This is a genomic window from Ruegeria sp. BF6 (assembly GCF_056538665.1).
Window position 1 is genome coordinate 1518824 of sequence record NZ_JBQFTN010000001.1, and the last position, 57243, is coordinate 1576066.

Consider the following 57243-nt stretch of genomic DNA (forward strand, 5'->3'; position numbering starts at 1 on the left):
TGCAATTCAGCAAAGCTGTAGGTCTGAACCGTATCGGTGACCGGGCTGTCATAAACCAGCGCCTTGCGGTCGCCGTGCCCGACCTCGACATGGCGGTCGACGCAGTTCCAGCAAGTGTTGCAGGTGGCCCCGGCGAACCAGCGCCCATAGACGCCCATATCCGGGTCAAAGACCTTTTCCGCCGGGATAAACCAGTCGATCTGCTCGGCGGCCTTGCCCCAAAACGCCGCAGGATCGGCCTGCCAGCTTGCATATGCGTCTGCGTAGCTCATGACATCACATAGTTCAGGCCGAGGCGCCCGCCATCGACATAGATCGTTTCACCGGTGACATAGCTGGCCTTTTTCGAGCAGAGGAATGCCACCACATCTCCGATCTCCCGCGCGGTGCCTGCACGGCCCATTGGCGTGCGCGACATCGCCATCTTGAAGGCTTCGGGGTTGGCATTCACACCTGCCATCATCTCGGTATCAATCGAGCCGGGGCCGACTGCATTGACACGGATATTTTTCGGAGCCAGCGCCAGTGCAGCCGCCTTGGTCAACTGCATGACCCCGCCTTTTGAGGCGCAATAGGCCGGGATCGCAGGGATCGCGACCTGCGCGTTGATCGACGACATGTTCACGATCGCGCCTTCAATGCCCTTTTCGACCATCGTGTTCGCAACCCGTTGCATCGCCACGAACACGCCGCGCAGGTTGATATCCATCACCCGGTCATAGGCGGCCAGATCATAGTCCAGGAAATTCCCCGGCATCGCGATGCCCGCATTGTTCACTAACGCCGACACCGGGCCGTGTTCGGTCTCAATCGTGTCAAACATTGCTCTGATGGCGTCCACATCGCCCATGTCACACACCATTCCGACCCCGCCAAGGACGGCGGCCGCCTCGTGCACGCTGTCCTGAATATCAACCAGAATGACCTTGAAGCCATCCTCTTTCAGCGCCTCGGCACAGGCCAGTCCAATGCCCTGAGCGGCACCGGTTACAACTGCAACTGGAGTATTAGCCATCTGCGTTTACCCTTCGAATCCATAGTCGTTCTTTGCCTGCTCTGGCGTAATGAAACCGGCCGCCAAATCGTTGGCTACCGCGGCACGATCTCTCTGTTTCGGCGCGCCGTAGCCCCCGCCGCCTGGCAGGCTGAGTTTCAGCCGCTGGCCGAATTTGACCAATTGCCGCCCTTTCGAGCGTAATTTTGTCCCGTCGGTAAGCTCAACAGCACCCGCACCACCAGCCAGGCCGCCGTTGCGCCCGCGCGCCGGGTTTTTCACACGGTCGAACATGGCGTTAAAATAGAAATCATAGCCCGCGCGTGGTTCGATCTCGATGGTCTGACCGAGACCGCCCCGCAGGGCCCCGGCCCCGCCGGAGCCTTCGCGCAGGTCCTTGCGCCAGACAGTGATTGGCCCGACATGTTCGGTCGCCTCGACGCTCATGGTCGATACACCCGAGGGGAAGGCCGTGGCGCTCAGCCCATCAAAGGCGGGGCGTGCGCCGGTGCCGCCCGAGTTGAACATCAGCACCTCTCGGTTCGGCAGGCCGCTTTCCGGGTCCGAAGCCCGGGCGGAAATCTGAATGTTCCACAGCGCACTTGCCCCCTCGGCCGGAACCGTATCCGGCAGCGCCTTGTGCAACGCACCCAGCACAACATCGGGCACCAGATGTCCCATCACATGGCGCACCGAAACTGGCGCGGGGCGTTTGGCCGCTAAAATGCAACCCTCGGGCGCGGTGATCCGAAACGGCTCAAGCGAGCCGGTATTGTTCGGGACTTCCGGCGCAATCGCACACTTCAGCGCGTAGCAGGCATAAGCACGGGTATAAACCTCGGGGCAGTTTACGCCGAACCGGCTCGTACCCGATGTGCCCGCGAAATCCGCCAGAAGTTGATCGCCATCGACGCTGAGCGTCACCTCCATATGCACCGGGGCGTCATAGCCATCGACCTGCATCGTCTCGTGATAGGTACCCGAAGGCACTTTGGCGATGGCTTCCAGTGTTGCTTTGCGGCTGGTTTCGATGACGAAATCCGACAGTGATTGCAGGTCGTCGATACCGAACTCATCCATCATCGCCTGAAGGCGACGGTCGCCCGCCTCGTTACAGGCGGCCAGCGAGTACATGTCGCCAACGGTCTGATCCGGGGTCCGCACGTTTGCACGGATCATTTCAATCAGCAGCGATTGGACCTGTCCGCGTTCGGCGAATTTGGTGATGGGGATCAAGAGACCCTCTTCGAACACCTCGTTACCATCGGGCCCGAAACCACGTCCGCCGATGTCCACCACATGAGCGGTGCAGGCAAAATACCCAATATGGGCCCCCTTGCGGAACACCGGCGTGACAACGGTGATATCATGCAGGTGCCCGGTGCCCAGCCAAGGGTCGTTGGTGATGAAAACATCGCCGTCGAACGTGTTCTGCGGCCCGATTTGAGCAGCAAAATGCGTGACGCTTTCTGCCATCGCATTCACGTGGCCCGGAGTTCCGGTCACCGCCTGCGCGATCATCCGGCCCTCGCGGTCGAACAGACCCGCCGACAGATCGCCCGCCTCGCGGACCGAAGTTGAAAAGGCCGTGCGGATCAGCGTTGTGGCCTGTTCCTCTACAACCGCTATCAGGCGGTTCCACATGATCTGATGATCGATATCTGACGCACCCATGGCTTAAGCCTCCTTCGCCAGCAAAAGCAAACTTCCATCGCCCTGCCCCACCGCGCGATAGCCCGAAGTGACTACGGTTGATGTTTCGGATTCGACGATGATCGCCGGGCCTTCAACCGCCTTGCCTGGTGTCATACTCGACCGTTCAACCTCGCGTGCCTCGACGGATTTGCGTAGGGCGGCATCAAAAAACCCGCGCATCCGTGCGACATCCGCGCCAGACCCGCTGTTATGACCGACGACAGGTTCGGCATCCGGCAAAACCGTGGAAACTGTCAGAAGCCAGTTGGTGATCTCAACCGCCAATCCGTCGATGATCCGGCCAAACAGCGTTCGATAGGCATCTTCGAAGGCATTGAGGATCAGCGATACGTCGCTGTCTTCAAATTGTTTGTGGGGCAGCACCACAGGTATTTCCCAGCCCTGGCCGGAATAACGCATCTGCGCGGTCATACGGATTTCGGTTTCAGCACCCTTGGCACCTTCGTCCACAAAGGCACGCGCTTCGGCTTCCATCTCGATCAGCGCAGCGTTCACCGCGCCAGCGTCGAAATCGTCCAGTCGCTGGAACAGCCCGCGTGTCGCCTCAAAACTGAACGGAGCTTTCAGAAACCCGATGGCCGAGCCTACACCCGCACCCGGTGGGATGATCAGCGCCTTGATCCCAAGCTTTTCGCATTGGCGGCAGGCGTGCAGCGGTGCTCCGCCTCCGAAGGCGATCATGGTGAAATGTTCAATGTCGCGCCCGTTCTCGACTGTGTGAACGCGCGCGGCGTTGGCCATATTCTCATCCACCAACTCAGTAATGCCGAAGGCAGCGTCCCTGGCGGAGAGGTTCAGTTTAGCAGCAGCTTTTTCGGACTGCGCCGTGTGCAGCGGGATCGCACCGCCGGCAAAGTTGTCTGGATCCAAACGGCCCAACAACAGGTTGGCATCGGTCACTGTTGGCTCTGTCCCACCACGCCCGTAACAGGCCGGTCCCGGTTCGGACGCCGCCGAGCGCGGACCAACTTGAAGTCGTCCCATGCTGTCCAGAGAAGCAATCGAACCGCCTCCGGCACCGATCTCGACCATCTCCACGACAGGCGTCGACACGGTCATGCCCGAGCCCTTTTTGAACCGATAAGTTCGCGCGACTTCGAACGTGTTGGCGGTTTTGGGCGCACCATCTTCGATCAGGCAGATTTTGGCTGTGGTCCCGCCCATGTCGAAGCTGAGAACCTTGTCCAAATCGTGCGCCCGCGCAAAATCGGCGGCAAAGATTGCCCCGCCGGCCGGGCCGGATTCCAGCAGTCGCACGGGTTGTTCCGCAGCGGTTTCGACCGAGATCAGACCTCCACCGGAGTGCAGCATAAACACAGGCGCCGTCACCCCGGTGTCGCGCAGACGCGCCACCAAACGGCCCAGATAGTCGGCGACCTGCGGTTGCACATAAGCGTTTGCAATCACCGTGTTGAAACGCGGCAACTCTCGCATCTGCGGCGAGATCACCGAAGACAACGAAATCGAAAGGTCTGGCATCGCCTTGCGTAGCGCCTCGCCCATGGCGATCTCATGCGCGTCATTGGCATAGGCGTGTATCAGGCCGATGGCGACCGCTTCGAACCCACCTGCCTTGATCGTGTCGACCATCGCGTTGACCTCAGACAGGTCCAACGCCAGTAGAACCTCCCCGTCCGGCCCCATGCGTTCGTTCAGGGTGTACCGGTCCTGACGCGGCACCAGAGGTTTCGGCAGGTTCAAGTTCAGGTCATATTGCTCGAACCGGTTTTCCGAGCGCATCTCGATCACGTCCCGGAACCCTTCGGTCGTGATAAAGGCAGTCTTTGCGCCGCGCCGTTCGATCAGTGAATTGGTCACCAAAGTGGTGCCGTGGATGACCTGGCCGATTTCACCGGGTGCTACACCCGCCTGATCCGCTGCTTTAACAATCCCATCCAGTATGGCTTGTTCCGGCTGACTGTAATTTGTCAGAACCTTGCAGGTGGACAAACCGCCGGGATGTTGCAGCGCTACATCCGTAAAGGTTCCACCAATATCGACGCCGACGCGTATTTCTGAATTGCTCATGGATCTCTAAAGGCTCTTGAAGATTTGGTTGGCAGTAAAAGCCGTTTGGTAGAGGCGGGACATGATCGGGGCCGACGGCACAGTCGACAACTCGGTCATGGGAAGCGGGAGGTCCTTAGGGTCCATGCCCGAGATCAGTTTGGCCATGCATTCGCCAAAAATTGTTCCAGTGGTGATGCCACGCCCGTTGTAGCCGATCGGAGTAAGCAGATTGGGTGCCAACTGATAGATACGCGGCAGGTGATCTGGGGTCATGGCTATTTTCCCATGCCACGCTTCCTCGAACTCTACCGGACCGAGTTTTGGGTAAAGGCGCGCAAGCTGTTTCTTGGCCCAGCGGTGCGACAATCCTCGACCGACTGATCCGACGACCGCTCCCATGGAACCGATCACCAGGCGGTCATGCGCATCGCGCCGTATGCTGAACATGATCTGGCCTGTGTCCCAGACGCCCTGACGACCCGGAAGGATATGCGACATATCCGCGGTCAGAGGCTTCGTTGCCAACTGAAAGTACCGGATCATTGTGAACACGCGATTTAATCCCGGCCAAAGTGTGTCACTGTAGGCATTGGTACCCAGCACAACGTACTTGGCTCTGACCGCCCCTTTGTCGGTTTCGACAATCCACTTTTCACCGTCTCGCCGCAGGTTGGTTGCACATACGCCTGTGCTGATTTCGGCTCCCGCACCCTTTGCGGCACGCGCCAGGCCTCGGCAATAACCCATCGGATTGATGGTGCCCGCTCGATGGTCCAACAGACCGCCATGGAATGCGCTTGTTCCTGTTTTTTCGATCATTTCTTCAGCGGATAGCAAATCGACGGGTTCGCCCAGACGTGCCCATTCCGCATGGCGCGCCTTTAAGTCTTCGAAGCCTGACGGTGCATGCGCTGCGTGAATTGTTCCGGTTTTGGTAACCTCGCAGCGGATCTGATGCTTTTCGATCAGATCAAAGACTTGCGCGGGCCCCTCACCAAACCGCTTTACAAAGCGAGGCCCGTAAGTGTCACCCAGCTTCTTGCGGACCGCAGCTGGCGGGTGCCAAACCCCTGCATTAACCAGACCCACATTGCGCCCTGAGCCACCAAACCCGATATGCTTGGCCTCAAGCACGTGGGCACCCAATCCCTGCTCTGCACAATGAAGCGCCGTCGACAAACCGGTGAACCCACCACCAACAATGGCGACATCCGTTTCCGCGTCGCCTGTCATCGGGTTTCGAAGGTCCGGTTCTTCAGCTGACATATCCCAAAGAGAGATCGGGCTGTCTGTATTCATGCGCGGGCACCCTCTTATGTTGAAGCAAAGAACACACCAGCTATCCGGCGATTCCTGTTAACTAACGTTGCAACGATCTCCTCAATGTGTCAATATACGAAAAACGTGTTTTAAATATCGGAACAATACAGCATGACCCAGCTCAAAAAAACAGCAGCCCAAATGGTGCAGGAATCGCGGGACCGCATCGAAGAAATCGAAACAGCGGACCTGATCGAAATGATCGACGATCCCAATGTTGTTATTGTGGACATCCGCGACGTGCGCGAGCGTCAGCGCACCGGTTTCATCCCGGGCAGTTTCCACGCGCCGCGCGGAATGATCGAGTTTTGGGTCGACCCCGACAGCCCCTACCACAAGGACATTTTTGCGCAGGAAGGCACGAAATACGTCTTCCATTGCGCCTCAGGCTGGCGCTCAGCCCTTACTGTAGCCACATTGCAGGATATGGGTTTTGAAGCCGCACATCTGAAGGACGGCTTCGGGTCCTGGGAAAAATCCGGTGGACCAGTCGAGAAGGAGGATTGAGTTCGAACCGGAAGCTGCGCTTCAGAGTTGGCGCAGTTTCTGGGTTACGCCTTCCGCAGCGTGGTGTACCAACATGCCCAACCGTTCTTCACCGCCGTCGCTCATGTTGATATCAGGCAGTGAGATACCAAGCGCCGCGATTGCCTCACCGTCAGGCAACAGGATAGGAGCGCCAAAGCTCAGAATGCGATCGCGGAATTCGCCACGATCATAGGCATAACCCCGTTTGCGCGTTTCTTCTACATCAGCAGTAACTTCATCCAGCGTTGTAAGGGTTTTGTCGGTGTACCTGGCCAGTTGACCATCCAGCTTTTCTCGCAGTTGCTCGAAATTGCTCGACAAAATAGCTTTACCTGTTCCAACACAATGAATGGGTGCGCTACCACCAACCGGGTTCCAGGACCGGATCGGCTTTAAGCTTTCAACTTTATCGATATAGATGACGCTTAGGCCCTCTGGCACGGCGAGATAGATCGCTTCACCCGTCTCCTGGCTCAGAAATGCCATCTCGGGCGCTGCCACCGCCCGTAGATTCAGGTTTTCAACTGAACTGCGCCCAACCTGCCAGGTTTTAAGGGTTGCTGCATAGGTTTTATCGTCCAGATGCTTTACATACCCAAGCGTGATCAGTGTTTGCAGTAGGCGGAACGTGTTTGATTTCGTCAGCTCCAGTTCCCGTGATAACTCAGTAACACCCTTACTACCCTGATGTGCCGCGAGATTCTCTAGTATAGCCAGCCCTTTAGACAGGGTCGAATCCACTTTCGGGGCTTTTGGTGTTTTGTTCAAAGCTCGTCCTTTCCTCGCAACTTGTTCTGTATAACAGAACGCGGAACAGCTTCAAATGCAGGCTGTTCATGAACCGTCAGTTCGGGCACTTCGCCGTCAAAGAGGCGTACGTCCAACATTGTCGAATGCGACGCAGGGCTCTGCGTCAGGCTCGATGTGCGAAAGTCGTGGGTCAAGGCGTTCGGATTGCCATGTCGATCTCGTTGTTGCGGAGCATCGTAGTCCGGGTCGTACCAGGCACCCGTCCACAAGAAGACACAGCCTTTCAGGATGTCGGGCGTGATGCGCGCTCCGGCCAAACACCGACCGCGATCATTGTAGAGCTCAACGACATCGCCATCCGAGATCCCTCGGTCCGCCGCGTCTTCCGGGTGGATCAAAACCGGTTCCCGCCCCTGCACCTTCAGGCTGAGGCTATAGTCTCCATTGTCTAGTTGGGAATGCAACCGGGTGCCCGGCTGACCCGAAAGAAGATAAAGCGGTTGCGTGCCCGCAGCAGTATCGCGCGGCTCGAACCAGGTCGGATGCCCGCGACAATCGTCCAACTGAAAACTTGCAATTCTGTCAGAGAATATCTCAATTCGGCCACTGGGTGTTGGCAGCGGGTTGGCATCCGGATCCTGCCGAAACTCAGCCATGAATACTTGCGTCGGGGATGGATCGCGCAATTCCACTACGTCGCCCTGGATGAAAGTATCCCAGTTCGGCAAGCGCTCACCACTTGCCAATGCCGCCTCTTGTGTCTGAGCCCATATGCGACGCAACCAGCCCTCTTGGTCCAGCCCGTCAGTGAACAAGTCCGCGTTGCCCATTCGCTTGGAGAGGTCAGCGTATAGTTCAAACTCGATCCGTGCCTCCTCGCGTGGTTCAGTGCTGGCAGGCATGGGCACCAGCGCATTATCTGATTTGCCGCCGCCGAAATCCGTACGCTCTTGCGGCGCGGCCACTGGTAAAACGATATCTGCATGTCGCGCCGTTGCGGTCCAGTTGAGCTCGTTCACGATCACGGTTTCAGGGCTTTGAAACGCGTTGTGAAGGCGCCGTAGGTTCTGATGGTGGTGAAATGGATTTCCTCCAGCCCACCAGATCATCCGAATGTCAGGAAACACGCGGGTTTCGCCGTTGCACTGGTATTCACCACCTGGGTTCAGAAGCATGTCTGAAATCATTGCCACCGGGATGAAATCAGAAATCGGGTTCTTGCCCTGTGGCAACGTACCCCACCGGAACGGTCGTTCGATATTGCCAATATTGGCGTTCACTCCATAGCCGACCGTATAGCCGCCACCGGGCAATCCGATTTGCCCGAGCATCGCCGCCAGAGTGACCGTCATCCACAACGGCTGTTCGCCGTAGTCGGCACGCTGAAGCGCCGCTGCGCAGGTTATCATTGTTCGCCCGGCAGCCATTTCCCGCGCCAAGGTTGCAATGCGCTTGGCAGAAATGCCCGAGATCGACGCCGCCCAACCCACTGATTTGACAATCCCATCGTCATCACCGCGCAGGTAAGCCGCAAATTTGTCGAACCCGACCGTATAGCGATCAAGGAACTCTCGGTCATGCAAGTTCTCGGTCAGCAGCGTATGTGCCAGCCCCATCATAACGGCAGTATCTGTGCCGGGTTTGGGTGGCAGCCATTCGGCGCCAATCTCGTCCGCAGCGTCCGTGCGCAAAGGGCTGAAATTCACGAACTTAACGCCGGCCGCACGACAGGCTTTCAGATTGTCCAGCATCCGATGGCGCGCAACGCCGCCATCACTGACCTGTGTGTTGCGCGTTGCCATGCCCCCGAACATCACCACAAGGTTGGTATGTTTGGCAACAACAGGCCATCGCGTCGCCTGCGCCACATGGGTTCGAAACGGTCCGACAATATGTGGCATCAGCACCAGTGCAGCGTTGTAACTGTAGTTGCCTTCCGAACGGACATAACCTCCCTGCCCGTTTAGGAATCGCTTGAGTTGACTTTGCGCGTGGTGAAATCGCCCCGCGCTGGACCAACCGTACGACCCTCCAAAGATCGCATTGTTGCCGTGAGTGTCCCGCACGCGATTCAATTCGCAGGCAATCAAGTCCAGCGCGTCATCCCAGCTTACCTCTACAAAACTGTCTCGCCCTCGGACACCTTGACCCTCCAACCAACCGCGGCGAATTGCCGGGCGCAACACGCGGGCGCGTCCATTCAGACTTGAAGCGATATTGCGGTTGATCTCTGAAGGATTCGGATCGTTTGGATGCGGATGCACCGCCACCAGTCTACCGTTTTTGGCTTCGGAAATACCTGCACCCCAATGATTTCCTGTAAGGGTCCGAGAAGTATCTGCGGTCACGTTTATTGTTCCGATATGAAAAACACTCTTTCCGAATATTGACACAATTTAACTGGACTGTCATCATGCCGATCAACACAGAGGGCATAAAATTGCAGGACACACCATTTAATATATCAGACTGCCTTGTGCAGGATGGGCGGCCTGATCGTGCAGAAGGGCGGCACGTTAATATGCCGATCGAGCTGGGCTCGACGATGGTATTTGATACGTTTTCGGAATTCGAGGCCGCGCGCGACGCGCGGTACGAAAGCGGCACACTCTACTATGGCCGCTATGGCAACGCTGCGACCCGTAAGTTGGAGTTGATACTCGCCAAGCTCGAAGGGGCCGACTCGATCACGCTGACATCTTCCGGTGTGGCCGCCATCACGACCACCTTGATGGCGCTAACCCGACCCGGCAGCCATTTATTGGTCGCGGACAACGTCTATGGTAACACGCGTGCCTTTTGCGATGGGTTGCTCACTCAACAAGGGGTGCAGATTGAGTATTTCGATCCGCTGATTAGTGGCGCGATCAGCGATCTGATACGTGAAGAAACAGCGGCGATCATGCTTGAAAGCCCGGGGTCGGGAACTTTCGAGATGCCTGATATCCGGGCTACCGCGGAAGCAGCGAAAGCGGCAAATGTGCCGACCGTCCTCGACAACACGTGGGGAACGCCCATCTTTAGCCAACCGCTGTCCTGGGGCATTGATATCGTTGTCTACTCGGGAAGCAAATACATTTCAGGCCACTCAGACTGCATGCTGGGGATAACCGCCAGCAATGCTGCTTACGCTAAGATCATTCGCAAGGCGGTCATGCAGATCGGCGATAAAACCGGTGGTCAGGAAATCCTGCTAGCCCTGCGTGGACTTAGAACACTGAAGCTGCGGATGGAGTATTTCGATAGAGCTGGTCGCGAGATGGCAAATTGGTTTTTGGACCAACCTCAGGTCAAAACCGTTCTGCATCCGGCGCTGCCTTCCTGTCCAGGACATGAGAACTGGGCGCGGGATTTTACCGGCGCTGCCGGGCTATTTGGCGTCGTCTTCCACACCACAAGTGAAAGCGCCGCGCATCGCTTTGTCGACGCGCTGCACCATTTCGGAATAGGGGTCAGCTGGGGCGGATATGAAAGCCTCGCCCTGCCGGTCACGCCTGTACGCACAGCGACCGAGTGGTCAGAAACCGGCCAGCTTGTCCGTTTCAATATCGGGTTGGAGGACCTTGATAGCCTAAAAGCAGACGTCGCCAACGCCATCCCCCTGCTTGATCAGTAAGGATTTGAGAATGCTCAACAAGATCGACCATTTTGCCATCGGCGCCGACACTCTGGCCCAAGGCGTTGCGGCCATGAAAGACGCGCTGGGTGTCGAGTTGCCTCAAGGATCAAAACACGATGCTATGAGCACGCATAATTGCGTTATGCAGGCGGGTAACGAGAGCTTCTTTGAACTGATCGCAATCGACCCCGAGGCGGCGGATCCGGGCCGGGTACGGTGGTTCACTCTGGATGATCCCCGCACGCAAGACCGCCTGAGCGCCCGCCCGCGGGCGCTCTGCTGGGTGGTGAACACCGATGATCTGGATGCCGTCATCGCCGCAAGCCCGGTTGACCTGGGCGAAGTTGTCAATTTTCAGCGTGGTGATCGGACCTGGCGTCTGACCGTGCCGAAAGACGGCCACCTGCCCGAAGGCGGTCTGCTGCCGGCTTTCATCGAATGGTCTCCGGGTCCGCACCCTTCCACAGGTCAGCAGAACCTTGGGGTGACGCTGTCGAAAGTTCAGGTTCAAACACCGGATCCTGCACGCATAAAGGACGTGTTTGAAAAACTGGGGATCTCGCATCTGGCTGAGATTTGCGAAGGTCCCACTGCGCTTTCATTTGTTCTGGAAAGCCCAAACGGGACAGTTACGCTCGACTAACAAAGAGGTGTCCCATGTCGATCCCATCGGTCAACCTGACACAAAAGCCAGACGTCACCGGTTTCTTTGATCCGGGATCGAACACAATCACCTACGTGGTGCGCGACCCAAACTCGACGGCCTGCGCGATTGTCGACCCTGTGATGGAGTTCGACCTTGCAGCGGGCCGTCTGACATTTGAAAGCGCTGACCAAATCATCGCATTTGTCCGCAAAAAAAATCTTACGCTTGAGTGGATCATCGAAACACATGTTCATGCCGACCACCTGTCAGCGGCGCCTTACCTTCAGCGGGAGTTGGGTGGTAAAATTGGCATCGGCGAACATGTCCAGACGGTTCAGGATACGTTCGGAAAAATCTTTAACGAAGGGACGGAGTTTCAGCGGGATGGCTCGCAGTTTGATGCCCTCTTTGGCGACGGCGAAGCATATCAACTGGGCAGCCTGTCCTGCTTTGCGCTTCACACACCCGGTCACACACCGGCCTGCATGGTCCATGTCATCGGTGACGCCGTTTTTGTTGGAGACACGTTGTTCATGCCGGACGGCGGATCCGCACGCGCCGACTTCCCGGGCGGCGATGCAGGGCAGCTTTACGATTCCATTCAGCGGGTTCTTTCACTCCCCGACGAGGTGAGGCTTTTTATCTGCCACGACTATGGCCCTGGAGGGCGCGCGATTGCGTGGGAAACCACCATTGGTGAGCAGAAGGCCAAGAACATCCATGTTGGCGGTGGGAAATCACGCGAGGAATTCATCAAATTCCGCACGGAACGCGACGCGCAACTGGCCGTTCCAAAACTCATTCTTCCATCGCTGCAAGTAAACATGCGCGCTGGTGAGATTCCCGAAGACGACCAAGGGAACATGATGCTCAGAACCCCTATCAACAAGCTTTGACCAATATCCCGCCTAAACAAGAGTTCACAAATGAGCCGCCCATCTGAAATCAGATGAGCGGCTTCTGGTGCAGTTACGGTTATGGAAGACGGGGAGGTTACCGCTCTGCAACTTTCATGCGGCGCTTTAGATATTCTCCATACTGACCAAGGCCGAACAGAAAGACCCAGTAGATCGCCGCCACAAAGGCCAGCACTTCGATGTAATATGGGGCCCATTCGCCCGTCCCGAAGGCCGCATTGGCAGAGGCGAGCACATCAAAGAACCCGATGATGATCACGATCGCGGTTTCCTTGAAGGTCACGACAACGTTGTTGACCGTCGCGGGCAAGGCATGACGGAACACCTGTGGCAGAACGATGCGTGCCAGGATCTGCCAGTAGGTCAAACCCAGCGCTTTGCCAGCCTCGAACTGGCCTTTTGGGATAGCCTGAAACCCGCCGCGTAAAACCTCAGCCTGATAACAAGCAAAAAACAAACCAAACGCTATGATCACGCGCCAGATCTTATCTCCTTCCAGCCAACTTGGCAGTAGGATCGGGATCACAACGGCGGCGGTGAACAGCGTTGTCAGCAGCGGCAAAGACCGGATCATATCGATCACCAGCGAGGCAAAGCCGCGCACGACGGGCATCTCTGACCGACGCATCAACGCAAGACCAAGCCCCATTGGCATCCCGATTAGAACTACGCTTGAGAACAGGAACAATGTCAGCGCCAGACCGCCCCACTGATCCGTGGTAACCTTCGGCAAGCCCAGCAGACTGCCCTCCATCAGCAGGTAGTAGATGGCGAAACCCACTATCCAAATGGTCGACAGGCGCTTGGCTGTCCAGGTCCATGGAAAGCACGAGATGATAACCGTGCCGACAATCGACAAACAAGCTAACGCTGAGCGCCAGTGTTCATCATACGGATAAAGACCAAACAGGATCAGCCGATGCCGGGCGTCGATAACGGACCAACATGCTCCGCCATGGCCACATTCCTCGACATTGTCTGCGCTCCACACCGCGTGGAAGACACCCCAGCTGAGCGCTTGCCAGACCAGCCAAGCGAGGCCCGCAAAGACAACAACTGTGATGACGGAATCCGTCGGCGTGGCGAACGAACGGCGGCGGAATTTCTCCCAGTCGAATTTATTGGTAAGTACCGCGTCAGCCATATCAATGCGCCTTCAGTTTGAGGCTTTCGTTCAGCCAGTTGATGAACTGAGCAATCGAGAAATTGACCAGCAGGAACGCGCCCATGAGAATGGCGATCAGTTCCAGTGTCTGCCCGGACTGCGTGATTGAGGTAGAGACGATGTAGAACAGGTCAGAGAACCCGATGGCGACACCAATGGTTGTGGCTTTCATGATGAAAATCCACTGGTTGCCAAGCGGCGGAATGATCGTCCGCAGCGCCATGGGCATCTTGATCCGCGCCCAGATCGCACGTTGGGTCAGCCCCAGCGCCTCACCAGCCTCGATCAGACCCTTTGGCACTTCGGCAAGGCCACCGCGTACAACCTCGGCGATGTAGGCCGAACCATACAGCGTGATGGCTATGATCATGACCAGCAGTTCTGGTGAGATCGTCAGGCCGCCCTCAAACCGCAGACCCTTGAGCGCAGGCCAGGAGATTGCCCCCTCACCCGCCGGAACTGTCAAGCCGGTTGCGACCAGAACCATGAAAAAGCCCAGGCCGATCAGCGCCAGCAGGATCTTGGCAAGGCTGATCTTCATCCGCGACAGAAAGAATGCCGCAGCGATCAGAACCAATACCATGACAAGAGCGACGGTCAGAGATACGTTCAGCAGCGGGATCATCAACCCCCGATTGGACAGGAAAATCGCTTCGCCCAGGTTCATCGCCTGCCTTGGTCCCGGCAGGTGGATCACAACGGCGTACCAGAAGATGCCCTGCAGGATCAGCGGAATGTTCCGGAAGGTTTGGATATAGACCGTTGCAGCGGTTTTCAGCGCCGGGTTCCGCGCGTCTCGGAACGTCCCGATGAGAAACCCAAAGACAGTGGAAAGCACAATCGTCAGAAAGCCCAAGAAAACAGTGTTCAGGAACCCGATCGTCAGGGTCCGGGCATAGCTGTCATTGATATCCCGGTCGATCAGCGAGAAAGAGTAAGACCAGCCTGTAGACCGTTCAAGGAACCCAAAGCCGCTGGCCAGACCCAGCGCATTCAGATTGACCTTGGCACTTTGGATGGCGCTAATCACAACTAGCACAGTAAACACGATCAGTGCGCTTTGGATGATCAATTTGCGCCTGTTGGCGCGCGCCTTCAGTTCGGATGCGTCCATGGCTTTTAATCTTCTGATTTTAGGGGAGAATGCGGGGCCGCAATGTCACGCGGCCCCCGTGTCTAAGTTAGCTCTTAGTCAAGCTGCGGGGCGTACAGAACACCGCCGTGGCTCCAGAGGTTATTCAGACCGCGTTCCAGCTTGTATGGGCTGTTGTCACCAAGGTTGCGGTGATAAATCTCGCCATAGTTGCCTACGACTGCGATCATCTCTTTGGCCCATGTATCACGGATCCCCAGACGCTCGCCCATGCCTGGCTCCGCACCCAACAGCCGAGCGATCTTCGGGTTCGGCGGGTTTGCTGCCATTTCTTCGACATTCTCCGATGTAATGCCTTCTTCTTCGGCGATCAGCAGAGCGGCCAGCATCCAGTTGGTAAAGTCGACAAAGTCCTCGTCGCCCTGACGCATCGCGGCTGAGATCGGTTCATTCGAAAGTTGATCGTTTAAGATCACGTGCGCATCTGGATTTTCAATCTCGGTGGCGCGCAGGACGGCCAGGAACGGACCCCAGGCGACGAAGCTATCGCATCTGTTGGCCAGATAAGCCGCGCGTAGTTCCGATGCTTTTTCGTAGCTCACCATCGTGTGCTCTACGCCAAGGCTCTCAAGGTAGTTAGCAGCGATGCGCTCGATGGTGGTTCCGGCTTCAACGCAGATTGTGCCGCCTTCCAATTCTTTCGCTTCGGTGATCCCCAGATCGCCATGCGCCATGAATTGTGCGCCACCAAAGAAGTAGGGGATCGAGAACTGCAGACCCAGTTCGGTGTCACGGCCCATGGTCCAGCCGGTGGCCTTGATGATGATGTCCACATCGCCCGATTGCAGGGCCGGGAAACGCTGCGCCCAGCTAAGCGGAACAATCTGTGCCTTGTCCGGATCACCCAGCAAGGCGGTGGTCATCGCTCGGCAAAGGTCAATGTCCAAGCCTTTCCACTCATTTTTGTCATTCACTTCGACAAAACCAAAATATGAGCCGTTGTGACCTGAGCAAAGCATTTTGCCACGCTCTTGGATTGCTTTGATGGTCGGGCTTTCCGCAAGTGCCAAACTTGGGAAAGCGAACCCTGCGGCAACAGCTATACTTGCCACTATACCTTTGACATGCATTTTTCTTCACTCCACTGTTGTTCTGTATTTCAGCACATATGTATTGATATAGAGAATGTACAACTTGTCGCAACGAGTCAACAGTCTCGACTGTGGAACCCTCCATTGGGGTCACAGAGCAAAGAATTTGGTACCGGGATCTCCTACAGCTATGCCACGGTCGGTATCGTCGGCTCCGAAAGTCGTTTCGACTACACTGCCTCCGGAACATCGATCAACACAGCTGCTCGTCTCTGCGACATGGCGGATAACGATGAGATTCTTATTTCTCTTCGAACCTGGGCCGCATTTGAGGGTGCGCTTGAAGCTGAAAGCCGGGGCGAGGCAAAGAACAAGCGCATTAGGGAGCCGGTCGAAGTCTTTGCAGTGGCCGCCGGTTAGTTATGGCGGTGAAATAGTCTAGAATTTCACGCTATCGGAGTGTCAAGTATAGGCTTGATGAGGCAGGTCACAGCCAAATCCGACAGCCACAAGGAAAACTCGCTATTCTGGATAGCGGACGAACTCGCCGTTCGACGACGCATAGGCCCCGTTTGTTTAACCAACACAAAAAATCACTTGGAAACTCGCGCTCGTTTGAACCATGCTTGGACGGATAACGATCTACCGAGAGGTCCTCTTAGCTATGGAGTTGTCAATTCTCGCAGCAAAGGCCAGTCATCCGCCCGGTCCTGTCGCTGATCTTATCTGGACCGTCGACCCACCCCTCATGCAGTTCCTTTTTGGAAACGAGGAGCGCTGGAAACGAATCTTCGCATATGATTGGTCGGAAATGGAAGGCATTGTTTGCCACAAGCAGACCACGCTTGCGATGCAGGGTGACGAAGTTCTCGGGGTCCTCGTCTCCCATACACTTGATGAGTTTGATGAGCACTTTGTCCAGACCCGAGCGCGGCAAGGACGGAACGAAAGCCCCGAGTTCCGCAATCACCTTGACCACGCATTCGATCTCATGGAACAGCTATTTCCACCCGGTTTGGACGGGTCCTATTTCGTGTTCGATCTGGCTGTTTCTTCAAAATCGCGGCGCATGGGAAACGGCCGGCGACTGATTGATGTTGCCAAGGCAAAGGCTCAGGACGCCGGTTGCAAACGAATTTGCCTTGACGTTGCGGCGGATAATGACGCCGTTCAGTTTTACGAGAATATCGGAATGCGGATTGCCGTGGAAACTCGCGTGCCAGAACTCGACAAAAACCATGGGGTTGGTACACACTACCACATGGTTCTACCAGTGTAGTTGACATGCGTTTTTCGTCGGCTCTGGGCTCACTCCCTACGTTCACTGCAAATCGTGTTACCGGCTGTTCGCAGCCCCAAGCAGACTGTCAAAACCGTGCTTTGCGGTTCCAGCAAAGCGCACCAAAGCTACCGTTCTCGACCAGTAATGAATTGGTTGCTTTCGTTGACGAGATGTGACGGTTCACCTCGTATCTGGATTAGGTTTGACTTTTTGGCTAGCCTGTTGGCTAAGCTAGGGAGGTTAGGTATTGGAACGACGCCTCACGGCAATAATTGCTGCCGACGTTGTGGGCTACAGCCGCCTCATTCGGGAAAATGAAGCAGGTACTCTGGCGTCCATAAAGGCACATCGCGAAGATCTGATAGAACCTATCGTAGCAGCCCGAAACGGGCGCATCGTCAAATTGATGGGCGATGGTCTGCTAATCGAATTTGCCAGCGCCGTTGAAGCAGTACAATGCGCGATAGAGTTTCAACATTACGTCGAACTGAAAAATAAGGACGTTCTGGAAAACAACCAGATACACTACCGAATTGGAATCAACGTTGGTGACGTCGTCGTGGAAAACGATGACATTTACGGGGATGGTGTAAACGTTGCTTCGCGACTGGAAGGTCTGGCTGTGCCTGATGGCATCTATATGGCGGCAAGCGTATTTGATCAGGTAAAGGACAAACTCGACCTCAACATTGAAGACCTTGGGTTGCATGAGGTCAAAAACATCGAAGAACCTATACGTGTTTTCAGCCTGTTGCTTGATGACAAAGCAAAGGCACTCGTTTCCACTATACCCCGACCCGCGACGCCGACACGTCGCTCATGGTTAGTAGCTGTTGTGGTCGCGGTTGCAGTTGCGGTCGGGGGGATGGTCTTGTGGCAAACTTGGATTGCTTCGAACCAATCATCCGACACGACCGGCCCAACCGGCGTCCCACTAGCTGGCAAACCGTCTATCGCCGTACTGGCGTTCGACAATTTGAACAGCGATCCGGAACATGATTACCTCAGCGACAGCTTCAGCGAAAACATCATCACTGCGCTCTCCCGATTTGTCGACTTCTTCGTAATCTCGCGCAATTCGACGTTTACCTACAAGGATCAACCGGTAAAGGTACAACAGGTGGCCGAAGAGCTGGGCGTTCGCTACATTGTCGAGGGCAGTGTTCAAATTTCCGGAGACAAGTTGCGTGTCACAGCGCAACTGACTGACGCAACAAACGGCAAACATCTTTGGGCAGAAAGCTACGACCGCAGTATTGAGGACATTTTTGCTGTACAAGACGATGTTACGCGAACCATCGCCCTGACTCTCAACGAGAACATCGACCTGGCGGAATATGACCGGTTGGAACACCAACCAACTGACAACCTGAATGCATACGAACTTTTTAAGCGCGCGCAGGAACAATCATTCACCTTCACGAAAGAAGGCAACATTCTTGCGATGGAGCTGAGCAAGAAGGCAATCGAACTGGATCCGAATTTCGCAAGCGCATACATCGAACTCGCTTGGGCCCATAACTTCGGCTACCGTTGGGGGTGGACTGAAATCACATCGCGTGAAGAATCTTTGGCGCTCGCGTTTGAAATGGCCAGAAAAGCGATAAAACTGGAGCCGTTCAATTTTAAAGCTCATCAGGTTTTGGCGAGTGTTACAGTGCAAAGTGGCGATCTTGAGAAGGCCGCATCACTTTATGAGAAGGCGATATCCCTAAACCCGAACTCTGCTCAGGTACTTGCCGACTCTATTGATCCTTTGATCTACAGCGGAAGGGCAGATGAAGCCGTTGATCGGATGAAGGCTGCAATACGCCTCAATCCTCATCATCCAGATTGGTATCTGTGGAATCTGGGTTGGGCTCAGTACTTCGCGGAGGACTACGAAGGAGCGCTCGCTTCGATCGAGAAGATGAACGAGGTCCCGGATCGCCTCAGGCGTACTCTTGCTCCGATCTTGCTGCGGTTGGGGCGGGATGACGAGGCCCGCACCATGATGGGCGAGTTTCTAGTAGACAATCCCGACTACGATATTGAAGAAGCGGGAGCTGCTCCGTTCACCGACAAAGAGTTCCACAACCGTTGGTTAGACGATTTGCGAAAATTGGGAGTTCCGGAAAACGCGTCTCAATGATCTTGGATTTACTGCGGTAAACCGGCAATTTGCGGGCAATACAGCTGCTAAATGGACACTCCAAGATGGATGGCACAGTTCGCTATTTAGGCGTGGATATAGAAGAAGCACTCGCCATCGCGGAGGCTACTGAGTTGTAATTATTAGGTCGCTTCCCAGCGGCCTTTTTCGCCGATTGAACCAAGCGACCAGAACAAACAGCCCGTAGCGGGCCTTCACAACCAAGCTTTGCAGCTTCCGAGATGCGCAACAAACCTGTCACTAACAGACCGACAAGAGTTTGAAGGTTGGGTTGTTTGCGGACACTCACTTTGCCCGCAAACTGCAGTCATACTCTTCGGAAGTTCAGGCACCTTCTTTCGAAGAATCGGACTTCATGAAGTCTTCTTTCATCATGTGCGCTTTCACGGCTGGTAGGCCGATGGCTTTCAATCCGATGATTGCTGCATAGATCAAGGTTGCGGAGGCAAGGGCATCCAAATCCCATCCCGCCGGTATCGCAGTGACTCCAAGGTACTCAGGTAATGTTGCAAGTGCCGGTATCGTCCAAAACCCGGTCAACGCATGTTGCACCAGCGCCATCCAAAACCCGGCACAGTATCACCAGATTGAACCCGAATGATTGCACCATGTGTATTTTTCGGTCGCAGTAATTTCGTCAGAGCGGCCATATAGGCCAAGCCATCTTAACTGTTCCGAAACGGATTCTTCGCTGACTAGCTCCAGAACTTGAAGGCTGAAGAACTTAATCATTGTTTGGTACGCTACTTCGAGTGACCGCTTGGCTGGAGCTTTTGATCTGCCGGATTTGGCGCGCGCAAAGGTGTATTCGTGTCTGCGAAAGCAGCCAACCCTAAGCAATTCATAGGAGGGTGCCGCCCAATCGTCATCAGAACGGATTCTAGATTGTCGAAACCCGCTCGCACTTCTTGGATCGCAGGTGGAGCTTGGCCACCGTATCGAGGCTAGTTTGGACAGCCCTTTGCACCTAAAACTTCCTATTCGATTTTCCGATACTATCCACGAAAAAAATTCGATATTCAGCATGAAGTGATTGTGCCATATTCCCCACGTAGCGCGAAAGTGCCCCACCAGATCGGAACGCCAATCAAAATTTCTCATTTTGTAGTGGAGATCTTGATCTGAGGAACTGTTGCAACCTGAAACCCGTAGAAATGCCACCGACACCCAAGCGCTACAGCAACCCCACTATGGGCTGAACACCCATTTTCTGATGGAGAACAAAATGAGTCGAGTTTCTGCTGTTGCTCTGCTCTCATCCCTGTTTGCCCTTCCGGCATTCGCCATGCCTGCTGATCTTGACATGGACGGTGACGGCCTAGCATCGCTGGCGGAGCTTCAGACGAAGTATCCTGAAGTCTCGGAAGATCTGTTCCTGGAGATCGACGCAAACGCCGATGGTTTCGTCAATGACGACGAATTGACTGCCGCTGTTGATGCAGAACTTCTCCCTGGTCCCGCAGGGGATCAGTAAGCAAAAGTCGTCACGGCTATGAGGAAGCCCATCCCGCCCCATAAATGGCTGCTTGCCGCGATGGGTATCTGGTTGGTTCTGTCCCCATTTGTCCTGTTCCGTGAGGAAGCTCTTTTACAGGGCATGGCTGAACTTGAAGCGCTCGCCTTCATGGCCATTGGCATTAGTGTCCTGGTCATGTCCGGCGCTGACGGCCGGAGCCACCTTCTCGCACGGGTGGCTCCGGTTTCGGCACTGGGGATTTCTCTGATCGCCGCACCTGCGGCGCTGAACTTCACCGGCCACATTGTGGCAACGGCCAACGCATGGCTAACAGGATCGGCGCTGATCGCGCTCGCCGTATGGGAGGTAATGGCGAGCCGCGGATTACGTGCAATCTCATAAAATGGCGCGGGACGGGCAACTGCCCCGCGCTCTCACAATCAGGCCACCTAAATGATCTCATCTTCATCAAACATTGGATCACCATCGAGCTGATTGGCGATCATGTCGACCCGCATTTCAACATCTGCGCTCGTCGTTTTGGCGATATGAAACAAGGCGTCGCCCTCGTGCACAAATGGCAAGTTGGTGCGGCCCACAATGATGCCGTCAGACTCTCCAAGAACATCCATTCTGATTTCACCAAACGGGTCCGAGATCCGGCCAAGCAAGTCGCCTACCTTCACATATTCGCCCGCTGCCTTGAACGTTCTTAGCAATCCACCGGCGGGTGCGCGTACCCAGGAACTCGTCCGTGCGTGAACCGGCGCCTCACGTACGGCAGCGATGCCGCGCTTGGCGACCATGCCCATCGCGTTCATAACCCGAAGGATACCAGCGAGACCCGCCCGTGCCGAGAGTTCGTCGAAACGCAGCCCTTCACCACCTTCGAACAGCAACACATCGACGCCCCGCTCTTGGGCCGCCTTTCGCAGTGACCCGTCGCGCAGCTTGGAAATCATGACGACCGGTGCACCGAACGCATCGGCGAATCTGATCGTCACATCCGAGGCTGGCGAAACTCGAATTTGAGGCAGGTTTGTGCGGTGGATCGCGGCAGAATGAAGATCGATACCGAGATCGGAACGCTCAACAATTTCGGTCATGAAGATATGTGCGAGGCGGCCCGCCAATGATCCGCCCTCGCTACCGGGAAACGACCGGTTCAGATCGCGCCTGTCCGGAAGGTATCTCGATTGGGTCATGAAGCCGAACGCGTTTACGATGGGCACAACCAGCAAAGTGCCTGCGACCTTGTCCAGCTGCGGTGCCCGTAGCAGCCGCCGTGCGATTTCGACACCAATCACCTCATCGCCATGAATTGCCGCGCTGACAAACAGGACTGGTCCTGGGCGGCGGCCATGAACCACATGCACTGACATGCTCACCGGGGTATGATCGGACATCACGCTCACCGGCAGGTCCAGCGTAGCCCGCGTACCTGCCGGGACGCTGAAGCCCCCGATTTCAAATGGCTCGCGCATGGCCGTTACCCGCGCCCTCTGGTCTTGGTGTTTCCCTTGGCGGCGTTCTTTTCCAGAAACTCGATGATCTTGCCGGCAACATCGATGCCAGTTGCCTTTTCAACTCCCTCCAGACCGGGTGAGGAGTTCACCTCCATAACGACGGCACCATGATTGGCGCGCAACATGTCCACGCCGCAAACGTTGAGCCCCATTGTCTTGGCCGCGCGCACAGCGGTAGAGCGTTCCTCGGGTGAGATCTTGATGGGTTGGGCACTTCCACCCCGGTGTAGATTGGATCGGAACTCTCCTTCTGCCCCTTTCCGCTGCATCGCTGCAATCACGCGCCCACCAACCACGAGCGCACGAATATCCGCGCCGCCCGCTTCCTTGATGAACTCCTGCACCATGATGTTAACTTTCGCGCCGCGAAATGCCTCGACCACGGATTTTGCCGACCGGTTTGAGTCGGCAAGAACCACCCCAATACCCTGCGTGCCCTCCAACAGCTTGACCACCAGTGGCGCGTCGCCCGCAAGTTTGAGGACTTCACCGGTTTGCTTCGGGTCATGGGCGAAGGTGGTAACAGGCAGGCCAATGCCGTCCCGCGCCATGAGCTGCATTGAACGCAGCTTGTCGCGCGATCTGCCAATCGCCACTGACTCGTTGAGCGGGAAGACCCCCATGATTTCGAATTGCCGCAGGACGGCCAATCCATAAAAAGTGACCGATGCTCCGATCCGGGGGATCACAGCGTCATAACGCCCAAGCTTCTTACCATCGTAATAGACCTCGGGTCGGCGTGAAGCGATGTTCATATAGCAGCGCAGAGTGTTCACGATATCCAGCTCGTGTCCGCGCTGCTCTGCGGCTTCTTTCAGACGACGGTGCGAATAAAGGCCCGGGTTCCGGGCCAGCATGACGAATTTCATTGGCGTTGTCCCTCCGGGTCCCTGCTTCTTGCTTTCTTTTTTTTCCCTGTTGGAGCTTTTCCGGAACCCAGCAGATAGGAGTGACCCGGATCGACAAGAATCCCCCGCCTGCGAATAGCGGTGCGGCCAAGGATCAGATCAAATTCCATCTTCGCACGGTTGGCCAGAGAGACGTCGATCTGCCAGCGATGCCGCCCGAGCAAAAGCTGCGTTCTCACAATCAGTCGACGTTCGGGGACACCTCCGGTGTTCTTAATCTCGCGTTCGTCGACAACCCTGGTTCGAACCCGGTTTGGCGAACGGCGGTTTTGGACTGGTATCATGAACTCGACCCATCGCTCGCCGTCAATCTCGAACACTGACTGATCCACAGCATGGAGCGCTGCGGTTCTCGCGCCCGTGTCTATCTTAGCCGGTATATTCTCTATTCCAAAGTCGGGCAGGCTGATGCGTTCACGCCAACCTATAATCTCTGGGTGTGCGGCACGCTTCACCATGGCATCTACTCTGTGCATTCATCGTTGGCACGCCTGTAGTTCACAAACGAATTGGCGCTCATAACAACATAAAACGTGTCCATATCGATTAACACGTACCCAAGTTCAAAGAGCGCGACTGACAATCCGCGGATGTCCGTTTCGTATAAACGTCTACGCCCTGCGATCCGACGCACGAGCTTGTCCGGGATTCGATAACGTCCATTTGCCTTACCGCCAAAGTCCTGATCGTAAAGGTCCGCCAAGCGTTCAGCGGTCATAGATATCCAGTCATTTTCACGCATGACTTTCCCTATATTGGCAAGAATTATTTGTCTATAGGCAAAAAAAATCTGTTATAAGCCCGGCATTGACCAGAATCCCCACCAAAGAAATGAATATGAGCGACACAGACACTTTCCCAAGGGAACTGGAAATGCAGTTGCAGCTGGCTTTGTCAGAGCGTGACGGGGCTGAACTTGCAAACCTGCTTGATCCTCTTCCGTTGAGCGATGCATTGCGTGAGTTACTCAATCTGCCGGTAGAACAGCGGAGCGTCGCATTGTCGTTGCTGCCACCGGAACTGGCTGCCGAACTTGTAGAAGAGGCGCCGAATGCGCTGGCAGTCGATCTTGTTGAGCGCATGGAGTCGGAGCAGGCCGCAGAGATTATCGAAGAACTGGATTCGGATGTTCAGGCTGATGTCATTGGAGAGCTTGAGGACGCGGACGCGGAAGCGATCCTTACTCGGATGGATCCCGAAGACGCCGCAGATGTTCGTCGTTTGGTGGAGTACGAGGACGATGTCGCGGGCGGCCTTATGGTTGCTGAAGCCTTCACTTTTTCCGAAACCGACACAGTTGGAAAGGTGTTGCGGCGGTTCGCAAACGAAGAATATGACCTTGAACGTTATCGGGGTCAGCATCCTTACGTATTGAATTCGAAAGGCGCACCTATTGGTGTCGTTTCTTTACGCAGTCTTGTATCCACGCGTCGAAGCGCGCGTCTAACTGAGATCATGGTGCCTCCACTAACCGTCCAGGCCAACATGCCGCTGGAGAAACTGGAAGACTTGTTCGATGAAAACCCGTTTCTTGGATTGCCGGTCGTCGAGGCAGACGGGCATCTGGTGGGTGTCGTCTCCAGGTCTGCCGTCGATGAAGCTCTGCTGAAACGCGCGGAGTCGTCCAGCCTGAAACGTCAGGGTGTCTTCGGCGATGAACTTCGGTCGATGCCCCTGCCACTTCGGGCGCGGCGGCGCCTACAATGGCTCTCGGCAAATATCGTTCTAAACGTGATCGCCGCCAGTGTGATCGCCGCCTACGAACAAACCCTCGCTGCTGTGATCGCGCTCGCCGTGTTCCTGCCGATGGTATCCGACATGAGCGGCTGCTCGGGCAATCAGGCGGTCGCCGTCAGCATGCGCGAACTGTCCCTCGGCCTTGCCCGTCCGATTGATGCCATGCGGGTCTGGATCAAGGAAGTGTCGGTCGGATTGATCAACGGGTTCGTTCTGGGGCTTCTGATCGGCGTCGTTGCCTGGATGTGGAAAGGCAATCCGTTTCTGGGTTTGGTGATCGGCGGGGCGCTTGGGCTCAATACAATCGTCGCTGTGTCAATCGGTGGTGTCCTGCCCTTGTTGTTGAAGCGTATCGGCCAGGACCCCGCGGTGGCCAGCGGCCCTTTGCTGACGACTATCACCGACATGGCAGGGTTCTTCCTTGTTCTGAGCCTCGCGACGGCAATGATGCCGCTTTTGATCTGATGAACTCATTTTGAGCCCGGATTAATGCCAGTCTACGGCTGACATCATCACCGAAACTCCGGGCCATGCGCCCAGACCGTCAACGAGTGTCGCTGACCATGTTCTACTGGTGTCACCTGATGGAGCAGGAAACTCGGGAAAATGGTCGCGCAGCCCTGGTACCGGCTAGCGGTTACCGCATAAGCGCCCGGCATAATCTCCAGATCGCCACCGTCGTACATCCCAGGTTTGCTGAGTTGAACGACCAGCGACAACTTTCTTTTTCGAGCGGCTGGCCCGTCCCCTATATCGGAATGCCACGCAAAATGACCTCCATCTGACGCTTTGTAGCATGCAACCTGTGGGCTTTCAGCAAATTCGCGCAGATCAAAGCCGAACTTGTCGGTATTGGAGCGACGGACCACATCAATTAGTCGTGCCATCACCCAACCAGTGCCGCTGACGTCATCTAGCCAGGTCACCTCTGCCCTGCGCAGATTGTGATCCTTGTTCTGCCCGACCAGCAAGGCCTCGTTCGTCGGGGCTGTTTTTGATGCAGCAACAATCTGCTCACATTCCCGCGTGGTAAATACACCGGGAATCGAATGAACTTCCAACATTCTGTACACCATTTTTGTTTGGTGCTGAATTTTGCCAAAACGCGCTGATGGTGCTGCGCTGTTTTCGACCTGAGAGGTCTAAAGCGACGTAAAACTTTACGTAATCTCAATTGTTTTCAATCGATCACGGGCAGGATTTCATGCTCGACGTTCACGGGGCCGAAGCTGTAGTGCGTTGTAGCGATACCCCGGTTCGACAAAGGTGAAACAATAACAAAACACCTGCAATCGCCTTTGATCAGCGGGACACCGGTATCAATTCGTCTACTGATCTATACGGGTACATTGTTTTCGTGGCCGGGTGATCTCGAAGGCTGCCTTTGGTTCTGGGCCTGGCATCTTTGATGAACCAGGACAGAAATTCAGACACCAGCACGGTTGCATCCTTCGAATAGGAGACCGGTTGGAGGATGTCACCGAGCGCTGAAAGAAGAACCCTGCCTGGTGATGAACTGACAAGGCATTTTTCACTCATTGTGCTGTTCATTTCCTGACACTGACTGATCCAGGAATATGGGAATCAAGTCGGCTTTAGCTGAATCATCCTATCTTCACGCTTTATGCTTCCAGTCATCCTCCTCTAATTCGGCGCCTGTGCCCGCGCCAAGGAAATTCGCCGGTTGCTTCCCATTCGTAGTCGTTCGGGCGCAAGCGCCGTTCCCGGTTTTCTTTTTCCAGATCGAATTCGGACGGATCCCATATCTCGGCGGCATCATCCCAATCCTGCCGGGTTTTCAGTTCCTGCGTTTTTGCTGCCGGGTCCTTCACAATTCCGAACCGGTCTGACGTTATGAACCGCCTTATGTGCTTAGTAACGTGATTGATCCAACGCTTTTCCATTGATACCTCCTTTCCCTCCAATTCACAGATTTGGCCGGTCTCTTTTTGATTTTAGGTGATCGGAACTCCTTTTCGGAGTGCAAAACCTTATGATTTTTTCTCAACCGTGCTATCGAAAATTGGAATAGGTACCTATTTTCAAAATGTTATATCTTCGAGGTTCAAGCGCCGAGAATTGGCAGATTATTTTCCCGTCTTATACTTTTCAGGTCCTGGTTGACGGTCGTGGAGAGAGAAATGCGCTTGAGAACGTCTTTTGGTTGGAGGTACTGGGCCATCTTGGGCGGTGTTTTGGTGGCTGGGATAACCGCAGTTCTAGTTTTCGAGTCAGTCCACAATCAGCCCGCAGCGACCGATATGTTAGAGGCCTCTGAAAACTAATATTTCGCCTTCTAAATGATCACCTGCGAAAGCGTCTCAAATCTCAGGCCGTGACGGGAAATTGTTTTTTTGCGAAGGCACCCAAAAGCTGTGCGGCTTTGTAGGGTAGGTTTTCGGGGTCATCATCTGCAATAACGGCATAGGCGGCATAAGCAAACCGCGGAGCATCCTCAATCACCCTCAACCAACCGGTTTCCACTTCCCGCGACACAATCCGCCAAGGGAAATACCCGGCGGCCGGTCGAGTTCTCAGGAAATTCAGGCCAAGCGTGCCGATTCCGAGCTGCAACATCGGCGTCGAAATGTCTGGAAAGTTCAACAGGTGATCTGCACGGAATTCTGGCCCCCAGTCGATCAGAACATAGTTGTCTTCAAATGGGTTTCGCGAGATATCCAGATCGCTGCTAACGAGTACAAAATCATCCTCAAACAGCTGAAGGGCCGTCAGCCCGACCGTATTCCGTGGATCATACATCACAGCTAAGTCCAGCGCGCCCGCAGTGGTTTGGCCTAACAGTGATTCAGTGGAAACTGTTGATCCGTGAATCGCCACATTAGGGAACGCCCGCATCATCTCCGGAATTAAGTCAATCAGGAACCCATCCCACAGACTGGGCACGGCACCTATTTCCAAAGCAGCTCCAACAGTATCCGGCAGGGCGGCGTCAATTCGAGCCTGTGTCCAACACCTGACAAGTGCTTGCGCATGTTTGTGAAAACGGTGCCCGGCCGGAGTAAGGGTGGCGCCAGATTTTCCACGTTCGAACACTGGCCTCCCAAGCTGTTGCTCCAGTGATCGAATTCGCATGCTTACTGTTGATTGTGTGACATAGACCTTGTTGGCAGCCTCCAAAAAACTGCCCGTTTCAACAATCGCCAGAAATGTTCGTGCGAGTTCAATGTCCATGGCTTATCTATTCATTTTTCCAATATTTTGCATGAAGTAAATTCGCTTTTCAACTAAAACAGCATGTGGCAAATTCGGCTGGTAGCATGAAACTGCTGATGCTGTCCCGATTGCGACCCCAGGGTATCAGAGTCCCCCAATCTCGAAGCGAGTGTCGAAGAAAGACTCCCGGTAGTGCAAAGCATCTTTCATGCTACACGAACTGCCTCACTTAGTCGGGAGCGCTTGGCCTGTGTTCCCGACCCATTCAAGGGAATACTATGTTCAAACTGGTGCTTGGCGCATTTCTGGGACAGTTCTGCGCTATCTCAGTCGTAGCAATGCCTGCTGCACTGGATGTGGACGGTGACGGATTGGCGTCACTAGATGAACTGGCGGCTTTCTATCCCGATTTCACGGAACAGTTGTTCGCCGAAATCGATACAAACGATGACGGTTTCGTGACGGATGAAGAACTGCTGACTGCCATTGGCGTCGGTCTCGTCTCGTTTCCTGAAAACAACTTTTGAGCACAGGCGCTCGCCCGCACCGCGTTAGTAGTCAATCTGACCGGAACTTTTTATGCGGGCAACTATCGCAGCTGGTTAGCAGACAAGCTGTGTAGATTGAGGCAATGTGCTTCCGGTCGTTTCAAGGCTTCCCCATTTTCGACACTCGTTTTTTGAGCATCACGATGCGGCTCTCTCTTTGGCTAACGTTCGAATTCTCGCAACTTAAGTCCCGAATACGGAACTACTAGTGCCAGGATGAGTCAACGATTTAATTATACTAGGCCGTTTCACCCTAGCGCTTCACGCTTCTGTAAGCGGGTCAGCGGGTAAGCGCGTTTAGAAACAAGTTGGAATTATACAGCTCAAAATAGAGCCAAGGTTCTTTGATCATCTTGCCCAAGCAACTAGTTTGAGAACATGGCCTCCGTAGCACAACTGACCGACTGGATGATTACCGAAGGACGCCGCTCAGGCGACCCCGTGAAAGTAGTTTCTCATTTCTGCTCGTCATTAATTGAGGAAGGTGTTCCGCTTTGGCGGGTCAATATCGGTCAGCGTTTCGCCAATCCTTTACTCATAGCATGGGGGGTCGTTTGGACCCCTGACGGAACCGACAGCTACGACGTAACTCATGAAACTATGTTGACGGAAGGGTATGTTGGCAGCTCATTTGAGTACATTTTGGAACACAGAAAACCTCTGCACAAAAGTCTGCGACAACTGGATCCAAAGACTGAGCATTCTTCGTATCTTGAATTCGCTGAGTTGGGTGGCACAGATTACTATGCGACTCTGATGTATTATGGTGATGGATCCTTGCACGGCTGCACGTTTGTCACGCTAGAACCAGAAGGCTTCTTACCACGGCATCTGGAGTTGATTGAAGCAGCACTGCCTGCTCTGTCTTCCGCTTTGGAACCTGTCACGATGCGCAAGTCAGCCAAAGGTCTACTACGAACATATCTTGGCGATGGACCCTCCGATGCCGTGTGGAACGGGCGGATCAAGCGAGGCGAAAGAACGACCCTTGAAGCAGTAGTCATGTTTTCTGATTTACGAGGTTTCACGGCACTTTCTGAAGTCGCACCCGAGGCAGATGTTTTTGACGCGTTGAGCGGATACTTTGATCTGGTTGTTCAGTCTGTGGAAGATAACGGTGGCGATGTTCTCAAGTTCATGGGTGACGGAATTCTGTCGATCTTCACCATCGCAACTCAGGCTGATCACGCCGACCGATGCCGAAAGGCTGCGCAAGCCGCACAAAGTGTATTGGCCGGTTTGACGACGCTCAACCGTCGCCGCGTTGAGGCCCATAAGCCGTCATTGGATGTTGGGATCGGGATCAATGTTGGGCAAGTCAGTTATGGCAACATCGGCAGTCCTGGAAGACTCGATTTCACGGTTCTCGGAGGCGCAGTGAACGTTGCCAGTCGAATTGAAGGTTTAACTAAATCTATTGGCCGAAGAGTGCTGGCAACATCTGCGATTGCTGGCGCCTCACCTAATCTGTTTTTGCCTTGTGGGTTTCACGAAGTTCGTGGCCTTGCTCGTCCAATCGAGTTGTTTTTTCTCGTCGAAGAAGAGCTTTGATTTCGTGCTGAATTAATTTTGGCTGCATCGCAAAAAATAGGAACCGAACATTGGGCGCCAAGTGTCAAATGGCAGGTTTGTCCGCTTGTCAGGATTTGCAAAGTTTAGTTGGGTATTTCCGCTTAGGGCTGCGACCTGCCAATCATGTTTGCTCCGAAGATCGGCAAGTCGAGAGCATTTGACTATGTAAAATTACACGATTGCCCCAATCTGGTATAATCGTGACGGTTACTCACGTCTCTTGTTGGTCATTTGACGTGCGTCAACCATTTGGCGGAACGTCATCAAACAGAGCTGAACGTACGCCTTCTTGCAATTCAGCTGTACAACTATCGGTAAAAACGTCCACCTGAGAGCGCAGCTTCCAGCACTCAGCGTGTACTAGAGATACCTTTGCAGGCAAACGTTCGCGAACGCATTGTGAAGAACACCCTATGAGCTTCCAAAAACTGTCTCCAAACCACATGTATCCTGCAGCAACTTCTACATAATTTTGGCAGAGCCGGTAGCGGCCAGGATTTTGGCTGGTATCGACTATCTGTTGCTCAAGTGGGAATGGCAAACCGTTGGATTTCATGGGCAAGCCCTCAATCGACTGACCGAGCGCCTTAAAGTCAAGCGGATCACAAATATTCTGATAGTACTGATAGTTTTCATCAACTAAATGCGCCTGCGTGAAATTTTGATCGTCCGCTAGTGTTGATGAGATTAATTCGTCGCAAAACTCAGGGGTTAAGACTGCCAAGCTAGACTTGATGAACACGTGATCGTAATTTTGACCAGCGTTTTGTCCATAACTGAAGCTGAACCCTTCTCCCAACACTTCAAATGATGGAACATGAGCACCGTCAAGAATCTCCTCAATTTTGGATGCTCTTATAGACGTCCGATTGATGTCAGCCGATCTAAATGAGACCGATGTTTCATCTGGGATACCTGTGTAGTGAAACTGAGACCATATTGCTGAAACATCCAACTGCTTCCAGCGTCCAATAATCCACAGCGCCAGATCAAATCGACTAGAGTTCACAGATATTCACCCAGAAACTACAAGTTTGATCGCTCGTACTTGAAGTAGATTGATCTCGCCGGAAACTGGAGACGTGATGATCTATTCATAGACTGACGCCGCCTGCAAAAGCTTATATAAATCCGACCAAGTGATGTAATCATCGCTGGGCTTATCAAACCAGTTATTGTTGCCCTCGACGTCCTTCAGCCAAGCCTGCATCGCTTCAACGAATCTACGTGTGTCGGTATTCTCAGCCGGAAAACTCTCGTCGTCCAACAAGAACGAAAGTGCATCAGCGAAGTCCGCGCTAGATTTGATTTCATTCATATTCTTAGTGTCCCCTGACCACGATGTCTTGCCGCCCGTTTGGTGTAGTGAACTTGAAGGTATCATGCTTAATTTCTGCCGTCGTCGCTGGCCTTGTCGGAACTTCAATTCCCGCTTGTCTATAAGCGTACAATCGACGGTTATCTAAAGAATAGAGCTGCCCGTTCACCTCGAAAGTTCGAATTGGCGGCAACGACAACGGATCAACTGTACCGTTTCTCAATCCCGCAACAAGATCATCAACAGAACGACCGTCACTAAAATTTCCTCTGATGCTGCTTTGTGTAAACCTAGGTTCTGGACCCATTAAATTGGTTGCCGTCAACTCGGCTGCCTGATTCAACCCCTTGAGTTTCAGGGGTGTATCATGAGCAATCTATTTTGGCTGACCGACGAGCAGATTTCGCGGCTTCGGCCTTACTTTCCAAAGAGCCATGGCAGGCCGAGGGTTGATGATCGTCGTGTACTGAGCGGGATTATTTTCATCAACCGCAATGGGTTACGTTGGTCCGATGCGCCACGTGAATATGGGCCGCCAAAGACGCTATACAATCGCTGGAAACGATGGAGCGATATGGGTGTATTCGCTCGGATCATGACCGGGCTGGCTGCTGAAGGCCCGGATCACAAGACCATCATGATTGACGCAACATACCTCAAAGCACACAGCACGGCTTCCAGCCTGCGGTTAAAAAAGGGGGGCGCGGCAGGCTGATCGGTAGAACCAAAGGCGGCATGAATACGAAACTGCACGCTGTTACTGACAGTGTCGGGCGCCCCATCCGCTTCTTCATATCCGCGGGCCAGATCAGCGATTACACGGGCGCCAAGGCTCTGGTGAACAGTCTGCCATCGGCTGACTGGCTGCTGGGAGATCGAGGTTATGACGCAGACTGGTTCCGCGAAGCCCTTAATGACAGGGGAATTAGGCCCTGCATCCCAGGTCGAAAGTCACGCGACAAGCCTGTCCGGTATGACAAGCGTCGCTACAAACGCCGCAACCGCATTGAGATCATGTTCGCTCGCCTGAAGGACTGCGGCGGATTGCCACCCGATATGACCGATGCCCAAAAGTATTCCTCTTAGCTATCGCTCTCGCTGCTACAGTCCTATTCTGGCTGTAAATCAATGAGTCTGGAGCCTAAGCTTGTTGCCATCAATTCTCGTAAGACTTCTGCGTACACTCCCAATCTCGCAAAAAACAAAGCGCCGTTGATCAACGATCCGGCGCCTTGTTTCCCAATAAATCGAGTTGTGGGCGCTAATGACCTTGTTTATGGGCGCCAAAACCGCCGAAATGGGTTCGTATTGCCTGGCGGTTCAAAAAACATTTACATAAAGCATTATCCATCACATTTGGAATGGCCGCAACTACGGCAGGTCATGCAGCCTTCGATCATCACCATGTCGAACTGGCCGCAAGATGGGCACGCCTTGCCACGGGGGGCATCCATGTTGACCACCTGCGCCTGAGGATCAGATTTCAGCCCCATCCCTTCGCCCTCGAGGAAATCGATGTTGATCAGGTGTTGTTCAATCACGCCGCCAATGGCCGCCAGGATCGAGGGGATGTACTTCCCCTTCACCCAGGCACCGCCGCGCGGATCAAAAACGGCCTTCAGTTCTTCGACCACAAAGGACACATCCCCACCCCGACGGAATACGGCCGAGATCATGCGGGTCAGCGCCAGCGTCCAGGCGTAATGCTCCATGTTCTTCGAGTTGATGAACACCTCGAACGGACGGCGACGACCGCCGATTACAATATCGTTGATGGTCAGGTAGATCGCGTGCTCGCTATCGGGCCATTTCAGCTTGTAAGTCGATCCTTCCAGCGACTGCGGGCGGTCCAGCGGCTCGGACATATAGACGACTTCGCCACCGTCAACTTCATGCGGCGCCGCCACGCTTTCACCCGGCGCGGTGTCAGCGCTTTCAGATACAGTCAGAACCGATCCCGTCACGTCATTGGGGCGATAAGTGGTGCAGCCTTTGCAGCCCTGATCCCAGGCCTGCATGTAGACATTCTTGAAGGCGTCAAAGCTGATATCCTCGGGACAGTTGATCGTCTTCGAGATAGAGCTGTCGATCCATTTCTGCGCCGCCGCCTGCATCTTCACGTGATCCGACGGAGACAGCGTCTGCGCGTTGACGAAATAGTCCGGCAGGTCCTTGTCGCCAAACTTGTCGCGCCACATTTGCACAGCGTAGTCCACGACTTCCTCTTCGGTACGAGAACCATCTTTCTGCAGTACCTTGCGGGTGTAGGCATAGGCAAAGACCGGCTCGATACCCGAGGACACGTTGCCGGCATACAGCGAAATTGTGCCAGTCGGCGCGATCGAAGTCAGCAGAGCGTTGCGGATACCATGCTCGCGGATTGCATCACGCACGTCCTCGTCCATCTGCTGCATGGTGCCACTGGCCAGATATTTCTCGGCATCAAACAGAGGGAATGCGCCTTTCTCCTTCGCCAAGTCCACCGACGCCAGATACGCGGCGCGGGCGATCGCTTTCAGCCAGCGCTCGGTCTGACGCGCCGCCTCGTCGGACCCATAGCGCAGGCCCAGCATCAGAAGTGCATCCGCCAGACCGGTCACACCCAACCCGATCCGGCGTTTGGCCTGCGCCTCGGCGGCCTGTTCCGGCAGCGGGAATTTCGACGCGTCCACAACGTTGTCCATCATACGAACTGCGGTGGCGACCAGTTCCTGCAGCGCCGCCTCGTCCAGATGAGCGGCGTCCCCAAACGGCTCGGTCACGAGGCGAGCCAAGTTGATCGAGCCCAGCAGGCACGCACCATAGGGCGGCAAGGGTTGCTCACCGCAGGGGTTTGTCGCTGCGATGGTCTCGACATAGCTCAGGTTATTGGCCTGATTGATGCGGTCGATGAAGATCACACCCGGCTCGGCAAAGTCGTAAGTGGCTTGCATGATCTTGTTCCACAGATCACGGGCCTGAACGGTGTGATAGACCTTGTCGCCGAACACCAACTCCCACGGGCCATCAGCCTTGACCGCCTCCATGAACGGATCGGTCACCAGTACCGACATATTGAACATGCGCAGGCGTGCCGGGTCAGACTTGGCGGTGATGAATTGTTCGATATCCGGGTGATCGCAACGCATGGTCGCCATCATCGCCCCGCGACGCGAGCCTGCGGACATGATCGTCCGACACATCGCGTCCCATACGTCCATAAAGCTCAGCGGCCCCGAAGCATCAGCCGCTACCCCGTGCACATCCGCCCCGCGCGGTCGGATGGTCGAGAAATCGTAACCGATCCCCCCACCCTGCTGCATCGTCAGCGCGGCCTCTTTCAGCATGTCGAAAATGCCACCCATGCTGTCCGGCACCGTGCCCATGACAAAGCAGTTGAAAAGCGTCACTTGCCGCGCGGTACCTGCGCCTGCGGTGATGCGACCAGCGGGCAGGTATTTAAAATCTTCCAGCGCCGCAAAGAACTTTTCTTCCCAATGAGCCGGGTCATTCTCGACCCGCGCCAGATCGCGGGCGATGCGCCGCCAGCTGTCCTCGACCGTCTGGTCGATGGGCGTGCCATCCGCCTTTTTGAAGCGGTATTTCATATCCCAGATCTGCTCGGCGATGGGGGCGGCAAAGCGGCTCATTGGCGATTCCCTGTGTTAGAAGAGGGATACAGACTACCCCAATTCACACCCCAACCACAACACCTTGATAGCAGCGAAGACCAAGCTACAATATAAAGATGAACCTTGGGGCGACTCTGTGGGAAAGCTGTGGATAAGTACGTAAACCTCATAAAACTTTCGGTCGGATCAGAGAGCGTCGACTCGCTGATCGCGTGGCAAGACAGCCGCAGGCCGCTTTTTGAGGACGGCTGCCCGCGCCACGTCACCCGCATGTGGCCCAAGCGCGAGGCCGAGATTCTGAACGGTGGATCAATCTATTGGGTCATCAAGGGCGTGATCCAGTGCCGCCAACGCATCCTGCGGTTGGATGAGGTGCGCGGCGAAGACGGCATTCGCCGCTGCGCCATCGTGCTGAGCCCCGAGGTCCACCGCACCCAGAACGCCCTGAAACGCCCTTTCCAGGGCTGGCGTTATCTGAAACCCGAGGACACTCCCGCCGATCTGCCCAAAGGACGCGAGCAGGACGACGCCCTGCCCGATGATCTCAACCGCGCGTTGGCGGAAATTGGCGTGCTTTAACCCAACCGATCCAGCAACTCGGTCAGTACCGCCTTCTCTTCTGCATCGCATTTCGCCACCCGGCTGCGCCACAGCGTCGCCTGTGATTGCAGGATCAGCCCGTCCGACAGGATTTTCAGGTGGTTAGCCCGCAGCGTTTCCCCCGTCGAAGTAATATCGGCAATCGCTTCGGCGGTTTCGTTCTTTACTGTGCCTTCGGTTGCACCCTGACTGTCAACCAAAGTGTAGTCGGCCACGCCTGCATCAGTCAGGAACTCGCGCACCAGCCGGTGGTACTTGGTGGCAATCCTTAGCCGGTGGCCGTGGGTCTTCCGAAACGCCGCCGCTGCCGCATCCAGATCGTCCAGCGTGTCCACATCCACCCAGCAGGCAGGCGTGGCGATGATCAGGTCAGCATTGCCAAACCCAAGCTGTGAGATCTCTTCGACCTGCTGTTCCCAACGCGGCAGTTTCTCATGCACCAGGTCAGTCCCGGTGACACCCAAGTGAATGCGCCCCGCGGCCAGTTCGCGCGGGATTTCCCCGGCGGACAACAGGACCAGCGAAACGCCACCGATCCCTTCGACCTTTCCCGCATATTCCCGGTCCGATCCGCTGCGCGACAGGGTGATGTCGCGCTTTTCGAACCAACCGAAGGTCTTCTCCATCAACCGGCCCTTGGAGGGTACACCAAGTTTCAGGCTCATTGCGCGCCCTCCTCAATCTCCAACATCAGGTCGGGGCGAATGACGCCGCCCACAGCGGGGATTTCGGTGCCGTTGCCCAGTTGCCGGGTCAGCGCGTCATAGCGCCCGCCGGTGGCAATCGGCGGTAGATCGGGGCGGCCCTCGGCGTAAAAACCAAAAACGAACCCGTCGTAATATTCCATCGAAGTCCGGCCATAGGCGGCCTCGAAATCCAGTCGATCCACATCGACACCGCGCGCTTGCAGAGACGCTATCCGAGCTTCGAGCCGGTCCAATGCAGGGGTAATCTGCGGTAGGTCCACCGCCACGTCGCGCAGTTGTTCCAACGCGAAGGGCATGGTCTCGCGCACGTTCAGCAGCGTTTCCAACCCGGCCAGTTCGCTATCGGAAATCGGCGGCGTATCACGATCCTCGCGCAGAGCTTCGATCCGCGCCTCAACCTCGGACGCGCGGCGCTTGCCGATCATGGGAATGTCGTTGTCCAACGGGTTTTCCGCGCTCAACAGAGCGTCACGCCCCTCCGGACCGGGTTTGCGTCCGGCGAAGCGATCCAGCAGAACCCGAAACCGGCGTGGACGCCACAGATGCCGCATCAGCGCCGCTTTGCGACGGTCGGTCGTGCGCAGGCCCTGAACAGCCGCGGTCAGGATACCGATATCCCCGGTCGCCGCGCGCAGGGGCAGGCCGCGCAGTTGCAGGGCGAACAGTGAAAACACCTCGGCATCGGCACCCGAGGGGTCATCGCGTTCGAACACCTCATAGCCGACCTGAATGTACTCGTTCGACCGGTCCGGATCGTGCTCCTGACGGCGGAACACCTCACCGGAATAGGTGTAGCGCGCGGGTTCTGCGCCCTCACTCATGTGCATCTGCACCACCGGCATGGTGAAGTCGGGGCGCAGCATCTGCTCGCCCCGAAGCGCGTCAGAGGTCACGTAGGCGCGCGCGCGAATATCTTCGCCGTAGAGGTCCAGCAATGTTTCGGCCGGTTGCAGCAGCGGTGGATCGACGACCTGCGCACCTGCAGCCTCGAACCGTACGCGCATCATCGCCGCGCGGGCTTGTATCTGGGAACGATTGGGCATGGGTCAGTCCTGACTGTCCAGAATTTCACGCACCTTGGCGACCAGATCGCCGCGTGGCACTTCGAACTGACTGGGGCGCTCTTTCCATTCTTCCAGCGTCGCGCTTTCGGCGATCTTGGCACCAAGGATCAGATCCTTGATCTGAACGATCCCGTTGGCCTTTTCGTCACCACCTTCGATCACCGCGATCGGAGAGTTGCGCTTATCCGCGTATTTCAGCTGGTTACCGAAGTTCTTGGGGTTGCCCAGGTAAACCTCGGCCCGGATGCCTGCATTGCGCAGCTCGGCGACCATAGCCTGATAGTCGGCCATGCGGTCCCGATCCATGACGGTGACAACCACGGGGCCGGTGGCCTCGGCAGCGATCCGGCCCTTTTCGCGCAGGGCTGCCAGCAGACGGTCCACCCCTATGGAGATGCCGGTCGCGGGTACTTCCTGCCCGGTGAAGCGTTTGACCAGATCGTCGTAACGACCGCCGCCCGAGACCGACCCGAATTGCCGCTTACGGCCTTTCTCGTCGAAAATCTCAAAGGTCAGCTCGGCCTCGTAAACCGGTCCTGTATAGTAGCCGAGACCACGCACGACCGAGGGATCGATCTCAATCCTGCCCGCACCGTAACCGCCGGCATCCAGCAATGCGCCGATCTGTTCCAGTTCAGCAATCCCGTCCACGCCGGTCTTGCTATCGCCAACGGCGGCACGCAAATTGGTCAGCGTTCCGGCAGTATCCGAAGCTTTCGATGTAAGGAATGCAATTACCGGCTCGGCCTGATCGTCGCTGAGACCGACACCATCAATAAACGCCCCCGAGGCATCCAGACGGCCTTTAGTCAGCAACTCTCGCACGCCCTGCTCACCCACTTTGTCGAACTTGTCGATAGTACGCAGAACATTGTCGCGGGCCGCGACGTCTTCACCCAGCCCCATCGCCTCAAGCACGCCGTTCAGCACCTTGCGGTTATTGACCCGCACCAAATAGTCGCCGCGTGGAATGCCAACGGTTTCCAGCGTATCCGACAGCATCGCGCAGATCTCGGCATCCGCGGCCATCGACGCCGTACCCACAGTATCGGCATCGCACTGATAGAACTGGCGATAGCGCCCCGGACCCGGCTTTTCATTCCGCCAGACCGGCCCCATCGCATAGCGGCGATAGGGCGTGGGCAGATCGTTGCGATGTTGCGCATAAACACGAGCCAAAGGCGCGGTCAGATCGTAACGCAGGGCCATCCAGTCGCCCTTGTCGTTTTCGTCAACCTCCTGCCATGCGAACACACCCTCGTTCGGGCGATCCACGTCGGGCAGGAATTTGCCCAGCGCTTCGACGGTTTCAACCGCGCTGCTTTCCAGGGCGTCGAAGCCGTAGCGATGATAGACGTCCGCAATAGCCCGCAGCATCTCGGTGCGCTGCGAGACTTCCTGGCCGAAATAGTCGCGGAACCCTTTGGGCGTAATTGCCTTGGGGCGGGGCTGTTTCTTGGGCTTGGCCATGTGGGGCGTCCTTGGGAGTATCCTTGTTCCGCGCGCGGTCTATCCCATGGCCCGCATCGGGGCAAGGCGCGCTTTCGCTGGCCTTGGCGTCACAGGGTCGCTATGACCGGCGCAAGACACAGGAGTCTCCCATGCAGCATCTGGAAGAACAGATCGCCCACCTGACCCGCACGGTCGAAGAGCTGAACACGGTCGTCACCCGCCAGCAGTCCGAGATCGACCGCCTGACCCGCCGTGTCGAGATGTTGTTTCAGCGCGAGGCCGAACGGGCGCAGGAAGGATCTGGCGGCGTCGTGTTCGGAGACGAACGCCCGCCACATTATTGAGGTATGACGGATGGTGAGCGACGCGAGCGTTGAACCCTGTGCGTGGGTTTCTACGACGGTCAACAATATCAACGATGTGCAAGCTGCAAGTCGCAGAGAGCTTGGTGACGCGTGGCGGGCGCTGAACTCACCAGAGGAAGTTGAGTGGTCGAAGAGAATGGTTGATGAATCTTCTCTTGGCTGGAAACGCGGCGAAATCCTGACCGAAGAGCAGGTCGGCGACCTTTGGTATTTCAACGCACATCCCGAATTTATTCCCCCTCCGTTCATCTCAGGAGGTGGCTACCCCTTGGTTTCGACAACTGCGAAAGCTGTTCTTGAACGGTTCGAACTGGGAGAAACAGTGTTTCACCCGCTCACACTCATGGACTCAGAAGAAACGCGGTTAACGACACCCGAGCCCTACTACCTTCTGAATGTCGGCAACAAACGGTCGATAGGTAACTATGAGGCGCTTGGGCCGGAAGGTGGGCCCGCCAGCGCGCCGCTGAACTGCCGAGGCGGCGGCATTCGATACCTTCCGAGAAGTGGCAAGGAAGACCGCCTCATAATAATCCCCGAAGCCCTCAACGGCCCGGATATCTGGCTGGACCCGAAAGTCCCCTCTCTGCTGTTCCTGTCGGACCGCCTCGTCACCGGCTTCAAATCCGCCGGGATGGACAAAGGCTGGGGGCTGGTCCGGTGCGCGGTGGGCACGCTGTAGCACGCCCAATCCGAAAGCCAATTACAATCCCAGCGTCGTTTTCACAGCGTTATCCACCACGCCGCCCAAAAGGGCATCCTTATCCGCGGCGCAGCCTTCCGACAGCGCGGCTATGAATGTTTCACGCAGTTGGGCCTTTTCCTCGTCAGTCGCCGCATGATCTTCGATATTGATCTGGCGATTGTGGAGAGATAGGGCCGTCATCTTTTCAACGACGGCGACAACAAAAGCTTCATCACCATTTGCCTCCTCAGCAATCGAGGCACAGGTATAGTGCATCACAGGCAAGGCGTCCTGAACCATCTGATCAGCCGCATCATCGGCCGACGTCACACACGGAATCACCAGGATTGCGGCGCAAGCGAATACTCTGTGTCTAAAAAATCGCATCAACATCACTTCCAGTTGTGTCCAATAATTGCCCCTGCCACGCCACCAATCGCAGCGCCCTTGCCGTCGCCGACCAACGCTCCGACGCCCGCTCCGATCAGCGCGCCTTCGATCGTCTTTTTCTTTTTGTCATCCTTGTCATCTGCCAATCCCGCAGACGCCGAGACCAATGCCAGCGACGCTGCCGCCGCAAAGGTCAGAGTTCTTACTCCAAAAGTAGAAATTGCCATACCGGTGCCCTCCTGTGACACGCCCCAAATGAGGCAATGATCACAGCCTAGCCGCGCAAAAACGCTGTGGCAACAAAAGGCTGGCTCAGATTTCCTCGACCTCGGTGACGCCGTCCAGCGATTTGATTGCGCCCTTGATCTGCGGGTTGATCGGGAAATCCTGACCCAGATCCATCTCGACATCGCCCGGCAGGCCCGGATCAAGCAGGCACAGATGGATCGGGCCTTTCGATGCGCTTTTGGCGACACTGGCTGCGTCTTCCAGCACTTTGGCGACGGTTGTAACCGCCGGCGCTGCGTCAACAAAGATGCGAAGCCCCGTCGCACCGGCCTCTGCGACAACCGAGTCTACCGGCCCGACAGAGTTCCCTAGCAGTTTGAGTTGATCTGCTTCCATTTCCGCTTTGGCTGTAACAACCACATGCGACCCGGTTTCCAGAAACTCCCGTGATTTCTCCAGCGTCTCCGAAAATAGCGTGATCTCATACGCACCGGTTGGATCTGAAAGCTGACAAAACGCGAAACGATTGCCTTTCGCCGACTTGCGCTCCTGCCGGCCAGCTACGACCCCTGCCAACTTCACCATACCGATGCGCTCTTTTTCCATGCGTTGCTTAACCTGCTCCAAAGTCAAAACATCTTTGCGCTTCAACGCGGGCATGTAATCGTCCAGTGGGTGGCCGGACAGGTAAAAACCAATGGCCTTGAACTCTTCGCTGAGCCTTTCTGCTGGTAACCAATCCGGCGTGGGCGACAAACGGGGTTCGGGTAGGTCATCTCCGGCTTCACCAAACAGCGACACCTGGTTCGAGTTCTTCTGATCGTGGATCGCTGCAGAATACTGCACCAGCGGGTCAAGGCTTTCGAAGACGCGGCGGCGGTTTTTGTCGAGCTGGTCGAACGCCCCGGCACGCGCCAGCATCTCAAGCGGGCGTTTGCCCACTTTCTTCAGGTCTACCCGGCGGGCGAAGTCGAACAGGTTCACAAACGGCTTATCAGCGCGCCCATCGACGACCAGCTTCATTGCCTCGACGCCCACGTTTTTCAGCGCGCCCAGCGCATAGACCAGTTGTCCTTCGATCACATCGAACGTCGCTAGAGAGCGGTTCACACAGGGCGGCACATAGGGCAGTTCCAACCCTTTGCGAATTTCTTCGAAATAGATCGCCAGCTTGTCGGTCAGATGGATATCGCAGTTCATGACACCCGCCATAAACTCGACCGGGTGGTTCGCCTTCAACCACCCTGTCTGATAGCTGACCACCGCATAGGCTGCAGCGTGGGATTTGTTGAAACCGTAGTTGGCGAATTTTTCCAACAGGTCGAAGACTTCGCTGGCCTTCTTGGCATCGACGCCATTCTCGCCCGCGCCCTTTTCGAATTTCGGGCGCTCGGCGTCCATCGCCTCTTTGATCTTCTTACCCATCGCCCGGCGCAGCAGGTCGGCCCCGCCTAACGAGTACCCGGCCATCACCTGCGCGATCTGCATCACCTGTTCCTGATAAACGATGATCCCTTGCGTTTCTTCAAGGATATGGTCGATCAGCGGATGTACGGACGTGATCTTGCGCAGCCCATTCTTGACCTCGCAATAGGTCGGGATGTTCTCCATCGGGCCGGGGCGGTACAACGCCACGAGGGCGACAATATCCTCGATACAGGTGGGCTTCATGCGCTTGAGCGCATCCATCATACCCGAGGATTCAACCTGGAACACCGCTACGGTTTTAGCCGCCGAATAGAGTTTATACGTCGCCTCATCATCTAGCGGGATTGCGTTGATCTGATTCTCGGCCCCCTCAGCCGGTTCATAGAGTTCCGTACCATCCGCCGCCACATGCAGGGGACGCCCGGATTTGAAGATCAGATCCATCGCGTTCTGGATGACGGTCAGCGTTTTCAGGCCCAGAAAGTCAAACTTCACCAGGCCGGCCTGTTCGACCCATTTCATGTTGAACTGCGTCGCAGGCATGTCCGAACGCGGATCCTGATAGAGCGGAACAAGTGCGTCCAGCGGACGATCTCCTATCACAACCCCAGCCGCGTGGGTCGAGGCGTTTCGCAGCAGACCCTCGACCTGTTGGCCGTAAGTCAGCAGACGATCCACAACCTCTTCGTTGCGCGCCTCTTCACGCAAGCGTGGCTCGTCTTTCAGTGCCTTTTCGATGGAGACCGGTTTGACCCCTTCAACCGGGATCATCTTGGACAAGCGATCAACCTGCCCATAAGGCATTTGCAGGACACGCCCGATGTCGCGCACGGCCGCCTTTGACAACAAGGCACCGAAGGTGATGATCTGCCCCACTTTATCGCGCCCGTATTTCTGCTGTACGTAACGGATCACCTCTTCGCGACGATCCATGCAGAAGTCGATATCGAAGTCGGGCATCGAGACCCGTTCCGGGTTCAGGAACCGTTCGAACAGCAGCGAATAGCGCAGCGGATCAAGATCGGTAATCGTCAGCGCGTAAGCCACCAGTGAACCCGCACCGGACCCCCGCCCCGGCCCCACCGGAATGTCGTGATCCTTGGCCCATTGGATAAAGTCGGCAACGATCAGGAAGTATCCGGGAAATCCCATGCCTTCGATAATGCCCAGTTCGAAATCCAGACGCTTCTGGTATTCCTCGGGCGTCACCGCATGCGGGATTACAGCCAGACGTTTCTGCAGGCCTTCATTGGCAATTCGGCGCAGTTCAGCGACCTCATCATCGGCGAATTTCGGCAGGATCGGGTCGCGGCGATAGGCCATGAAGGCGCAACGTTTTGCGATCTCGACTGTGTTCTCGATAGCCTCTGGCAGATCGGCAAACAGAGTGACCATTTCCTGCTGTGACTTGAAATAATGCTGCGCAGTCAGGCGGCGGCGGCCCTGTTGTTGATCGACATAAGCACCCTCTGCGATACAGATCAGCGCGTCATGGGCCTCATACATGTCCGTCGTCGGGAAATAGACGTCGTTCGTAGCAACCAGCGGCAAGTTCTTGGCATAAGCCATCTCGACATGACCACGCTCGGTCAGACGTTCGGCCTCGGGCTGACCGTCTTCACCCGGATGGCGCTGAAGCTCGATGTAAAGGCGATCCGGGAACATCCCCGCCAGCCGATCCACCAGTGCCTCAGCCGCCGGGCGCTGTCCCTGTTGTAGCAGCATTCCAACCGGCCCATCCGGCCCGCCCGTCAAACAGATCAAACCGTCCGAACGATCCGCAAGTTCCTCCACCCTGACCTGCGGCAGTTGCCCGCCCTTGTCCACATAGAGGCACGAACTCAGCTTCATCAGGTTCTCGTACCCGACCTCGGATTGCGCCAGCAGCACCAGCGGCGCAGGGGCTTTGGGCTTTTCACCCGGCTGTGCCTTCAGATAGGTCAAATCCACCTGACACCCCATGATCGGCTGTACTCCGGCTCCGCTGGCAGTCACGGAAAACTCCAGCGCCGAGAACATCGAATTGGTGTCCGTCACTGCGACGGCAGGCATCTCCATCTTCTCGCACAGGGCGGGCAGCTTTTTCAGCCGCACAGCGCCTTCTAGCAGGGAATATTCGGTGTGAACGCGGAGGTGAATGAATCGAGGAGTACTGCTCATGCCCCGTACGCTATCCCAGCCAGCAGCGCGGCAAAAGCGGGAACTGACACCTCGGAATGCCAAAAAAATCAAAGTGGATTATTCGGCTTTTCCAGAAGGAGCTTCGGGCACGATCCGGCGCCCTTTCTAAAAAAGCTTTATTTTCAAGCGACTGCCTTCTACACAAACGTGACATTCACAGGCCGATCGGGTCCAATGGTATATTATTTAGGCAGTTTTTCTTGCCAGAGAACCTGCCCTGTTCCTAACATCTGACGGCAAGCTATTCGCCCGCCACTCTTTCTACGTCGCATCGAAGGAGGGCACCCAAGGGCGCAACCGGGTAAGGCGACGGGTTTCTCGAATGAACATCACGTTTCTTCTGAACGGAGAGACCGTGGAACTGGCGGATGTCGATCCGACAGCGACCCTGCTGGACTGGCTGCGCGAGGATCGCGGCCTGACCGGCACCAAGGAAGGATGCAACGAGGGCGATTGCGGGGCCTGCACCGTCATGGTGACAGATGAGGACGGGGCAAAGGCACTGAACTCGTGCATCCTGTTTTTGCCCCAATTGCATGGCAAGGCGGTGCGCACCGTCGAAGGCGCAAGCGGCCCGAACGGAGAGGCCCACCCCGTGCAACAGGCGATGGTAGACCTGCACGGTTCGCAATGCGGCTTCTGCACCCCCGGGTTTGTGATGTCGATGGTCACCGGGCATGCGAACGGCGCGACCGATCACGACACCCAGCTTGCCGGCAACCTGTGCCGCTGCACGGGCTACGCCCCGATCATTCGTGCGGCGAAAGCGGCCGAAGAACAGCCGGTTCCGGTTTGGGTCAAAGATAATCCGATTACAGTGCAGGCATCGCCGATGTTGCCCGGTTCGTCCGACGAGTTGGCGGCTGTATACGCCGAGAACCCTGATGCCACTCTGATCGCCGGAGCAACGGATGTGGGGCTTTGGGTTACCAAGCAACTGCGTGATCTGGACCCGGTCATTTTCCTCAATCGTTGTGATGATCTGAAACAGATTTCGATTACCGATGAGGAGGTCCGTTTCGGTGCCATGGTCGATATGAATCGTATGGGCGACGCGCTGGCCGATCTCCACTCCTCTTATGCAGAAATGATCCGCCGCTATGCCAGTGTACAGGTGCGCCATGCCGCGACCGTCGGTGGCAACATCGCCAATGGCTCACCCATTGGAGACAACCCGCCTGCCCTGATCGCGCTGGACGCTACCTTGCATCTGCGCAAGGGAAATGAGCGCCGGTCGATCCCGCTGGAAGAGTTCTTCGTCGACTACGGCAAGCAGGACCGCGCGCCGGGCGAGTTCGTCGAAGCGGTCAGTTTCGCCCGTCAGGAAGATCGTTTGAAAGCTTACAAACTCAGCAAACGGTTCGATCAGGATATTTCGGCCGTTTGCGGGTGTTTCAATATCACGGTGACGGATGGCGTGGTCACCGATGCGCGTATCGCGTTCGGCGGCATGGCCGGCATTCCAAAGCGCGCCTCGAATGTCGAAGCTGCACTGACCGGCAAGCCCTGGACGCGCGAGACCATTCAAGCTGCGATCCCGGCGTTTGCGGATGATTTCACTCCGATGACGGACATGCGTGCCTCCGCCACCTATCGTCTGGAAACGGCCAAAGCGATGCTGGAACGTTACTTCCTGGAAGATCAGGGCGAAGTGACCAACGTGTTGGAGGTGTCGGCGTGAGCGTGACCAAACCCCTCCCCCATGACGCGGCGCCGCTGCATGTATCCGGCGCGGCGCGATACGTGGACGACATTCCGACGCCCAAGGGCTCTCTGCACCTAGCATTCGGCCTTAGCCCGATTGCCAAGGGTAAGATCACCTCGATGGACCTGACAGCCGTGAAAGCCGCGCAAGGTGTCGTGATGGTGATGACGGCCGAGAATCTACCTTTCGCCAATGACGTTTCGCCCTCGATCCATGATGAGCCATTGCTGTCGGACGGCACCGTTCATTACATCGGCCAGCCCGTGTTTCTGGTTGTCGCCACCAGCCATCTGGCCGCCCGCAAGGCCGCGCGGCTGGGCAAGATCGACTATGACGAAGAAACCCCGATCCTGACGGTTGAAGACGCGCTTGCCGCCGACAGCCGGTTCGAAGAAGGCCCGCGCATCTATGCCAAAGGCGACGCGGATGCTGCCATTGCGGGCGCGGCCCATGTGATTGAAGGGGGCTTTGAACTCGGCGGGCAGGAACACTTCTATCTGGAGGGTCAGGCCGCCCTAGCCGTGCCGAATGAGGGCGCGGATATGCTGGTCTACAGCTCGACCCAGCATCCGACCGAGATTCAGCACAAGGTGGCGGATGCTTTGGGCGTTCCGATGCACGCCATCCGGGTCGAAACCCGCCGCATGGGTGGCGGGTTCGGTGGCAAGGAAAGCCAGGGCAATGCGTTAGCCGTGGCCTGTGCCGTTGCTGCGCGTGCGACCCGCAAGGCCTGCAAGATGCGTTACGATCGTGATGATGACATGGTCATCACAGGCAAGCGTCATGCGTTCCGGATTTCCTATCGCGCCGGGTTTGATGAGCACGGCCATATACAGGGGGTATCCTTCCTGCAACATGCCATCTGCGGCTGGGCGCAGGACCTGTCCCTACCTGTCGCCGACCGCGCGATGCTGCACTCCGACAACGCCTATCTGCTGCCGAACGCGCGAATTGAAAGCCACCGGCTGAAAACCAACACTCAATCCGCGACCGCCTATCGCGGCTTCGGCGGCCCGCAGGGCATGATCGCGATCGAACGGGTCATGGACCACGCAGCCTATGCGTTGGGAATGGACCCAGTCGAACTGCGCCGCCGGAACTACTATGAACCCGCGCATGCGCCAACCATAGAAGCCGAGCATCTGGAAAAGCGTCCGTTAGAACGTGTAGATCCACATGAGGATCTGACAAGCTTGGGCGCTGTCGAACAGGTTGAGACCGCTCCGCCTGTCCGTCCGGTGCCGGAAGGCGGCAATACAACGCCTTATGGTATGGAAGTCACCGATTTTGAGCTGCACGCCATGACGGAGGCATTGCTCAAGTCCAGCGACTATACTGCGCGCAAGGCGGCGATTGAGAAATGGAACGCCGAGAATAGCGTGATCAAGAAGGGCATCGCCTTTTCTCCGGTCAAGTTCGGGATTTCCTTCACGCTGACCCACCTCAATCAGGCGGGTGCGTTGGTGCACGTGTATCAGGACGGCTCGGTCCACCTGAATCATGGTGGTACCGAGATGGGTCAGGGACTGTTCCAGAAGGTCGCACAGGTGGCTGCATCGCGTTTTGGCATCCCACTTGAGATGATCAAGATCACCGCGACGGATACGGCCAAGGTACCCAACACCTCGGCGACGGCAGCGTCTTCGGGCAGTGACCTAAACGGCATGGCGGTGAAAGCCGCCTGCGACACGCTCCGCGACCGGATGGCCGAGTATCTGGCCGAGCGGCATCAGGCCAACCCGTCAGTAGTTATATTCTCGGACGGCCACGTTTCGGTTGGTGCTGAACGCTATACCTTCGCCGAAGCTGCCGCATTGGCCTATCAGGGTCGGATCAGCCTTTCGGCGACTGGTTTCTACAAGACCCCCAAGATCGAATGGGACCGAATCGCTGGACGCGGTCGACCATTCTTCTATTTCGCCTACGGTGCATCTGTTACCGAGGTCGCAGTCGATACGCTGACCGGTGAGAACCGTATCCTGCGCACCGATATCCTGCATGATGCAGGCGCGTCGCTGAACCCGGCGCTGGATATCGGGCAGGTCGAAGGCGGTTACGTGCAAGGCGCGGGCTGGCTGACCACCGAGGAACTGGTCTGGGACGGCAAGGGTAATCTGCGCACCCATGCTCCGTCGACCTACAAGATTCCGGCCTGTTCTGACCGGCCCGACATTTTCAACGTCGCGCTTTGGGATGGCGCGAACCGCGAGGACACGATCTATCGCTCGAAAGCAGTGGGAGAGCCGCCATTCATGCTGGGCATATCCGCTTGGCTCGCCCTGTCGAACGCGGTGGCGGCTTGCGGTGACTGCTATCCCGCGCTGGATGCCCCCGCCACGGCAGAAGAGGTTTGGCGCGGTGTCCAAAGGGTAAAGGGAGGAGCCTGATGGGATTTGATCGAGAGGCTTTAAGGGAGGCGGTCAGAATCCATGGGAGAGTCACCCGAGTGGTCATCGCTGCAATTAAAGGGTCATCCCCACGCGAGGTTGGTGCAGCAATGCTGGTTTGGGAGGACGGGCAAAGCGGAACCATCGGCGGCGGCACGCTGGAGTTTCAGGCGACTGAGGCCGCGCGGAGTCAAATCACGCCTTGCCGCCTGACACATCACGCACTTGGTCCAGACATGGGCCAATGCTGCGGCGGTGTGGTCTCATTGCTGAGCGAGATCTATGACCAAGACGATATGAATGCGCTCGATGATACTGTTATCGCGCGTTCCCCGTCGGGCAGTGACATGCCCCTGTCGGTAAAACGCCTGTTGGCGGCCGCGCGCGGACAGGGCGTCGCGCCCCAACCGCAACTGATCGACGGATGGATGGTTGAGCCGGTGCATAAGCCATCCCGTAATCTGTGGATCTGGGGCGCTGGTCATGTAGGTCGCGCGTTGGCGGATGTGTTGTCCCCCCTTCCCGGTCTTGCAATTACCTGGGTCGATACCGGCCCCGAACGATTTCCGGATAAGATTCCAACTGGTGTGACGCCGGTTCCAGCCGCCAAACCAGGAGAGCTGGTTCACCATGCGCCGCGCGATGCCGAGCATCTAGTGCTTACTTATTCACACACTTTGGATCTAGAACTGTGCAACCGGCTGCTTTCGCATGATTTCCGCTTTGCTGGCCTGATCGGCTCGGCTACGAAATGGGCGCGGTTCCGTTCACGGCTGGCGGCCCTCGGGCATTCACCCGAACGGATCGGTCGGATCACCTGCCCGATCGGTGATCCCGGCTTGGGCAAACACCCGCAGATGATCGCCGTCGGCGTCGCCGCGCAGCTTTTGCGCCCGGCCAGGCAGAACGAGTTGAAGAAGGACCTGAGCGCGTGACTACTCCGCTATTAAGTTTGCAAGGGCTGACCAAAGCCTATCCCGGCGTCGTGGCCAATGATCAGGTGTCCTTTGACATCGGTGAGGGCGAAGTTCATGCGCTGCTGGGTGAAAACGGCGCGGGTAAATCCACGCTGGTGAAAATGATCTATGGTCTGGTGAAACCGGACAGCGGTACGATGCTGTTGCGCGGCCAGTCCTTCTCCCCCCCCGAACCGCGCGCGGCACGGGCTGACGGGATCGCGATGGTGTTCCAGCACTTCTCGCTGTTCGACGCGCTGAACGTGGCCGAGAATATAGCCCTGGGAATGGAGAACCCGCCGGCTATGGGCGATTTGGCCTCGCGTATTCGGGAAGTGTCCGAGACCTACGGCCTACCGCTGGATCCCTTCCGCACTGTTGGCGACCTGTCCGCAGGTGAGCGCCAGCGGGTCGAGATCATCCGCTGTTTGTTGCAGGACCCTAAGCTGCTGATCATGGACGAGCCGACCTCGGTTCTGACGCCGCAGGAGGTGGAAATCCTGTTTGAGACACTGAATAAGTTGCGGTCCGAAGGCACCTCGATTCTTTATATTTCGCACAAGCTGGAAGAAATCCGGACCCTGTGTGACCATGCCACGATTCTGCGTCTGGGCAAGAATGTGGGCGAATGCGTTCCGGCCGAGACCTCGGCGCGTGACATGGCCGAAATGATGGTCGGCTCAACCCTACAGACACCGGAACGGTCCGGCCGTGAATTCGGTGAGGTGGCGCTGGATGTCAGCGGACTCTCAGTGCCTTCGCCGTCCGAATTCGGCACGGCGTTGCGCAATATCCACATGACGGTCCGCAAGGGCGAGGTCCTGGGCATTGGCGGCGTTGCCGGAAACGGACAGGACGAGTTGCTGGGCGTGTTGTCGGGCGAAATCCCAACAACCGCTGATGCGATCAAGTTCAACGGCCAACGCATCGGCAAACTCGGCCCCACTGCGCGGCGGAAGCTGGGCGTGCTGACCGCCCCCGAAGAACGGCTGGGTCATGCGGCGGCTCCGGACATGAGCCTGACCGAAAACGCCCTGCTCACCGGATCGGTTCGCGAAGGGCTTGAGAACAACGGTTTCCTGAAATGGAACGAGACCAAAAGCTTTGCCGAGAAAATCATCAGCGCCTTTGACGTCCGTACACCGGGCCCGGAGAACGCAGCGCGCTCGCTGTCGGGCGGCAACCTGCAGAAATTCGTGATCGGTCGCGAAGTTCTGCAAAACCCCGACGTGCTGGTGGTGAACCAGCCGACATGGGGCGTGGATGCTGCGGCTGCGGCCTCGATCCGGCAGGCCATTCTGGATTTGGCGGCCAAAGGCACGGCGGTGGTCTGTATCTCTCAGGACCTGGACGAGTTGATGGAAATCTCGGACAGCTTCGCGGCCCTGAACGAAGGCCGCCTGAGTGCCCCGCGCCCGACCACCGGCCTGACGGTTGATGAGATCGGCCTGATGATGGGCGGTGCGCATGGCATGGAGGTGGCCCATGTCTAATACAAAAACAAGAACTGAAATCGGGGGAATGAGCGGATGATAGTGTTGGAGAAACGGCCACAGCCGTCCAAGGCATGGTCCTATGCCACCCCACTGGTTGCGGTACTGGCGACGATGGTGTTTGGTGGCATCCTGTTCGCCATTTTGGGCAAGAACCCGGTAGAAGCCATCGGTACGATCTTCTGGGAGCCTCTGTTTGGTGAGTTCGCTTTTTATTATCGCCCGCAATTGCTGGTGAAAGGCGCGCCATTGGTGCTGATCGCGATCGGTCTTTCACTAGGCTTTCGCGCAGGCATCTGGAACATCGGCGCCGAGGGTCAATACATCATGGGCGCCATTTTCGGCGCGGGCGCCGGGCTGGCTTTCTACCCGCTCGATGCGTTCTACATCTTCCCGATCATGGTGATTGCCGGTGCGTTCGGCGGTTGGCTATGGGCAGCGATCCCGGCGTTCCTCAAGGTTCGCTTTGGCACCAACGAAATCCTCGTGTCTCTGATGCTGGTCTATGTGGCCGAGCAGATGCTGGCCTCTGTCTCGCTGGGTCTGCTGAAGAACCCCGAAGGGTTCGGTTTTCCCGGCTCGCGCAACCTGCAATCCTATGACAGCGCACATAATGCTGAGTTGATTGCTGGCTCAGGTATGCACTGGGGCGTGGTGACGGCATTGATCGCTGTGATCTTTGCTTATGTCCTGCTGAACCGGCATATGCTGGGCTTCCACATCCGTCTAACGGGTGAAGCGCCCCGGGCAGCCAAGTTCGCCGGTGTGAACCCGGCGCGCCTGATTCTGTTCTGTCTGGGCCTGTCCGGTGCATTGGCTGGTCTGGCAGGGATGTTCGAAGTCTCTGGTCCTTCGGGTGTGGTTAGCATCGATTTCAACGTCGGTTACGGTTTTACCGCGATCATCGTGGCCTTCCTTGGCCGCCTGCATCCGGTGGGTATCCTGCTGGCGGGTGGCCTGATGGCGCTGACCTATATCGGCGGCGAAATCGCCCAGTCGCAACTGGGCCTGCCCGCTGCTGCCATTCAGGTATTCCAGGGGATGCTGCTGTTCTTCCTGCTGGCATTCGATCTTCTGACAAACTACCGCATCCGTGCGGCCCGTAGCGAGGTGGCATAACCATGGATCTTGGCGAAATTAATCCCGTACTGCTGGTCGCCTCGCTGATGGTCGCCGCAACCCCCCTGCTATTGGCCGCGATCGGGGAACTGGTTGTCGAAAAAGCGGGCGTTCTGAACCTCGGCGTCGAGGGCATGATGATCGTTGGTGCAATCAGTGGCTTTGCGATCTCGGTCGAGACTGGGTCCCCTTGGCTGGGCTTCATCGCAGCGGCTATCGGCGGTGCTGTGCTGTCCTTGCTGTTCGTGCTGCTAACGCAGTTTGCACTGGCCAATCAGGTCGCCAGTGGCCTAGCGTTGACCCTGTTTGGACTCGGTTTCAGCGCCCTACTGGGGCAAAGCTATGTCGGGGTTAAACCTCCCAGCATGGGGGATATCCACATCCCACTGATCAGCGATATCCCGGTGATCGGACCGATCCTGTTCCAGCATGATCCGATCCTCTATGTCGGCATTGCCCTGACCGCAGCCGTTTGGGCCACACTGAAATACACTCGTGTCGGCCTGATCTTGCGTGCGGTGGGCGAAAACCACGATGCAGCCCACGCGCTTGGCTACAAGGTCATCAAGATCCGCATCCTGGCGATCCTTTTCGGGGGCGCCTGCGCGGGCCTTGGCGGCGCCTATATCAGCCTGATCCGCGTCCCGCAGTGGACCGAGGGCATGACAGCCGGCGTTGGCTGGATCGCCCTGGCGCTGGTGGTGTTCGCCAGTTGGAAACCATGGCGCGCACTGCTGGGTGCTTATTTGTTCGGCGGAATCACCGTGTTGCAGCTTAATTTGCAGGCGGCGGGCGTTGCCATTCCAGTCGAGTATCTGGCAATGTCGCCCTATATCATCACGATCCTTGTGCTCGTGATCCTTTCAGCCGACAAGAGCAGCGCACCTGCCTCATTGGGTCGGATCTTCCACGCCTCGCACTAGGGGCCAACTAAATCAACTTGGGGAGTAACACATGAAATTCACTACACTTCTGACAAGCGCCGCCATAGCGCTTGGTCTGGCCACTGGCGCCATGGCCGAAGACAAGACCAAGGTCGGTTTCGTCTATGTCGGCCCAGTGGGTGACGGCGGCTGGACCTATGAGCACAACAAGGGCCGGCTGGCGGTCGAAGAGCATTTTGGCGACAAGGTCGAAACCGTGTTCGTTGAATCGGTACCCGAAGGCCCAGACGCTGAGCGTGTGATGACGCAGATGGCGCTGGAAGGAGCCGATCTGATCTTCACTACCTCGTTCGGTTACATGGACCCGACCATCAACGTGGCAAAGAAATTCCCGAACGTGAAGTTCGAGCACGCGACCGGCTACAAAACCGCCGACAACGTCTCGGTCTACTCGGCCCGTTTCTACGAAGGCCGCGCCGTTCAGGGCCACATCGCGGGCAAGATGACCAAGTCCAATATCATCGGCTACATCGGCTCGTACCCGATCCCCGAAGTGATCCGCGGCATAAACTCGGCCTACATCCACGCCAAAAAAGTAAACCCGGATGTCGAGTTCAAGATCGTCTGGGCCTACACTTGGTTCGATCCTGCGAAAGAAGCTGACGCGGCCACCGTTCTGATCGAACAGGGCGCGGATGTGATCTTGCAACACACCGACTCGACCGCGCCGCAGGCGGCGGCGCAAGAGGCGGGTAACGTGATCACTTTCGGCCAAGCATCGGACATGAGCGAATACGCTCCGTTCCCGCGCGTGTCGTCGATCATCGACAACTGGGCGCCCTATTACATCGCGCGCACTCAGGCCGTCATGGACGGATCGTGGGCAACCGTGAACACCTGGGACGGTATTGCGCAGGGCATGGTTGAGATCGGTGAGATTTCCGACGCGGTTCCGGCCGACGTCAAGGAAGAGGCACTGGCACTCAAGGCTGCCATGGCCGCCGGCGAATACCACCCCTTCACCGGCCCGCTGAAAAAGCAGGACGGCAGCGACTGGCTGGCCGAGGGCGAAACCGCCGATGACGGTACGCTGGCAGGCATGAACTTCTATGTCGAAGGGCTGGAAGGCGAGATCCCGCAGTAATCTGCGGTCAAACACGAATGAAAAGCCCGCCAAGTTGGCGGGCTTTTTTCTTAATCTCGCAAAAATCAAAAAAACCAGAGTATTCCGGAATATTCCGAAGTATTCCGATTTCAACCATTACAGGGTTGAGGTTGGCGGGCGTACAAAGCTCATGTCACATCAAGAGGAGAATGACATGAAGAAGCCGAACCACAACGCCGACATGAAAAACGCAAACAAAGGCACACCGGGACAGAATACTACCCACGCTAAAAATAGGGGTAATACCGGAAAACAATTGAATCCGAACAGGAAAGCCCCGTCTCCGAAAAAGTAACAAACTATGCCGGGGTGCGAATGCTCCCCGGCCTTTTCGAGGTTTGAATATGAGCAGCAAGACAAAAAAGAACCCTTTTCCCAAGACCAAAGAATTGATCCGCATCGCGATCAATCAAGGAAAATCCCAAACCGAAATCGCCAGAGTGTGCCGCGTGCAACAGGGGCAAGTCAGCAAATGGCTCAACGGCAAAGCACTGGCGGACCGCGCTCAGGTTCAGGCATTGTTGCAGGAATATGGCGACTTACTGTTCCGCGTACCATTCAAGGTGTATCAAACCCTTTTTGCCTCAACAAATGAAGCACAGTTTCTACGTGTAGAAGGCAAACTGATACTACGTGAGAAGTTCCGGAAACAATCTTTATCCAACAACTCTCAAGACCGTATTACAGCCTTCAGGCTGTCTATTCACCAACAAGGAGAGGACCAGTTTTATCTGATTGGAGAAGCAACAGAAGCACCCTATCCCGGAAAAGACAATCCGGCGAGTGCGGAACCCTTTATCACTGATCGGCTCGCCGCATGGTATCTACATAATTTCTTAGAAGGTCCCAATCAGCCGCTAAGCCTGAAGGAACTCAGGCAGGTAGTTCAAAACGTTGCCCATGGAGAGATGCAGGGACATTTTCCCTCATTGCGCCAACTGCCTTTTCTAGTAACAGAGACTTTGCTCAACCATGGTTTCAAACCAGGTGATCTGGAGGGCCTTGTGGAGCTCAAACTGCCCGAGTAGACAGTAACTCCACAACCAAACCGCCCGAAAGGGCAAATTTTGGCAGCGCTTGAATCACAGCCCCTGCGTCAGGTTTGTGAGCTATGAAGCACGCCGCGCGATCCGGCCTTTTGCCACCGCGCCGCGCACGAACCGTTAAGGTCCGGACGAGACGACCCGAGCCCGAGTCTAACACGCGACGGCAGGCTCCTCTCTAAGGGGTATGGGGTGGGTCGCCATCAAGCCGCAGGACACCCTGCCGCTTGATGGCACTTTTCGCATCAATGCCCCGTCAAAACCAGCGTATTCACCGGCATCAGGATCAGACGCAGCCGCAAACCCGCAGCATGGACGACGCCAATCGTGTCGATCACATGCAACGCGGCGCTGTGCCAAAAACCCAAATCCTCATGCTCCAACCGTTCGTGATTGTCGGTATAGACGTTGGCCAGACAATTGCTGCCCGGAGGAATGTCATCGGCCATGTTTTTGTACAGAGGCTCCATATAGACCAGAATCGAGCCCGGATTGGTGTTGGCTTGCACATCCCGCAATTCGTCCGAGGGTCGGATTTGCCCGGATGGGATCACGTCCTGAACCTCGACCACAACCATCGGGATTACAGTGAAGGGCTTGGTCATACAGCCCAGCTCTCCGATCATGCCGGGCTTGATGACCTGCGCCGACATCTGGTTGAACGCGGCCTGGAATCGGTTGTGGCCCGAAGACGAAGGCACCAAGATACCCGCCGGGCGCAGCAGCGGGCTGACATAGTCGCCAACCTGCAGGCCGAATTGTTCGACCCGGCCCGTCACACCGGCACTGATCACGGTCTTGTCCAGTTCAGTCAACGCAGCATCCAGCTGCGCGTTGGCGCTGGCCAGTTGGGCCGGGATCAGTTCTTCGATCTGTTGAACCACAGCCGCGCGTTGCGACTCTGCCGCCCTCAATTGCGCCTCGCGCTCGGCCACGAGGTTTTCCAGCCTGTCGATCTCGGCCAGTCTTACGGCGCTGGACCCTTCGTCGCGCAGCGTGGTATTGCGTTCCAGATCCTCAAGCGACTGATCCAGCGCGGCGCGGGCACCGGCAATACCTGCTTCGGCCTCGGCCAGATCGGTTTCCGCAACTTTCAACGAGGCCTGAACCTGCGCGATCTGTGCATGGGCAGCTTCGACCATGGCGGTCTGGGTGAAATCCTCGATCCGAAAGATCGGCTGGCCCGCTACGACCCGCTGGTTATTGGAGACATACACCTCGGACACACGGCCACCCAGTTGTGGCAGGATCGTCACCGTGCGGAAATAGGATGCCGCTGTCTTACTGGCCGGGTGGAAGTAAAACAGAGTGGTGATAACCGTCAGCGCCAGAATGGCACAAGTGGTAAGGCCCCAGCGCAGTTCATACCACATGGTGAACAGCGTGATTTCATGACCGATCCGCTTGCCCTGAACAAACCGGCGAAACAGATAGTCGGGCAGCACCGTTACCAGCGCACACATCAAAGTCTCAAGCATGTCTTACTGCTCCTGCTGCGCGGCGGGTTCGGTCGGCTGGGCCGGGGCGGGTTCCGACTGGTCCTGTTTGCCCAAAGATCGGATCGCGTCGGCAATGGCCCTCAGCGGCGCGGCCACATCGGGGAACTGGAACCCGGCCACCAGAATGGCGGCAACCCAGAAAAGACCGTTATGGGTAAACAGCGCCAACAGGGCCAGAATGCCGACCAGTTGAAACTGAGGGTGATTGGATTCATGCGCGATCTTCTCGGGGATCGAGTGCAGGGTGAAATATCCCACGCCGATCAGAATGATTACGACAACGGTAAAAACGAACATGAACGTCAAAAGAAAATCACTGCCGTCCGCCTGGGTCACGTAGGACGGAATATGCCCCGTGGCCATCGGGTGTAGGTCTGCGGTACTCACCCTGCCCTCCTGTTTCTGTTTGATCCCTGTTTGGATGGGTTGATGCGCAAATTCAAGCCTGCTTAATGTTTGCAGACGCTTACGTCCTTAGCACATGGAACGTGACCGGAAGGATGAATATGATTGATTTTCTGATCATCGGCGGCGGCGTCGCCGGTCTGAGCGCTGGGGCACGGCTGTCGCAGCACGGGACTGTTACCCTACTCGAAGCAGAGGATGCTCTTGGCTATCATGCCTCCGGCCGATCGGCCGCGTTATTCGAAGAAAGTTACGGCCCGCCGTCGGTTGTGGCGCTGAACAAAGCCAGCGCCGACTTCTTGCACGCCGAAAATGGTGGCTATCTGACGCCGCGCGGGTTGATGCTGGTTGGCC

At 56.4% G+C, this 57243-nt stretch carries 53 protein-coding genes and 2 pseudogenes (2 of these 55 only partly in view); 26 read left to right on the forward strand and 29 right to left on the reverse strand.

The features are described from left to right. The 5 genes in view from ACR0IM_RS07725 to ACR0IM_RS07745 are tightly spaced (at most 6 nt apart) and all read right to left on the reverse strand, a layout consistent with a single transcriptional unit that may run on beyond the window. Positions 1–272, reverse strand: partial view of a propionyl-CoA synthetase gene (locus tag ACR0IM_RS07725; RefSeq protein WP_480681368.1) — the 5' end (the start) only. Its footprint begins 1630 nt before the window's first position; only the first 272 of its 1902 coding nucleotides appear in the window; it begins with the start codon at positions 270–272; the stop codon falls past the left edge of the window. Next, positions 269–1015: an SDR family NAD(P)-dependent oxidoreductase gene (locus ACR0IM_RS07730; protein ID WP_480641069.1), complete on the reverse strand. Its 747-nt coding sequence runs from the start codon at positions 1013–1015 to the stop codon at positions 269–271. Before ACR0IM_RS07730 ends, ACR0IM_RS07725 begins: the two co-directional genes overlap by 4 nt. A gap of 6 nt (positions 1016–1021) precedes the next feature. Further along, positions 1022–2668 carry a hydantoinase B/oxoprolinase family protein gene (locus ACR0IM_RS07735; RefSeq protein WP_480590373.1) on the reverse strand — a complete coding sequence of 549 codons (1647 nt, stop codon included), beginning with the start codon at positions 2666–2668 and terminating at the stop codon, positions 1022–1024. 3 nt (positions 2669–2671) lie between these two features. Then, on the reverse strand, positions 2672–4738 hold the full coding sequence (locus ACR0IM_RS07740) for a hydantoinase/oxoprolinase family protein (RefSeq protein WP_480681369.1): 2067 nt from the start codon (positions 4736–4738) through the stop codon (positions 2672–2674). 6 nt (positions 4739–4744) lie between these two features. Beyond that, positions 4745–6019 (reverse strand): NAD(P)/FAD-dependent oxidoreductase, encoded by a 1275-nt coding sequence (locus ACR0IM_RS07745; RefSeq protein ID WP_480681371.1) that lies wholly within the window; start codon positions 6017–6019, stop codon positions 4745–4747. A gap of 132 nt (positions 6020–6151) precedes the next feature. Here ACR0IM_RS07745 and ACR0IM_RS07750 point away from each other — a divergent pair, with 132 nt between their 5' ends. Further along, positions 6152–6547, forward strand: coding sequence for a rhodanese-like domain-containing protein (locus ACR0IM_RS07750; protein WP_480641076.1), 396 nt, complete (start codon positions 6152–6154; stop codon positions 6545–6547). A 21-nt stretch (positions 6548–6568) separates the two neighbouring features. Here ACR0IM_RS07750 and ACR0IM_RS07755 read toward each other — a convergent pair whose 3' ends face one another. Then, a complete protein-coding gene (locus ACR0IM_RS07755) occupies positions 6569–7336 on the reverse strand; it encodes an IclR family transcriptional regulator (RefSeq protein ID WP_480641077.1) in 768 nt (255 codons plus the stop codon). Then, positions 7333–9666: a molybdopterin-dependent oxidoreductase gene (locus tag ACR0IM_RS07760; RefSeq protein WP_480681372.1), complete on the reverse strand. Its 2334-nt coding sequence runs from the start codon at positions 9664–9666 to the stop codon at positions 7333–7335. Before ACR0IM_RS07760 ends, ACR0IM_RS07755 begins: the two co-directional genes overlap by 4 nt. A 65-nt stretch (positions 9667–9731) precedes the next feature. Here ACR0IM_RS07760 and metC point away from each other — a divergent pair, with 65 nt between their 5' ends. From metC to ACR0IM_RS07775, 3 genes are read left to right on the forward strand one after another with little or no spacing between them, the layout of a single operon-like run. Then, the gene (metC, locus tag ACR0IM_RS07765) at positions 9732–10934 is read left to right on the forward strand and encodes a cystathionine beta-lyase (protein WP_480681373.1); all 1203 of its coding nucleotides are present in this window, start codon (positions 9732–9734) and stop codon (positions 10932–10934) included. Between the two features lie 10 nt (positions 10935–10944). Continuing rightward, the gene (locus ACR0IM_RS07770) at positions 10945–11580 is read left to right on the forward strand and encodes a VOC family protein (protein WP_480681375.1); all 636 of its coding nucleotides are present in this window, start codon (positions 10945–10947) and stop codon (positions 11578–11580) included. 14 nt (positions 11581–11594) lie between these two features. Beyond that, entirely contained in the window at positions 11595–12479 is an 885-nt protein-coding gene (locus ACR0IM_RS07775) for an MBL fold metallo-hydrolase (RefSeq protein ID WP_480681376.1), read from the forward strand. Between the two features lie 97 nt (positions 12480–12576). Here the strand turns inward: ACR0IM_RS07775 and ACR0IM_RS07780 are convergent, their stop codons facing one another. The 3 genes from ACR0IM_RS07780 to ACR0IM_RS07790 all read right to left on the reverse strand — a co-directional run bounded on the left by ACR0IM_RS07780 (position 12577) and on the right by ACR0IM_RS07790 (position 15888). Next, positions 12577–13644 (reverse strand): amino acid ABC transporter permease, encoded by a 1068-nt coding sequence (locus ACR0IM_RS07780; protein WP_480590394.1) that lies wholly within the window; start codon positions 13642–13644, stop codon positions 12577–12579. Position 13645: 1 nt separating this feature from the next. Further along, positions 13646–14779, reverse strand: a complete 1134-nt coding sequence (locus tag ACR0IM_RS07785; RefSeq protein ID WP_480590396.1) for an ABC transporter permease subunit — start codon at positions 14777–14779, stop codon at positions 13646–13648. Between the two features lie 74 nt (positions 14780–14853). Further along, positions 14854–15888, reverse strand: coding sequence for an amino acid ABC transporter substrate-binding protein (locus ACR0IM_RS07790; RefSeq protein WP_480590398.1), 1035 nt, complete (start codon positions 15886–15888; stop codon positions 14854–14856). A gap of 105 nt (positions 15889–15993) precedes the next feature. Here ACR0IM_RS07790 and ACR0IM_RS07795 point away from each other — a divergent pair, with 105 nt between their 5' ends. From ACR0IM_RS07795 to ACR0IM_RS07810, 4 genes and pseudogenes are all read left to right on the forward strand, one after another. After that, the gene (locus ACR0IM_RS07795; RefSeq protein ID WP_480681378.1) at positions 15994–16269 is read left to right on the forward strand and encodes an adenylate/guanylate cyclase domain-containing protein; all 276 of its coding nucleotides are present in this window, start codon (positions 15994–15996) and stop codon (positions 16267–16269) included. 244 nt (positions 16270–16513) lie between these two features. Further along, positions 16514–17128 (forward strand): GNAT family N-acetyltransferase, encoded by a 615-nt coding sequence (locus ACR0IM_RS07800; RefSeq protein WP_480681379.1) that lies wholly within the window; start codon positions 16514–16516, stop codon positions 17126–17128. A 250-nt stretch (positions 17129–17378) separates the two neighbouring features. Further along, a complete protein-coding gene (locus ACR0IM_RS07805; RefSeq protein WP_480681380.1) occupies positions 17379–19262 on the forward strand; it encodes an adenylate/guanylate cyclase domain-containing protein in 1884 nt (627 codons plus the stop codon). 20 nt (positions 19263–19282) lie between these two features. Beyond that, positions 19283–19402 (forward strand): annotated as a pseudogene (locus ACR0IM_RS07810) (integrase); the annotation flags it as partial. A gap of 205 nt (positions 19403–19607) precedes the next feature. Here the strand turns inward: ACR0IM_RS07810 and ACR0IM_RS07815 are convergent. Further along, positions 19608–19844: a hypothetical protein gene (locus tag ACR0IM_RS07815; protein WP_480681381.1), complete on the reverse strand. Its 237-nt coding sequence runs from the start codon at positions 19842–19844 to the stop codon at positions 19608–19610. Positions 19845–20415: 571 nt separating this feature from the next. Between ACR0IM_RS07815 and ACR0IM_RS07820 the strand changes: the two genes are divergently transcribed. Beyond that, complete coding sequence (locus tag ACR0IM_RS07820) at positions 20416–20757, forward strand: EF-hand domain-containing protein (RefSeq protein WP_480681382.1); 342 nt, start codon at positions 20416–20418, stop codon at positions 20755–20757. A gap of 18 nt (positions 20758–20775) precedes the next feature. Beyond that, positions 20776–21141 (forward strand): hypothetical protein, encoded by a 366-nt coding sequence (locus ACR0IM_RS07825; protein WP_480641088.1) that lies wholly within the window; start codon positions 20776–20778, stop codon positions 21139–21141. Between the two features lie 47 nt (positions 21142–21188). On the opposite strand, the gene ACR0IM_RS07830 is transcribed toward ACR0IM_RS07825, so the two are convergent. Genes ACR0IM_RS07830 through ACR0IM_RS07845 form a run of 4 tightly spaced genes read right to left on the reverse strand, consistent with a single transcriptional unit; the run spans position 21189 to position 23915 of the window. Then, the gene (locus ACR0IM_RS07830; RefSeq protein ID WP_480681383.1) at positions 21189–22223 is read right to left on the reverse strand and encodes a succinylglutamate desuccinylase/aspartoacylase family protein; all 1035 of its coding nucleotides are present in this window, start codon (positions 22221–22223) and stop codon (positions 21189–21191) included. Positions 22224–22228: 5 nt separating this feature from the next. Continuing rightward, on the reverse strand, positions 22229–23134 hold the full coding sequence (rimK, locus tag ACR0IM_RS07835) for a 30S ribosomal protein S6--L-glutamate ligase (protein ID WP_480590419.1): 906 nt from the start codon (positions 23132–23134) through the stop codon (positions 22229–22231). After that, the gene (locus tag ACR0IM_RS07840; protein WP_480641090.1) at positions 23131–23649 is read right to left on the reverse strand and encodes an ATP-dependent zinc protease family protein; all 519 of its coding nucleotides are present in this window, start codon (positions 23647–23649) and stop codon (positions 23131–23133) included. The genes rimK and ACR0IM_RS07840 overlap by 4 nt, the downstream gene beginning before the upstream one ends. Then, on the reverse strand, positions 23637–23915 hold the full coding sequence (locus ACR0IM_RS07845) for a hypothetical protein (protein WP_480641091.1): 279 nt from the start codon (positions 23913–23915) through the stop codon (positions 23637–23639). Before ACR0IM_RS07845 ends, ACR0IM_RS07840 begins: the two co-directional genes overlap by 13 nt. A gap of 95 nt (positions 23916–24010) precedes the next feature. Between ACR0IM_RS07845 and mgtE the strand changes: the two genes are divergently transcribed. Continuing rightward, positions 24011–25375 (forward strand): magnesium transporter, encoded by a 1365-nt coding sequence (mgtE, locus tag ACR0IM_RS07850; protein ID WP_480681384.1) that lies wholly within the window; start codon positions 24011–24013, stop codon positions 25373–25375. A gap of 47 nt (positions 25376–25422) precedes the next feature. On the opposite strand, the gene ACR0IM_RS07855 is transcribed toward mgtE, so the two are convergent. From ACR0IM_RS07855 to ACR0IM_RS07865, 3 genes are all read right to left on the reverse strand, one after another. After that, positions 25423–25974: a 2OG-Fe(II) oxygenase gene (locus ACR0IM_RS07855; RefSeq protein WP_480641093.1), complete on the reverse strand. Its 552-nt coding sequence runs from the start codon at positions 25972–25974 to the stop codon at positions 25423–25425. Between the two features lie 570 nt (positions 25975–26544). Next, positions 26545–26814, reverse strand: coding sequence for a hypothetical protein (locus ACR0IM_RS07860; RefSeq protein ID WP_480641094.1), 270 nt, complete (start codon positions 26812–26814; stop codon positions 26545–26547). Between the two features lie 424 nt (positions 26815–27238). Further along, entirely contained in the window at positions 27239–28102 is an 864-nt protein-coding gene (locus ACR0IM_RS07865; RefSeq protein WP_480641095.1) for a LysR family transcriptional regulator, read from the reverse strand. A 260-nt stretch (positions 28103–28362) separates the two neighbouring features. Here ACR0IM_RS07865 and ACR0IM_RS07870 point away from each other — a divergent pair, with 260 nt between their 5' ends. Together ACR0IM_RS07870 and ACR0IM_RS07875 are read left to right on the forward strand one after the other, a co-directional pair. Beyond that, positions 28363–28611, forward strand: coding sequence for an EF-hand domain-containing protein (locus tag ACR0IM_RS07870; RefSeq protein WP_480590438.1), 249 nt, complete (start codon positions 28363–28365; stop codon positions 28609–28611). A 399-nt stretch (positions 28612–29010) separates the two neighbouring features. Continuing rightward, a complete protein-coding gene (locus tag ACR0IM_RS07875; RefSeq protein WP_480681385.1) occupies positions 29011–30183 on the forward strand; it encodes an adenylate/guanylate cyclase domain-containing protein in 1173 nt (390 codons plus the stop codon). Positions 30184–30445: 262 nt separating this feature from the next. Here ACR0IM_RS07875 and ACR0IM_RS07880 read toward each other — a convergent pair whose 3' ends face one another. After that, positions 30446–31213 carry a hypothetical protein gene (locus ACR0IM_RS07880; RefSeq protein WP_480681386.1) on the reverse strand — a complete coding sequence of 256 codons (768 nt, stop codon included), beginning with the start codon at positions 31211–31213 and terminating at the stop codon, positions 30446–30448. 81 nt (positions 31214–31294) lie between these two features. After that, positions 31295–31522 carry a DUF7660 family protein gene (locus ACR0IM_RS07885; protein WP_480681387.1) on the reverse strand — a complete coding sequence of 76 codons (228 nt, stop codon included), beginning with the start codon at positions 31520–31522 and terminating at the stop codon, positions 31295–31297. Positions 31523–31889: 367 nt separating this feature from the next. Between ACR0IM_RS07885 and ACR0IM_RS07890 the strand changes: the two are divergent. Further along, positions 31890–32646, forward strand: a pseudogene (locus ACR0IM_RS07890) (IS5 family transposase). A 219-nt stretch (positions 32647–32865) separates the two neighbouring features. On the opposite strand, the gene ACR0IM_RS07895 reads toward ACR0IM_RS07890, so the two are convergent. Then, positions 32866–35151 (reverse strand): adenosylcobalamin-dependent ribonucleoside-diphosphate reductase, encoded by a 2286-nt coding sequence (locus ACR0IM_RS07895; RefSeq protein WP_480681388.1) that lies wholly within the window; start codon positions 35149–35151, stop codon positions 32866–32868. Between the two features lie 129 nt (positions 35152–35280). On the opposite strand from ACR0IM_RS07895, the gene ACR0IM_RS07900 reads away from it, so the two are divergent. After that, positions 35281–35712 (forward strand): DUF1489 family protein, encoded by a 432-nt coding sequence (locus ACR0IM_RS07900; RefSeq protein WP_480590452.1) that lies wholly within the window; start codon positions 35281–35283, stop codon positions 35710–35712. Here ACR0IM_RS07900 and hisG read toward each other — a convergent pair. From hisG to hisS, 3 genes are read right to left on the reverse strand one after another with little or no spacing between them, the layout of a single operon-like run. Further along, positions 35709–36398 carry an ATP phosphoribosyltransferase gene (gene hisG, locus ACR0IM_RS07905; RefSeq protein ID WP_480681389.1) on the reverse strand — a complete coding sequence of 230 codons (690 nt, stop codon included), beginning with the start codon at positions 36396–36398 and terminating at the stop codon, positions 35709–35711. The genes ACR0IM_RS07900 and hisG overlap by 4 nt on opposite strands. Beyond that, the gene (locus tag ACR0IM_RS07910; RefSeq protein ID WP_480681390.1) at positions 36395–37483 is read right to left on the reverse strand and encodes an ATP phosphoribosyltransferase regulatory subunit; all 1089 of its coding nucleotides are present in this window, start codon (positions 37481–37483) and stop codon (positions 36395–36397) included. The genes hisG and ACR0IM_RS07910 overlap by 4 nt, the downstream gene beginning before the upstream one ends. Before the next feature lie 3 nt (positions 37484–37486). Then, entirely contained in the window at positions 37487–38974 is a 1488-nt protein-coding gene (hisS, locus tag ACR0IM_RS07915) for a histidine--tRNA ligase (protein WP_480641105.1), read from the reverse strand. 131 nt (positions 38975–39105) lie between these two features. Between hisS and ACR0IM_RS07920 the strand changes: the two genes are divergently transcribed. Further along, positions 39106–39300: a SlyX family protein gene (locus tag ACR0IM_RS07920; RefSeq protein WP_480681391.1), complete on the forward strand. Its 195-nt coding sequence runs from the start codon at positions 39106–39108 to the stop codon at positions 39298–39300. A 157-nt stretch (positions 39301–39457) separates the two neighbouring features. Beyond that, positions 39458–40003 carry a hypothetical protein gene (locus tag ACR0IM_RS07925; RefSeq protein ID WP_480681393.1) on the forward strand — a complete coding sequence of 182 codons (546 nt, stop codon included), beginning with the start codon at positions 39458–39460 and terminating at the stop codon, positions 40001–40003. 21 nt (positions 40004–40024) lie between these two features. Here ACR0IM_RS07925 and ACR0IM_RS07930 read toward each other — a convergent pair whose 3' ends face one another. The 3 genes from ACR0IM_RS07930 to dnaE form a co-directional block, all read right to left on the reverse strand. Further along, positions 40025–40336 (reverse strand): hypothetical protein, encoded by a 312-nt coding sequence (locus tag ACR0IM_RS07930; protein ID WP_480641108.1) that lies wholly within the window; start codon positions 40334–40336, stop codon positions 40025–40027. Positions 40337–40398: 62 nt separating this feature from the next. Then, on the reverse strand, positions 40399–40623 hold the full coding sequence (locus ACR0IM_RS07935; protein ID WP_480590471.1) for a YMGG-like glycine zipper-containing protein: 225 nt from the start codon (positions 40621–40623) through the stop codon (positions 40399–40401). An 85-nt stretch (positions 40624–40708) separates the two neighbouring features. Continuing rightward, on the reverse strand, positions 40709–44212 hold the full coding sequence (gene dnaE, locus ACR0IM_RS07940) for a DNA polymerase III subunit alpha (protein ID WP_480681394.1): 3504 nt from the start codon (positions 44210–44212) through the stop codon (positions 40709–40711). A 343-nt stretch (positions 44213–44555) separates the two neighbouring features. Here dnaE and xdhA point away from each other — a divergent pair, with 343 nt between their 5' ends. The 8 genes from xdhA (at position 44556) to ACR0IM_RS07980 (ending at position 54970) form a co-directional block, all read left to right on the forward strand. Then, complete coding sequence (xdhA, locus tag ACR0IM_RS07945) at positions 44556–45914, forward strand: xanthine dehydrogenase small subunit (protein WP_480590477.1); 1359 nt, start codon at positions 44556–44558, stop codon at positions 45912–45914. Further along, complete coding sequence (gene xdhB / locus ACR0IM_RS07950; protein ID WP_480681396.1) at positions 45911–48325, forward strand: xanthine dehydrogenase molybdopterin binding subunit; 2415 nt, start codon at positions 45911–45913, stop codon at positions 48323–48325. The genes xdhA and xdhB overlap by 4 nt, the downstream gene beginning before the upstream one ends. Beyond that, a complete protein-coding gene (gene xdhC / locus ACR0IM_RS07955; RefSeq protein ID WP_480681397.1) occupies positions 48325–49260 on the forward strand; it encodes a xanthine dehydrogenase accessory protein XdhC in 936 nt (311 codons plus the stop codon). Before xdhB ends, xdhC begins: the two co-directional genes overlap by 1 nt. Further along, a complete protein-coding gene (locus ACR0IM_RS07960; RefSeq protein ID WP_480590485.1) occupies positions 49257–50774 on the forward strand; it encodes an ABC transporter ATP-binding protein in 1518 nt (505 codons plus the stop codon). Before xdhC ends, ACR0IM_RS07960 begins: the two co-directional genes overlap by 4 nt. 36 nt (positions 50775–50810) lie before the next feature. Continuing rightward, a complete protein-coding gene (locus ACR0IM_RS07965) occupies positions 50811–51893 on the forward strand; it encodes an ABC transporter permease (protein ID WP_480681398.1) in 1083 nt (360 codons plus the stop codon). A gap of 2 nt (positions 51894–51895) precedes the next feature. Further along, positions 51896–52816 carry an ABC transporter permease gene (locus ACR0IM_RS07970; protein WP_480590492.1) on the forward strand — a complete coding sequence of 307 codons (921 nt, stop codon included), beginning with the start codon at positions 51896–51898 and terminating at the stop codon, positions 52814–52816. Positions 52817–52847: 31 nt separating this feature from the next. Further along, on the forward strand, positions 52848–53921 hold the full coding sequence (locus ACR0IM_RS07975) for a BMP family ABC transporter substrate-binding protein (RefSeq protein WP_480681400.1): 1074 nt from the start codon (positions 52848–52850) through the stop codon (positions 53919–53921). A 365-nt stretch (positions 53922–54286) separates the two neighbouring features. Next, positions 54287–54970, forward strand: coding sequence for a helix-turn-helix domain-containing protein (locus tag ACR0IM_RS07980; RefSeq protein WP_480681401.1), 684 nt, complete (start codon positions 54287–54289; stop codon positions 54968–54970). Positions 54971–55230: 260 nt separating this feature from the next. On the opposite strand, the gene ACR0IM_RS07985 is transcribed toward ACR0IM_RS07980, so the two are convergent. Continuing rightward, positions 55231–56463, reverse strand: coding sequence for an HlyD family secretion protein (locus ACR0IM_RS07985; protein ID WP_480641118.1), 1233 nt, complete (start codon positions 56461–56463; stop codon positions 55231–55233). Between the two features lie 3 nt (positions 56464–56466). Beyond that, complete coding sequence (locus tag ACR0IM_RS07990) at positions 56467–56847, reverse strand: hypothetical protein (RefSeq protein WP_480641149.1); 381 nt, start codon at positions 56845–56847, stop codon at positions 56467–56469. A gap of 143 nt (positions 56848–56990) precedes the next feature. Here ACR0IM_RS07990 and ACR0IM_RS07995 point away from each other — a divergent pair, with 143 nt between their 5' ends. Next, on the forward strand, positions 56991–57243 hold the start of the coding sequence (locus tag ACR0IM_RS07995; protein ID WP_480641119.1) for an NAD(P)/FAD-dependent oxidoreductase. 821 nt of this gene lie beyond the right edge of the window; 253 of the gene's 1074 nt are visible here — the first part of the coding sequence; the start codon lies at positions 56991–56993; the stop codon falls past the right edge of the window.

Bases quoted from the DNA above. Each gene is read 5' to 3' on its own strand.
- ACR0IM_RS07730 (WP_480641069.1), bottom strand. From the start codon at position 1,015: ATGGCTAATACTCCAGTTGCAGTTGTAACCGGTGCCGCTCAGGGCATT.
- ACR0IM_RS07735 (WP_480590373.1), bottom strand. From the start codon at position 2,668: ATGGGTGCGTCAGATATCGATCATCAGATCATGTGGAACCGCCTGATA.
- ACR0IM_RS07740 (WP_480681369.1), bottom strand. From the start codon at position 4,738: ATGAGCAATTCAGAAATACGCGTCGGCGTCGATATTGGTGGAACCTTT.
- ACR0IM_RS07745 (WP_480681371.1), bottom strand. From the start codon at position 6,019: ATGAATACAGACAGCCCGATCTCTCTTTGGGATATGTCAGCTGAAGAA.
- ACR0IM_RS07750 (WP_480641076.1), top strand. From the start codon at position 6,152: ATGACCCAGCTCAAAAAAACAGCAGCCCAAATGGTGCAGGAATCGCGG.
- metC (WP_480681373.1), top strand. From the start codon at position 9,732: ATGCCGATCAACACAGAGGGCATAAAATTGCAGGACACACCATTTAAT.
- ACR0IM_RS07770 (WP_480681375.1), top strand. From the start codon at position 10,945: ATGCTCAACAAGATCGACCATTTTGCCATCGGCGCCGACACTCTGGCC.
- ACR0IM_RS07775 (WP_480681376.1), top strand. From the start codon at position 11,595: ATGTCGATCCCATCGGTCAACCTGACACAAAAGCCAGACGTCACCGGT.
- ACR0IM_RS07780 (WP_480590394.1), bottom strand. From the start codon at position 13,644: ATGGCTGACGCGGTACTTACCAATAAATTCGACTGGGAGAAATTCCGC.
- ACR0IM_RS07785 (WP_480590396.1), bottom strand. From the start codon at position 14,779: ATGGACGCATCCGAACTGAAGGCGCGCGCCAACAGGCGCAAATTGATC.
- ACR0IM_RS07790 (WP_480590398.1), bottom strand. From the start codon at position 15,888: ATGCATGTCAAAGGTATAGTGGCAAGTATAGCTGTTGCCGCAGGGTTC.
- ACR0IM_RS07800 (WP_480681379.1), top strand. From the start codon at position 16,514: ATGGAGTTGTCAATTCTCGCAGCAAAGGCCAGTCATCCGCCCGGTCCT.
- ACR0IM_RS07815 (WP_480681381.1), bottom strand. From the start codon at position 19,844: ATGGCGCTGGTGCAACATGCGTTGACCGGGTTTTGGACGATACCGGCA.
- ACR0IM_RS07825 (WP_480641088.1), top strand. From the start codon at position 20,776: ATGAGGAAGCCCATCCCGCCCCATAAATGGCTGCTTGCCGCGATGGGT.
- ACR0IM_RS07830 (WP_480681383.1), bottom strand. From the start codon at position 22,223: ATGCGCGAGCCATTTGAAATCGGGGGCTTCAGCGTCCCGGCAGGTACG.
- rimK (WP_480590419.1), bottom strand. From the start codon at position 23,134: ATGAAATTCGTCATGCTGGCCCGGAACCCGGGCCTTTATTCGCACCGT.
- ACR0IM_RS07840 (WP_480641090.1), bottom strand. From the start codon at position 23,649: ATGCACAGAGTAGATGCCATGGTGAAGCGTGCCGCACACCCAGAGATT.
- ACR0IM_RS07845 (WP_480641091.1), bottom strand. From the start codon at position 23,915: ATGCGTGAAAATGACTGGATATCTATGACCGCTGAACGCTTGGCGGAC.
- mgtE (WP_480681384.1), top strand. From the start codon at position 24,011: ATGAGCGACACAGACACTTTCCCAAGGGAACTGGAAATGCAGTTGCAG.
- ACR0IM_RS07855 (WP_480641093.1), bottom strand. From the start codon at position 25,974: ATGTTGGAAGTTCATTCGATTCCCGGTGTATTTACCACGCGGGAATGT.
- ACR0IM_RS07860 (WP_480641094.1), bottom strand. From the start codon at position 26,814: ATGGAAAAGCGTTGGATCAATCACGTTACTAAGCACATAAGGCGGTTC.
- ACR0IM_RS07865 (WP_480641095.1), bottom strand. From the start codon at position 28,102: ATGGACATTGAACTCGCACGAACATTTCTGGCGATTGTTGAAACGGGC.
- ACR0IM_RS07870 (WP_480590438.1), top strand. From the start codon at position 28,363: ATGTTCAAACTGGTGCTTGGCGCATTTCTGGGACAGTTCTGCGCTATC.
- ACR0IM_RS07875 (WP_480681385.1), top strand. From the start codon at position 29,011: ATGGCCTCCGTAGCACAACTGACCGACTGGATGATTACCGAAGGACGC.
- ACR0IM_RS07885 (WP_480681387.1), bottom strand. From the start codon at position 31,522: ATGAATGAAATCAAATCTAGCGCGGACTTCGCTGATGCACTTTCGTTC.
- ACR0IM_RS07895 (WP_480681388.1), bottom strand. From the start codon at position 35,151: ATGAGCCGCTTTGCCGCCCCCATCGCCGAGCAGATCTGGGATATGAAA.
- hisG (WP_480681389.1), bottom strand. From the start codon at position 36,398: ATGAGCCTGAAACTTGGTGTACCCTCCAAGGGCCGGTTGATGGAGAAG.
- ACR0IM_RS07910 (WP_480681390.1), bottom strand. From the start codon at position 37,483: ATGCCCAATCGTTCCCAGATACAAGCCCGCGCGGCGATGATGCGCGTA.
- hisS (WP_480641105.1), bottom strand. From the start codon at position 38,974: ATGGCCAAGCCCAAGAAACAGCCCCGCCCCAAGGCAATTACGCCCAAA.
- ACR0IM_RS07920 (WP_480681391.1), top strand. From the start codon at position 39,106: ATGCAGCATCTGGAAGAACAGATCGCCCACCTGACCCGCACGGTCGAA.
- ACR0IM_RS07925 (WP_480681393.1), top strand. From the start codon at position 39,458: ATGGTTGATGAATCTTCTCTTGGCTGGAAACGCGGCGAAATCCTGACC.
- ACR0IM_RS07935 (WP_480590471.1), bottom strand. From the start codon at position 40,623: ATGGCAATTTCTACTTTTGGAGTAAGAACTCTGACCTTTGCGGCGGCA.
- dnaE (WP_480681394.1), bottom strand. From the start codon at position 44,212: ATGAGCAGTACTCCTCGATTCATTCACCTCCGCGTTCACACCGAATAT.
- xdhA (WP_480590477.1), top strand. From the start codon at position 44,556: ATGAACATCACGTTTCTTCTGAACGGAGAGACCGTGGAACTGGCGGAT.
- xdhC (WP_480681397.1), top strand. From the start codon at position 48,325: ATGGGATTTGATCGAGAGGCTTTAAGGGAGGCGGTCAGAATCCATGGG.
- ACR0IM_RS07965 (WP_480681398.1), top strand. From the start codon at position 50,811: ATGATAGTGTTGGAGAAACGGCCACAGCCGTCCAAGGCATGGTCCTAT.
- ACR0IM_RS07970 (WP_480590492.1), top strand. From the start codon at position 51,896: ATGGATCTTGGCGAAATTAATCCCGTACTGCTGGTCGCCTCGCTGATG.
- ACR0IM_RS07975 (WP_480681400.1), top strand. From the start codon at position 52,848: ATGAAATTCACTACACTTCTGACAAGCGCCGCCATAGCGCTTGGTCTG.
- ACR0IM_RS07980 (WP_480681401.1), top strand. From the start codon at position 54,287: ATGAGCAGCAAGACAAAAAAGAACCCTTTTCCCAAGACCAAAGAATTG.
- ACR0IM_RS07985 (WP_480641118.1), bottom strand. From the start codon at position 56,463: ATGCTTGAGACTTTGATGTGTGCGCTGGTAACGGTGCTGCCCGACTAT.
- ACR0IM_RS07990 (WP_480641149.1), bottom strand. From the start codon at position 56,847: ATGGCCACGGGGCATATTCCGTCCTACGTGACCCAGGCGGACGGCAGT.